The following is a 55,182-nucleotide window of genomic DNA, read 5'->3' as shown; positions in this document are numbered from 1 at the left end:
TACCAGGTGATCCGTACCGTCGCCGCCGCCGACGGATCCATCGGTCAGCTGCTGGGCTATCACCTGTTGTGGTTCTGGGCCGCCCGACTCGTCGGCACACCCGAGCAGATCGAGGCCGTCGAAGCCGACGCAACGAAGAACAAGTGGTTCTTCGGCGGTGCCGTCAATCCTCGGGACAACGACGTTGCCGTCACCGACGAGGGTGACACCATCGTGTTCGACGGTTCCAAGACCTTCTCCACCGGCAGCCGTGTCTCGGACGTGACCGTGCTCGAAGGTGCGCTCGAGGGCAGTACCGATCACGTGTTCGCGATCGTGCCGTCCAACATCGAGGGCCTGTCCTTCCACGACGACTGGGACAACATCGGCCAGCGCCAGACCGAGAGCGGCAGCGTGACCATCGACAAGGTTCGCGTCGACTGGGCCAGCGCAGCAGGATTCGTGGACAAGGCTTTTCAGCCTCGCGTCTACAACACGCTCAACGTCCCGACCATCCAACTGGTGTTCGTCAACTTCTACCTCGGAATCGCGAGGGGTGCTCTCGAGGAGGCGGCGTCGTACACCAAGGACAAGACGCGTGCGTGGCTGCACAGCACGGTGGACAAGGCGGTCGACGAGCCGTACATCATCGACATCTACGGCGACCTGACCGCCAAGCTGTGGGCCGTCGAAGCCCTTGCCGACGCAGTAGCGTTGGAAGGCAAAAAGATTCACGACAATGCCTGGAACGTCACCGCCGAGGAGCGCGGTGATCACGAGGTACGGGTGGCCGCGGTCAAGGCTCGCGCCACCGAGGTGTCGCTCGAGATCACGTCGACGGTGTTCGAGGCCCTCGGTGCGCGTGCGACGGCCAGCAAGTACGGCTTCGACCGCTTCTGGCGCAACGTGCGTACCCACACTCTGCACGATCCGGTCGCGTACAAGCGGCGCGAGGTAGGGCGCTGGGTTCTCACCGGCGAGCTGCCCGAGCCCACCTGGTATTCGTAGAACATGTTCGGAGGAGAAGAACTGTGAGCACCGAAAAAATCGCCGACGCAATCAAATTCGCGTACTGGGTACCCAATGTCTCGGGTGGTCTGGTCACCAGCACCATCGAGCAACGCACCAGCTGGGATTACGAGTACAACAAGAAGCTGGCGCAGACCGCCGAGAACAACGGCTTCGAGTACGCGCTGAGTCAGGTGCGTTACGAGGCCAGCTACGGGGCGGAGTTCCAGCACGAATCCACCAGCTTCTCGCTCGCACTCCTGCTGGCCACCGAGAGGCTCAAAGTCATTGCGGCGGTGCATCCGGGGCTATGGCAGCCGGCCGTTCTGGCCAAGCTGGGCGCTACCGCGGATCACCTGTCCAACGGCCGCTTCGCGGTGAACGTCGTCAGTGGTTGGTTCAAGGACGAGTTCACCCACCTGGGTGAACCGTGGCTCGAGCACGACGAAAGATACCGTCGCAGCGCCGAATTCCTGCAGGTACTGCGCAAGATCTGGACCGAGGACGACGTCGACTTCCGGGGCGACTTCTATCGTATCCACGATTTCACCCTCAAGCCGAAACCGCTCAACACCCCGGAGCGGCCCAATCCCGAGCTGTTCCAGGGCGGGAATTCTTCTGCGGCGCAGGAGAATGCCGGTCGGTACTCGGATTGGTACTTCAGCAACGGCAAGGATTTCGACGGCGTCACCGAGCAACTCGACAATCTTCGACGCATCGCGCGTGATCATCAGCGCGAGGTCAAGTTCGGCCTCAATGGCTTCATCATTGCCCGCGACACCGAGAAGGAAGCGCGAGACACGCTGCGCGAGATCATCGAGAAGGCGAACAAGCCCGCCGTCGAAGGCTTCAAGGGAGCGGTGCAGCAGGCCGGGAATTCGACGGGTGACAAGAAGGGTATGTGGGCCGACTCGTCGTTCGAGGATCTCGTCCAGTACAACGACGGCTTCAAGACCCAGTTGATCGGGACGCCGGAGCAAGTGGCCGAGCGGATCGTTGCCTACCGACGCCGCGGCGTCGACCTGATTCTCGGTGGCTTCCTGCACTTCCAGGAGGAGATCGAGTACTTCGGAGCCAAGGTGCTTCCGCTGGTTCGGGAACTCGAGGCCGCCGAAGCCGACGACCAGGAGCTCGTCGGGGCCCGTTGACCTGGAGTGCCTGGATCGGTCGGGTCCGTGCAGTAGCGTGAGTCGAAAGGACCCGACCGACCCTGGGTACGTAACTATCAGGATGAGGAGACGCGATGACCTACTCGCCCGGCGGCCCTGAATCAGGGGGCAGCTCCAACTCTGGTGGCTACGGCGGAGGCGGACCGTCCTACGGTCAGTCCTCCTCGCCGAATCAGCCTCCGTCACCTGCGCAGGGCCACGGTCAGGGTCAGCCGTTCCATCAACCGTCGGTATCCAATCCTTTCGGGCCTCCGGTGCCGGGCACCTCGGCACCCGGCGCGCCCGGGACGTCAGCGCCCGGATCCCCTGCACCCGAACGTAAGTCGCCCGGATCGGGATTGACGAACCTGCCGAGGATTCTCACGTTCGTGGTGCTCGGGCTCGGCATCGTGAACTTCCTGCTCGGTTTGCTCGATCTCGTCACTGCCGAAGTCAGCTCGGCGCAGGAACTGCCGAGCAGCATCCAGACGTCGTTCAGCACCACGTTCTTCGCTTCCGGTGGCAGCGCGGTGTCGGTGGCGCTGCTGCTGGCCGCCGGCCTGATCGCCGGTGCGTCGCTGCTGCAGAAGGATGCCAAGAACCAGGCCGTGGTTGCCGCCTTGGCGATCACCGGATTCCTGGTGCTGGTCTTCCAGTCGTTCAGTCTGCCGAGCGCCGAGGGCAACGAGTTCGCCAGCACCACCAGTTCGCTCGGTATCGGCGCAATCCTGGTGCTGGTCCTCGGCTTCGTACAAGCTGCGGCCGCTGTGGTGGCATTGCTGTTCGACGCGGGCATCGTCAAGGCACCTGCCCCCAAGCCCGCAGGCTACGGCAGTCAGAATCAGCAGGCCGGATACGGACAGCAGAACCCGTACAACGCGCCCACGACATCGTTCGGTGGGCCGTCGCAGCCCCAGAACTACAGCAATCCGCCGTCGTACGGACAGGCTCCGGGAGCTCCGTCGAACTACGGTCAGGCTCCGAGCGGACAGTCGTCGGGTCAGCATTCGTACAACCCGGGTGGGCAGCCGTCGTACGGCGGTCAATCTGCGCCCAACACGTCGCCGCAGGGTGGCTACTCACCGCCGCCCTACACCGGTCCGAGTACCCCCGCCGCGGGGCAGGCGTACCCACCGAATCAGTATCAGTACGGTCAGCCGTCGGGCTACGGCCAGCCCCCGGTGAAGCCCGAGGAGCCCACATCGGGCGATCAGTCGACGCCCTACGGCGCGCCCACGCAGTCGTTCGGTGCCACGCCCGCCGTGGACGACGAGAAGAAGCACGACTGATTCAGGCATCACATCCCACTTCGCGGCGCGCCTGACCGGCGTGCCGCGAAGTTGATGCGACTCTCGTTGCGATGAGCGATCTATTGAGTCGAGACACTCGACGCGCGGCTGCGAGGACTGCCCGGGTCGGCACCGGGCCTACCCCGGACCAGTCGCGCATGCTCGCCGCCGTGGCGTTCAAGACCTCCGGGCTGGTCGTGGTGATCGCCACCACCCTCGTTCTGGTCACTCTCGTCTCGGTGAACAGCGATCTCACCGGAACTCTCGGAGCTATTGCCGGCACGTGGTTCGCCGTGCATCTGGTTCCCCTGACCATCGGCGGGACGTCCCTCGGCGTCGCACCGCTACTGCCCACCCTGATCATCGGCTGGTCCGTCGCTCGTACCGTCCACCGCGCGGTGGATCCGGACACCGAACGCCGCATGGTTCGGTGGGTGTTCGCCGCCTCGTTGGCCGGTCCGCTCGCCGTCACCGCGATCGCCTTGGCTGTTGCCGGGGACGCGTCCACCGTCATCGGCCTGTCGAGCCCCAATGCTCTCGCGGCCTTCTCCTGGGTAGCCGGCGTTCACGCGGCCGCGTCCGGAACCGGGTTGATCCTTGCGCGCTGGGATTCCCTTGTGCTCCGCCGCGGTGTCCCGGAATGGGTTCGTGCCCTCGTCGCACCGCTCGTGCGCGCACTGTCGATCCTCGTCGCAGGTGGCGCGGCCGTGGTGCTGCTCGCTCTGCTCGCCTCCTGGGAAACCGCCGGTGCACTGGTCGAAAGTGGGCGCGACTTCGTCGGCATGCTCGGCCTGACCGCTCTGTCGGTGCTCTACCTCCCCAACGTCCTGATCGGCGCGCTCGCCGTGGCGACCGGGTCCACAGCTGGTTTCGGCGACGCATCGGTGAGTCTCTTCGCGACGACGGGTGGCCCGCTTCCGCCGTTGCCGATCCTGGCCGTCCTTCCAGAAGGCCCTGCGCAGACGATCTGGGTCGTTATGCTCGCCGTCCCGATCGGCGCGGGGCTGCTGCTCGGCCGTGACTGCGCCATCCGCAGCGCCGACATCCAGGTCGCTGTGTCCTCGGTGTGGGTGGTGGCAGCTGCAGCCGGAGTACTCGCAGCCCTGTTCGGATACGCCGCAGGTGGAAGCCTCGGCACCTTCGGAACCGTCGAGGTCACCGTCTGGAGCTTTGGACTGTTGACATTTGCCTGGCTGGCCGTCGCGGGCACGATATCCGCGGCCATCGTCGTGTGGCGTCGAGCAGAACCCGAACCCGAACACGACGAACCGGCCTCGGCTGTGGTGCCCGCCGCCGAGGTGGCGATCGAAGCGGCTCCCGCCTCCGAGCCGAAGGACGGTTTGGACGTCGAAGAAGTCGTCGAGGCGGAGGTCGTGGACGAACTTCCGGCCGAGCCTGCCCAGGAACCGGTCGCCGAGCCGGCGGTCGATGCCGATACCGACGAGCCGCTGGACGCCGAGATCGTCGCCCCGCCCGGGGACACGGACGGACCTGCCCGGTAGTCGGTGTGTGGGGCGCAGCGACTAGGCTTTCTGCTGGCTCGAACGTTCCCCCTCGATACCTCAGGAGTAGTGCGCTGACTGCCTTGCGTGAGACACCCGCGCGGGTCGTCGTCCTCGCGTCGGGGACCGGCTCGCTGCTGCAGTCGATCATCGCGGCGACAGCGTCCGAGAACTATCCCGCGCGCATCGTCGCCGTCGGAGTCGATCGCGACTGCGATGCTGCCCGCCGTGCGGACGAGGCCGGGATACCGCACTTTCGGATCGGGCTGCGGGACTATGCCGAGCGTGCCGAGTGGGATGGTGCGCTCACCGATGCCGTCCTGGGTCACGAGCCGGATCTGGTGGTCACCGCCGGCTTCATGAAAATCCTCGGCGAGCGATTTCTCGACGCTTTTGCCGGACGCATCGTCAACACTCACCCCGCGCTCCTGCCGTCGTTTCCGGGTGCGCACGCCGTTCGGGATGCACTCGATCACGGCGTCAAACTGACCGGTTCGACGGTTCATCTGGTCGATTCCGGCGTCGATACCGGGCCGATCCTGGCGCAGGAAGCCGTTCCGGTTCTCGACGACGACGACGAAGCCGCGTTGCACGAACGCATCAAGACTGTCGAGCGACGGTTGCTGGTCGACGTGATCGCAGCCGTGGCCACCACAGGTGTCACCTCCGATGGACGAAAGGCTCAGATAATCCGATGAGTGAACGTAAAGCAGTGCGCCGCGCACTGGTCAGCGTCTACGACAAGACCGGACTGATCGAACTGGCGACGGGCTTGCACGGCGCAGGCGTCGCTCTGGTGTCCACCGGATCGACGGCGAGCAAGATCGCCGACGCCGGAATCCCGGTGACGAAGGTCGAGGACCTCACCGGATTCCCCGAGACCCTCGAGGGACGCGTCAAGACGCTGCATCCCCGGGTACACGCCGGAGTGCTCGCCGATACCCGTAAGCCAGAGCATCTTTCGCAGCTGGAAGAGCTGGGCATCGAGGCATTCGAGCTCGTTGTGGTGAACCTGTATCCGTTCACCGAGACCGTCGCCAGTGGTGCGACGCCCGACGAATGTGTCGAGCAGATCGACATCGGCGGACCCTCGATGGTGCGCGCCGCGGCCAAGAATCACCCGTCGGTTGCCGTCGTTGTCGACCCCAACCGTTACGAGGACGTCCTGACTGCCGTCGCAGGTGGCGGATTCACCCTCGCCGAGCGGACTTCGCTTGCAGCGCAGGCATTTCAGCACACCGCTGCCTACGACGTCGCGGTGGCGTCGTGGATGAGCAACGTGCTGGTCGAGTCCGAGTCCTCGTTTCCCGAATGGATCGGCGGAACCTGGGACCGCGCGGCCGTTCTTCGCTACGGCGAGAACCCGCACCAAGCTGCCGCGCTGTACGTCGACCCTGCGGGCTCCGGCATCGCGCAGGCGGAGCAGCTGCACGGTAAAGAGATGTCGTACAACAACTTCACCGATTCCGACGCGGCGTGGCGGGCGGCCTTCGATCATGCCGAACCCACCGTCGCGATCATCAAGCACGCCAACCCGTGCGGTATCGCCGTCGGCAAGGACATCGCCGAGGCGCACCGCAAGGCGCACGCCTGCGACCCGGTGAGTGCCTACGGCGGTGTCATCGCAGCCAACCGTGAGATCACCGTCGAGATGGCCGAGCAGGTGGCCGAGATCTTCACCGAGGTCATCATCGCGCCGGCGTACGCCGATGGTGCCCTCGGAGTGTTGCAGCGCAAGAAGAACATTCGCGTTCTGTTGGCCGAGGCGCCGCCCACGTCCGGCGTCGAGCTCAAGCCGATTTCCGGCGGCACGTTGCTGCAGCAGCGCGACGTACTCGATGCAGACGGCGACAATCCGGCCAACTGGACTCTCGCGGCCGGCGAACCTGCCGACGAGCAGACGTTGAAGGATCTCGAATTCGCTTGGCGTGCAGGAAGAGCCGTCAAGTCCAACGCGATTCTTCTGGCTCACGACGGTGCGTCGGTGGGCGTAGGAATGGGCCAGGTCAACCGCGTCGACGCCGCCCACCTCGCTGTGCAGCGGGCAGGGGATCGCGCCGCCGGTTCGGTCGCGTCCTCCGATGCCTTCTTCCCGTTCCCCGACGGCCTGCAGGTTCTGATGAGCGCAGGCGTCAAAGCTGTTGTACAGCCCGGTGGTTCGGTTCGCGACAACGAAGTGATCGCTGCCGCACAGGACGCAGGCGTGACGCTGTACCTGACGGGTTCGCGGCACTTCGCTCACTGAGCGACCCCGCCGAGCTCGCAGTTATGCAGGCCTTTACCTCATTTTCGGCCGCATAACTGCGAATTCGGCGATCTGTGGATGGATAGAAAGTTATCCACAGATGGCTGAGCAGGCCTTTTTCGGGGTGTCGAGCCTGCCAAGGTTGAAGCCATGGGGATTCAGTTCGGGCCGTTTCGGGGTTCGCAGGCGATACGCTCGGGCGCTCTCAGCAGGTACGAGCTGAGCCGCAACTACGTGAGGGTCTTCCGCGACACGTATGTCTGCGACGGGACCACTATCGATGCGCGAACGATGGCCTTCGCCGCATCGATCTGCGTCGGCCACGGTGCCGTCATTGCAGGTATTTCTGCAGCAGCGGTTCATGGCGCGAAATGGATCGATTCGACTCTGCCTCCGAGTGTGCTTGCAGCAGGTCGTTCCCATCAGCTGCCCGGGCTTCGAATCCACCACGACGGGTTCGATACGGACGATGTGACGATCACCCAAGGGTTCGCGGTGTCCATTCCCGTGCGCACTGGATTCGATATCGGGCGTTGGGTGCCGCCGCCGCTATCTGTGGTCTTTCTCGACTCACTACTTGCCGCAACCGGGGTCGACGGGGAAGCCATACGTGCGTATGCGCTGCAGCGACCGGGCACCCGAGGAATCCGGCGCTTGTTCGGAGCACTCGATGTCGTCGACTGCGGTGCCGAATCGCCACAGGAGACGCGCACACGGCTCCTGCTGGTCGAGGCGGGGTTGCCGAAACCCGAGACACAAATCGAAATTCGTGACAGTTCGGGCAGGTTCGTGGCACGCATCGATCTGGGGTGGCGTCGTTGGTGGGTAGGGGTGGAGTACGAAGGCGTGCACCATTGGCTCGATGAGCGTCAGCGGACTCGCGACATCGAGCGGTTCGAGGATCTCGACCGAGCCGAGTGGCAGATCGTGCGCGTCAACTCCGAGCAGATGCGGCTCCGATCGCACGACGTGGTTGCCCGGGTGAGGGCAAAGCTCCGGGCTGTGGGTGCCCCGGTGTAGCGAGGTCGCACTTATGCGGGCGAATTGTCCAGTTCAAGTAGCGTAAGTGCGAACTCGGCGGCAGCGCTCTTCCGCTCTCGATGGCAGCAATTGCCAAACGCTCGTAGCGTGGAGAAGTGACCTCTACCAAACCTGGCATCTCCACTCTCGGCGAACTCAAGGCATCCGGACATCGGCAGCGGTCGATCAAGGAAGAGTTGCGAGAGAATCTTCTGAAGGCATTGCGCGACGGCGAAGATCCGTGGCCGGGGATCGTGGGATTCGGCTCGACGGTGTTGCCGCAGTTCGAGCGTGCGATTCTGGCCGGTCATGACGTGGTACTGCTCGGCGAGCGTGGTCAGGGCAAGACGCGCCTGTTGCGCACCCTGAATCTGCTGCTCGACGAGTGGGTGCCGGTGATCGCCGGAGCCGAACTCGGTGAGCATCCCTACGAACCGATCACGCCGGCCAGTATTCGCAAAGCCGGAGAACTCGGCGACGACCTTCCCATCGATTGGCGGCACCGCAGCGAGCGATACGCGGAGAAGCTCGCCACTCCGGATACGTCGGTGGCCGACCTCGTCGGTGACGTCGATCCAGTCAAGGTGGCCGAGGGTCGCAGCCTCGGCGATCCGGAGACCATTCACTTCGGGCTCGTTCCGCGCAGCCATCGCGGCATCGTGGCAATCAACGAGCTTCCGGACCTCGCCGAGCGCATCCAGGTCTCGCTGCTCAACGTCATGGAGGAGCGCGACATTCAGGTTCGTGGCTACACCCTGCGTTTGCCACTCGACGTCATGCTGGTGGCGAGCGCGAACCCGGAGGACTACACCAATCGCGGACGCATCATCACCCCGCTCAAGGACCGCTTCGGTGCCGAGATCAGGACGCACTACCCCCTGGAACTGGACGATGAAGTAGCCGTCATCGAGCAGGAAGCGGATCTTCAGGCCGCCGTCCCGACCTACCTCCTCGAGGTGCTCGCTCGCTTCACTCGACTGCTGCGGGAGTCGCCGTCGGTGGACCAGCGCTCCGGCGTCTCCGCTCGATTTGCGATCGCAGCTGCCGAAACCATCGCTGCCGCAGCCGTTCACCGGGCCGCGATACTCGGCGAGGCCGAGCCCGTGGCCCGGCCGGTCGATCTCGGCACCATCATCGAGGTGCTGCGCGGCAAGGTCGAGTTCGAGTCGGGTGAGGAAGGACGCGAAATCGAGGTACTCGAGCACATGCTGCGCCGCGCGACCGCCGATACCGTCCGGGCACATCTCGGCGGTATCAACCTCGCAGCGCTGGTGACGGCAGTCGAGACCGGCGAGCCGATCGTCACCGGCGACCGGATCACCGCCAAAGCTCTGCTCGACGAGCTACCCGACGTCGAGGTCATCGGCGATATCCACGAGCGGCTGAACGCGACCTCGGACGGCGAGAAGGCAGCCGCGGTGGAACTCGCACTCGAAGGTCTCTACCTCGCACGTCGGATCTCCAAGGATCCCGACGACGACGGTCAGACGGTGTACAGCTGATGCGTCGCTCCAGATACGGGCGGTATCACGACGGGCCGGATCCCCTTGCGCCACCAGTGGATCTGCGCGAGGCGCTCGACGCCATCGGCGAGGATGTACTCGAGGGGGCGTCGCCGCGTCGGGCATTGCAGGAGATGCTGCGGCGTGGGACGAAGAACATGCGTGGGCTCGACGACCTGGCCGCTCAGGCGGCCAAGCGTCGGCGAGACCTGTTGAAGAAGAACAACCTCGACGGAACTCTGGAAGAAGTACGAGAGCTGCTGGACAAGGCGGTGCTCGAGGAGCGCAAGGCGTTGGCGCGTGCGCTCGACGACGACGCTCGGTTCCAGGAGATGCAGATCGGCGACCTCTCACCGTCCACTGCCCAAGCAGTGCAGGAGCTTTCGGACTACGACTGGCGCTCGTCGGAGGGTCGCGAGAACTACGAGAAGATCAAGGACCTGCTCGGACGCGAAATGCTCGATCAGCGTTTCGCGGGCATGAAGCAGGCCCTCGAAGGTGCCACCGACGAGGACCGTCAGGCCATCAGCGAGATGCTGAAGGACCTCAACGAATTGCTCGACGCCCACAACAAGGGTGAGGACACCGACGAGCAGTTCGACCAGTTCATGAACAAGCACGGTCAGCACTTCCCGGAGAACCCGAAGAACGTCGACGAGTTGTTGGATTCGCTCGCACAGCGGGCCGCGGCGGCGCAGCGGCTGCGTAACTCGTTGACTCCCGAGCAGCGGGCCGAGTTGGATGCATTGGCACAGCAGGCTTTCGGTGACTCGAACCTGCTGAACCAGCTCGATCAACTCGATCAGAACCTGCAGCAGGCCAGGCCCGGTGAGGACTGGGACGGCTCGCAGAACTTCCGCGGCGAGAACGGAATGGGTCTGGGCGACGGCACCGGTGCACTCCAGGACATCGCAGATCTCGAGAACCTGGGAAACCAGCTCTCGCAGCAGTACAACGGTGCCGCACTCGACGACATCGACGCGGACGCTCTGCTGAAGCAACTCGGGCCCGAGGCGGCGGCCGATGCGCGGATGCTCTCGGAGCTCGAAAAGGCGCTGCAGCAGCAGGGTTTCATGGACAAGGGTGCCGACGGCCAATGGCGACTGTCACCCAAGGCCATGCGTCAGCTGGGGCAGTCCGCGCTGAAGGATGTCGCGGGAAAACTGTCTCGACGTGGCGGCGAGCGGGACACTCGCAAGGCGGGTGCGATGGGCGAGCCCACGGGAGCGTCGCGGGCGTGGGAGTTCGGCGATACCGAACCGTGGGACGTGACGCGCACGGTCAACAATGCGGTACTGCGTTCAGCGGCAACAGGATCGAGCTTTCCGGTGCAGCTGCAGGTGACCGATGTGGAGATCAGCGAGACCGAGACCAGAACGCAGGCCGCGGTTGCATTGCTGGTCGATACGTCGTTCTCGATGGTGATGGACGGCCGCTGGGTGCCGATGAAGCGCACTGCACTGGCTCTCAATCATCTGGTCAGCACTCGATTCCGCGGAGACGATCTGCAGCTGATCGGATTCGGCAGGCACGCACAGACATTGACGGCGTCGGAGCTGGCGGGGTTGGACGGTGCCTACGATCAGGGCACGAATCTGCACCACGCACTGATGCTGGCAGTGCGTCATCTGCGGCGTCATCCCAATGCGCAGCCGGTGGTGTTGATCGTCACCGACGGTGAGCCGACTGCGCATCTCGAGCCGGACGGTCATGCGTATTTCGACTACCCGCCGTCGTCGAAGACTCTGGGCCTGACCGTGCGGGAGCTCGATGCCGTCGCGAAACTCGGTGCGCAGGTGACGATCTTCCGGCTCGGCGACGATCCCGGCCTGGCCAGGGTCGTCGACAAGATGGCCGAGCGGGTGGGTGGACGAGTCATCGCGCCGGATCTGGACGGGCTGGGTGCTGCGGTGGTGAGCGACTACCTCAAGCGTCGGCGGTCCTAGCTCACTTGTCGGGAGCCTTGATGTCGACGCTGACGCCGCCCCAGAACGCAAAGCCGGTGACGATGACGCGCGGTGCACCGGGGTGGGCCGCGCTGACGTGCTCGAAACCGCCCATGATGCCCATGCCACGTACTTCCACGCTCACCCCGGGCGGCACGATGACCTCGATGCCGCCCATGATGGCCACACAGTTGATGGTGGTGTCCGGTGCGGAGAACGAGGCCCGTCGTAGGTCGAGTTCGATTCCGCCCCAAAAGGCGACGGCGTCGATCCGCGAGGCGGCTGTCCACTCACCCTTGCGCACGGCACCACTCATGATGGCGATCACGCGGTCGTTCGAGGAACCACCCGACGGTGCAGACGCGGGAGGCGGAGACAGTGCCAGGTCGCCGGTCAGCAGATCGAGTTCGCCGTAGGTTTTGGCCTGGTACACCGCGGCAGTGCGCTCGTCGTACTCGCTCACTGTGAGCTGGCCGTTCGCGAAAGCATCACTGAGCAACTGTGCGACAAGGTTCCTGTCGGCGTCGGCCGCGCGTACCTGGCTTCGATCTCGGTCGGGGAGTTGATCGCTCACCGCTCGGACCCTACCTGCGTAGCGGTCAGGCCGCATTCAAGATTGTGCGGCTACCGAGAGGCGATGCCAACGTCATCTGCATGGTGGCGTAGACGGCAACCATGATGCAGGACTTGTCGGCGGCGTCGGGTCTGGTGCCGGTACGCAGCTCGACGGTGACCGTCGAGTCGGTCTCGGTCACCGTGGCGTCGGCCCCGTAGCACTCCGGAGTTCCGGTCACGAAGTGCACGGCGATGGTGTTGGGGGAAACCTGGCTCCACGACTCGAACGGAGTGGTGGTGGCTCGGATCAGATCAGGAGTCGGCTCGAACATGGTGCCGACGTCGCCGACGGGAACCTCGTGTGGAACCGGAGGGGCGCTCGGCTGCTGGATGTGGCCGACGGGAGTGGTGGAACCGACCGTGGGCGTTGTGTCCTCGTCGCCACCGGAGACCGTACTGCAGCCCGCCAGCAGCAGGCACAACATGACACCTGCAGCGAGAAACCTCATGCTTCCAAACTAGCGCCGTGAGCTGAGGAGAACCTTTGTGTTCGGCTCACGCGAGGAACACCGTCACGAGTGCGATGACGGGTATCGAGACGAGCGTGGTCACGAACGCAGTGTCACGGGCGAGTACCACTCCGCGCTGGTAGCGGCTGGCGAATACGAACACGTTCTGTGCGGTGGGCAGTGCCGAAACGACGACGATGGCGAACAGGTCGTGACCGTCCAGACCGAAGACGAACCGGGCCATCAGGTATCCGAGCAGTGGCTGCAGCGCCATTTTGAACACCGTCGCCAGGGCGACGTCCCGCCGCGGACTGATGCCCTTCTGCAGCACGCGGGCACCGTAGAGGGACAGACCGAAGGCTAGCAAGGCACCGGGTACGGAGGCATTTCCGACCAGTTGGAACGGCTGCATCAATGCCTCGGGCAGCTCGAATCCCGTGATCGACAGAACGAGTCCCGCGGCTCCGGCCAGCACGATCGGGTTTCGGAACGGCGTTGTGACGGTCTTGAACAGCGAGACCTCGTCGATCTTGGTGGAGATGTCGAGGATGGTCACGGCGATCGGGGTGTAGATCATGATCTGGAAGAGCAGCAGGGGAGCGACGAAGTTGGCGTCGCCCAGTACGAACACGGCGATCGGGATGCCCAGGTTGGCGGCGTTGACGTACGAACTCGCCAGCGCACCTACGGTCGCGTCGGGCACGGCCCGTTTCAGCGCGAGCTTCGCTATGACGAAATAGATTGCTCCGACGAGCAGTGCCGTGGAGCCGGCGACGGCCAACACGGGCGAGAGGATGACCGACAGGTCCGAGTTCGCCAGTGTGACGAACAGCAGTGACGGTGTCGCGACGAAGAACACGAGTCGACTGAGGACGAATTGGCCGTGCTCGCCGAGCACTTTCAGGTGGGCGAGCAGGTAACCCAGTGCGATGACGACGAAGATGACGGTGAAGCCCTCGAGAACGCCGGACATCGTCGAAGTGCTCATCTCTTGCTAGGGAACGACAGAAAGGCCACGTAGCCGGATGGCTACGTGGCCTTTCTCGAAAGCTGATTCAGCGGCTGGTGAACGGCAGCAATGCCATTTCACGAGCGTTCTTCACTGCGACAGCGACCTGGCGCTGCTGCTGCGGGGTGAGCCCGGTGACCCGACGGCTGCGGATCTTGCCGCGGTCGGAAATGAACTGACGAAGAAGGTTGATGTCCTTGTAGTCCACCGTGGTGACCTTGGCGGCGTTCAACGGGTTCTTCTTCGGTCGACGACCCGCCTCTGCGCGGACCTTCTTCGACGGTGCTCTCTTGACTGCCATCTCTACCTTTTCCCTTACCAGCTCGACTTGTGGACGCCTGGCAGCTCCCCACGGTGTGCCATCTCGCGCATTTTCACGCGGGACAGCCCGAATTTCCGAAGGTAACCGCGCGGACGTCCATCCGCAGCGTCACGATTGCGCAATCGTACCGGACTCGAATCGCGTGGCAGACGCTGCAGTGCTGCTAGGGCCTGCACGCGCTCGGAATCGCTGCTCGAGGGCTTGCGAATGGTCTCCTTGAGCTCTGCGCGACGCGTTGCCCAGCGGGCGACGATGACCTTGCGCTGCTCGTTCTTCTCAATCTTCGACTTCTTTGCCACGGCTAACGCTCTTCCCGAAAATCGACGTGCTTGCGGACGACCGGGTCGTACTTCTTCATCACCAATCGGTCGGGGTCGTTGCGACGGTTCTTGCGAGTGACGTAGGTGTAGCCGGTACCGGCAGTCGATTTGAGTTTGACGATCGGCCGGACGTCGGTGCTCTTGCCCATCAGACCTTCTCCCCGCGTGCGCGGATCTTGGCGACCACGGCGTCGATGCCATCGCGGTCGATGGTCTTGATCCCCTTGGCCGAGAGCGTGAGGGTGACGCGACGGCCGAGGCTCGGCGCGTAGTACGTCTTGCGCTGGATATTGGGGTCCCACCTGCGGCTGGTGCGCACGTGGGAGTGCGAGACCGACTTTCCGAATCCCGGGGTGCGGCCGGTGACTTGGCAGTGCGCTGACATGAGCACTCCTTTTCTTGCCGTTATGACAATCGTTTTCGACAAAGCGTGTTCTCGAATGTAGCGTGCATCCACAGGTAATGACAATCGTTGTCGAGAAGAAGGGTGCTCGTGAACAACTCACTGGACGATCGAACCCCGATGGTCCTCGTCTCCGGCTGGACCGGAGCCATGGACGCAGTGGTGACGTCGCTGCTCGCGCCCGGGACCGTTGCAGTCCGCCACGATCTGAGCCGAGTCGCCGAAGGGGTGGTGCGGCGCACGCTCTACATGCTGGGCGAGAACCCTCGCGAAACCATTCTGGAACTGGCGCACGGCTGCGTCTCCTGCACGCTCCGCGAGGACCTGTTGCCGCTGCTGCGCGCACTGTCGACGCGCAGCAGTGTCGATCGCATCGTGCTCCCGATGGACCCCGCCCTCGAGCCCGAGGCGTTGTGCTGGGCCGTCGAGAACGTCGTCGTGGCGGGCATCGTCGGGCAAATCGACGGTCCGGCCTCGCGTGACGTCCGCATCGAAGCAGTGATCGACTGCCTCGACGCCGCAACCTGGTTGGCCGACGCCACCGGCGACGACGCGATGGCCGATCGAGGCGTCGTCGCCAGTGGTGACGACGATCGAACGGTCGCGCAGTTGGTCGTCGGCCAGGTCGATTACGCCGACGCCCTTGTCGTCACCGCCGGTCCCGAGGTCGACGCGTGGGAACGTGCTCGGCTTTCCGCGGTCCTCGCGCGGTTGGCACCGAACGCACCTGTTGTCTGGGTCGCCCAGGACACAATGGTCGACGCCCCGGCGCTTCTCGCCTCTGTGCCCGCGGACGCCCGGCGCGGTGCGATCACCGATGCCCACTCGCCGCTGCTTCGGGGTCAGCCCCCGCTGACCGTCGACTGCGGCGTCGCACTTGTCGAGTTCACGGCAACCCGGCCGTTTCATCCGGAGCGATTGCACGAGGCCATCGACGTGCTGCTCGACGGCGTTGTCACTGCCCGCGGACGGGCCTGGGTTGCCACACAGCCCGACGAGGCGCTGTGGATCGAATCGGCCGGCGGCGGATTGCGGGTTGCGAGCGCCGGAAAGTGGCTCGCCGCAATGACTCCGGAGCAGCAGGATCGCATCGACACCACTCGACGGGCGATGGCGGCACTGCGGTGGGACGACGAGTTCGGCGATCGCGATACCTCGCTGGTGATCCTCGTTCACGAGGCCGATCCCACCGAGATCGACCGAACGCTCCAGTGGGCCTTGGTCTCCGACGACGAGATGACCGACCCCTCGGCGTGGTCCGGCTGGACCGATCCGTTCGGCCAATGGCACGAAGACCCCTGCGAGAGCAGCGAATCCCCGTACGCAGAACAATCACGAGAGGCAACAGAATGAAACCAGGCATTCATCCCGACTACCACCCGGTCGTGTTTCAGGACTCGAGCACCGGAAACAAGTTCCTCACCAGATCCACCGTGACGTCCGCGCGCGAGACCGAGTGGGAGGACGGCAACACCTACCCGCTGGTCGTCGTCGACGTCTCGTCCGAATCGCACCCCTTCTGGACCGGAGCCGCGCGCGTGATGGATACCCAGGGACGCGTCGAGAAGTTCGAGAAGCGATACGGCCGCCGAAGCCGAAAGGACGTCTGAGTCATGGCTGTTCCGAAGAGAAAGATGTCGCGCTCGAACACCCGAAGTCGTCGCGCCCAGTGGAAGGCCGTTGCCCCGGATCTGGTGACGGTGCGCGTGGGTGGCCAGGAGTTTCGAGTGCCGCGCAGACTGATCAAAGCAGTGCAGTCCGGGGTGTACGACCCGAGTTGATCTCCGACGGGTCTATCTTGACGATCATGAACGATGGACCCAGTTCGCGAGATGTGAAGCGATGGCGACAGTATCTCGCCGATGAGCGGGCCGAGGCCGCCGTCTATCGCGATCTGGCAGGCCGACGCACCGGCGAGGAGCGAGAGATACTCCTCGACCTCGCCGATGCGGAAGGCCGCCACGAGCAGCACTGGCGAAATCTGCTGGGTGAGCGGGTCGGCATGCCGCTGAAAGGCGACATTCGCACTCGAATCCTCGGTGTCCTGGCGCGTCGCTTCGGTTCGGTGTTCGTACTCGCGTTGGCGCAACGAGCCGAGACTCGCTCGCCGTACGCCACGGACGCCGATGCAACGGAGGCGATGACCGCCGACGAGCAGATCCACGCCGAGGTCATCAGAGCGCTCGCCGCGCGCGGTCGCAATCGGCTGTCCGGCACGTTCAGGGCCGCAGTGTTCGGTGCCAACGACGGGCTGGTGAGCAATCTCGCGCTCGTGCTCGGCATCAGCGGCTCCGGAGTGTCCAATCACATCGTGCTGGTCACCGGACTGGCCGGATTGCTCGCCGGTGCGCTGTCGATGGGTGCGGGCGAATACGTCTCCGTCCGTTCACAACGCGAGTTGCTCGAAGCGTCGTCCCCGGACAGTGCGGCGCGCGATGCCGTCCAACATCTCGACGTCGACGCCAACGAACTGGCGCTGGTGTACCGGGCCCGGGGAATGACACACGAGGAGGCCGACGCCAAAGCGTCGGAAGTGTTGCGGCTGTTGCCCACCGACGACGAGATGGCACCCGACGTCGACGAGCACGAGTCCATCGGAACAGGACTCGGAGCGGCGGGAGCCAGCTTCTGCTTCTTCGCCTCGGGAGCCGTCATCCCGGTGTTGCCGTACCTGTTCGGTCTCGAAGGCTATGTGGCCCTTGCCGTTGCGGCCGTCCTCGTCGGAATTGCGCTGATCTGCACCGGCCTGGTGGTGGGCCTGCTCAGCGGTGGCCCGCCCGTCAAACGTGCACTGCGCCAGCTGGCCATCGGCTACGGCGCGGCTGGGGCAACATATTTGCTGGGTCTCGCATTCGGCGGGGGAGTGTAGGTCCCGGCTGCTGGGCGAGATTGCGCACTATCGGGCCTCATCGACGGGATCCCGTCTGAGCATCGCACTTCCGTGCATTCGGTCCCATCCCCGACGTTGCGAGAAATTCGCTCGCGTGGATTACACATCGATCGATAGGGTTCTCATCATGTGCGCAACCGTTCTGTCCGGTGCCGCTCTCGACTCGAGAGCCGGTATGAGCCTTGTGCTGCGCGCGTATTCACCGGAGCGATGTGCCGCTCTCTGCGGCAAACAAGCTCCGCTGGTGAATCGACCCATCGAATAGCGCCCTCTTGTGCAAGGGGGCAGGAAGGAACATCATGCCCCCGAACAAGGTGGGCTTGCGTTTGCTCAATTGGGCTTCTCAGCTCGAGGACAAGACTCTCGAACAGGCCCGCGAAACAGCGTCGATGCCGTTCGTACATCCGCACGTCGCCCTGATGCCCGACGCCCACAGCGGTATGGGAAGCGCCGTGGGGACAGTGATTCCTACGCTCGGTGCTGTTATTCCGGCCGCCGTCGGTGTCGATATCGGCTGCGGAATGATCGGCGTCCGAACGGAATTCACCCTCGACGACGTCGACGGCCGTAATCTGACAGACCTGCGACTCGCCATCGAGGCCAGCATCCCGCTGTCGCCGGGCAACTACAACGTCGGCGTCGACCGGTGGGATTTCACCGCACCGAAGCTACTCGAACTCGAGGAGTTGGCGGCCGAGGACGGTGTCGAGCTGAATCACTCACCGCAGTGGCGTGAGCAGCTCGGTTCGTTGGGCGGCGGAAATCACTACATCGAGTTGTGCCTGGACGAGACCGATCGGGTGTGGCTGTTTCTGCACAGTGGGTCGAGGGGCGTCGGTAACAAGATTGCCAAGAAGCACATCGCGATCGCGCAGCGTCTGTGTGCGCAGTGGTGGATCTCGTTGCCCAACAAGGATCTGGCGTACCTGCCCGAGAGCTCCCGTGAATTCGGGCAGTACCTCCGAGAATTGAAGTGGGCGCAGCGTTTCGCATACCTCAATCGGGCCGAGATGATGGACAGGTTCAGTGCGGTATTCGCCGAGTGGATGGGAACCGACGACCATCGAGAGGTCGAGCGGATCAATTGCCATCACAACTACACGGTGAAGGAAACGCATGCGAACAAAGACGTGTGGCTCACCCGCAAGGGCGCGATAGACGCTCACGAGGGTGTCAAGGCGATCATTCCGGGCTCGATGGGAACTCGTTCGTACGTGGTGGTCGGTAAGGGCTCGCGGGCCGGGCTGTGCTCGGCTCCTCATGGTGCCGGTCGGCAGTTCTCGAGGACCGAGGCCAGGAAGCGGTTCACCCACGAGAACCTGCGGGAGCGGATGGTAGGGATCGAATTTCGCGACAGTGCTGATTTCGTCGACGAGATTCCCGATGCCTACAAGCCGATCGATGTCGTGATGGAAGATGCCCGCGACCTGGTGAGCATCGAGTACGAGCTGCGGCAGATCCTCAACGTCAAAGGGACCTGAGGACTGTCCCGTCGTGCGTGGAAACTCGTAGTGGGTTACGAAGTTCCGTGCACGACGGGATTTGTCCGCGTTCGTCCCGTTGTGCATCGCTGTTCTCTGTCTGTTCACTTCGAGTGTTCCGTTCTGTTCAGCGTTCGAGGGGGCTCTGCCGTCACGATCGATGCATGACGCTCAATCCCGCAGGCGAGACTGTCGCAACCGGAATCCCGGGCACGCTCGCCGAGAACATGACCATGGCCGAACAGCACGATTGGCACCGGTCGTTCCTGCGTCGGCACCCGGTCAGCCGACGGAACTTCCTGGTGGGGGCGGCTGCGACGGCCGCCGCGGTAGGCGTCGGGAACTCGGTGTTCGCTCGCACGGCCTACGCGCAGGATGCTCCACTAGCCGTAGCCGGCCGGCACATGGGATTCGGAAACGACCCGGCGACGCAGCTGCGGTTCTCCGCTCAACTCTCGCGTAATCCCGGTCTCACCGGCGTCTTTCTCGACCACGGCCCCACGCCTGCCCTGGGCGCGACGACGTCCGCCGAGGTGCGCAACCTGATCAGCCAGGTGCCGCAGACCGACGGTGGGATTCTCTCGGCCGAGCAGTACTACGTGCATGTGCCCGTCGACAATCTGACGCCGAAGCTGCCGCACTACTACCGTTGGCGCACCGCCGACGGTTTCGTCAGCGACGTCCGCAGCGCGTCCCCGGCGCTGCCGACCGGTCGTATCGCTCCGTTCCGGTTCACGATGATGGGCGATCAGGGTGTCGACGAAACACCCTCGCAGCCTGCGGGTCTGGTGGCCGGAGACTACGACGACCAGTACTACAAGGCAGACAACGAACCGTCGGTCAAGCACGCTCGCAACATCAATCGACAGATCGAGGCGTCGCGGCCGGACTTCCACATTCTCGCCGGCGATATCGCCTACGCGGATCCGTCGGGTGCCGGTCTGCCTCCCCAGTTCGCCAAGCACGGACAGACACCGCCGAAGGGATTCGACAAGTTCAACCCCTTCGTCTGGGACGGCTACTTTCAGGCGATCGAGGCGAGCGCGTCCACCGCTCCGTGGTTGTTCGCCACCGGCAATCACGACATGGAAGCGCTGTACAGCCCCAACGGATACGGCGGTCACGCGGCGCGGCTCGATCAGCCGACCACCGGGCCCAAGGGATGTCCGTCGGCCTACTCGTTCGTCTACGGCAACATGGCCGTTCTCTCGCTCGACGCGAACGACGTGAGCTACGAGATCAAGGCCAACACCGGGTACAGCGGGGGAGCCCAGAACACCTGGGTGGAGCAGACTCTCGCGAAATACCGTGCCGATCCGAACATCGACTTCATCGTCTGCTTCTTCCATCATTGCGCGTACTCGACGACGTCCACCCACGCGAGCGACGGCGGTGTGCGCGACGCCTGGGTAGCGCTGTTCGACAAGTACGAGGTGGATATGGTGCTCCAGGCCCACAATCACGTCTTCGAGCGCACCGACCCCATCCGTGGCAATCGCGCGACGCGGGTCGCCGGTGACAACGCGACAGTCAGTGGAAAGACGGACGGCACCGTGTATTACACCGTCGGCGGGGGCGGTCGTCCCCGATACACGTTCCAGGACGGCGAAGGCGTCAGCTATCGGGGTCACGAGCTCCCCGACACGGCAGTTCCGAACAGCTACGTGTGGGCACCGGACGGCACCAAGTCGGCCGAGTCCATCATCTGGTCTCGGGTGCGGTTCCTCAACTACTCGTTCGTCAGAGTCGATGTGGTGCCGGGTATTCCGGGGATCACGCCCAGCAAGATGATCATCGGTGCCATCGACGAATACGGCAACGAGTTCGACAGGTTGACGTTCACCCGCGACATCCCGATCGGTCCGAGGTTCGGCTCCTCCTGAGTGCCCAGGTGAGTGGAACTTCGACCCCTGCTACGAAGTTCCACTCACATGCGGCGAAGCCGCTCTACAACCACTTCTGGCGTTTGAACACCACGTACAGCGCGCTGGAACAGATCACCATGGCGACCAGCGCGAGTGGGTAGCCGAACTGCCATTTCAACTCGGGCATGTCGTCGAAGTTCATGCCGTAGATGGCGGCGATCAGCGAGGGCGCGAAAAGTATTGCACCCCAGGATGAGATGCGCTTGACCTGTTCGTTCTGTTCCAGGCTGACCTGAGTCATGTTGCGCATTTCTTCGTTCTGCTGCTGCGCCACCATGGTGGAGTGCACGGTCATCGCGTTCTGCAGATTGGACCGGAACGCCTCGATGCGGTCCGAGATGCGGATCGCGTGGTCCAGCACGTCGCGAAGGTTGCGCTGCAATTCGACGTCGACGTGATACTTGTCCGATCCACGCTTGAGTGATTCGATCATCTCGACCAGAGGCTTTGCCGCGCGGTCGAATTCGGATACCTCACGCAACAGTGAATAGATTCGGCGCGACACACTCGGATCGCCGGTGAACAGTTGATCCTCGATCTCGTCGATGTCGGTTTGCAACCCCTTGATGACGGGAACGTATTCGTCGACGACTTGATCGAGGATGCCGTACAGGATCGCTTCGGGCCCGAGTCCGAGCAATTCCGGGGATTCTTCGAGCCGGTGCCGCACTTTGCCGAGTTCGGGCGATTCGGCGTGGCGAATGGTGACCACAAAATCCGCGCCGAGGAAAATGTGCAATTCGCCGAATTCGACCTTTTCGGTCTCGTCGATGTATCTGGCGGGGCGCAGTACGACGAAGAGCTGCTCGGCATAGCGTTCGAGCTTGGGCCGTTGATGGGCCGCGATGGCATCCTCTACGGCCAGCCGATGCAGCCCGAACTCGTTTGCCACAGCGTTGATTTCGCTGAGCTCGGGTCGGTAGAGACCAATCCATGCCATTCCGTGGCGATCTCGCATGCACTCGAAAGTGATATCGAGGCTTTCGGGATTCGCGGTTCGCTTCCCCTCGACGTAGACGGCGTTGTCGACGATCGGCACTTCGGGTCACCTCGGTTCGAGAAACAGACGTGCCGGACGGCACTCGATCGAGACTATCGCCTGAAACAGTGAAGCGACGCAGCAGCAAGTGCATGTCACGCACGTGCCCTGGAGCAGTGGCCGTCCGACTTCGATCCTGTTGCCGTCGAGCTAGCCGTTGCCGACGATCACCAGAATGGACGCGTTTTCGCTGACCTTGGCTCCGGCCTGGAAATTCGTTCCGATCACGGTGGCGTCGGGGCGGTCGTAGTCGGTGGTGACGTTGGTGAAGCCGGCATCCGAGAGCGCCTGCAGGGCGTCCGATTCCGAGGTCCCTGCGACAGCAGGGATCGTGGCCCGGTCCGGCGCGGCCTGGGCGATGGCACCGCCGCCGAGTGAGAGGGCACCGGCTACGGCGATTGTGGCAACGGTCTTCTTGAATCCGATACGCATGACGTGCTCCTGAGGTTGGAATCGGTGACGACTCGAATGTGCTCGTCGGTCCTGTGGTTGCGCTCGGATGTTGCTGTCAAAACCCTGTCAGTGCCGTGACATGCTGATCCGATGCTTCTCGACGTGTTGGGCCTGATCGGTATCGCGGTGTTCGCCGCGTCGGGTGCCCTTGTCGGAGTGCATCGCCGACTGGACCTTTTCGGGGTCTGCGTCGTCGGAATCACGACCGGTATCGGCGGTGGGATCATTCGTGATCTGCTTCTCGGAATCCACCCTCCGACGTCGTTGGACACGTGGCCGAACATCACCGTCGGCTTCTGCGCGTCGTTGGTCGTCTTCGTGGCTCATCGACAGATGGGCAAGGTGCGACGCGGCGTTCTCGTGCTCGACGCCTTCGGGATGGGACTGTTCGCGTCGACCGGTGCGACGATCGCGTTGGCCTCCGGCGGGAGCGCCCTGTCGGGAGCCCTCATCGGGACCACGACGGCGGTGGCCGGCGGGGTGATCCGAGACGTATTGGTCAATGAAGTGCCCCTGCTGCTGCATCGGGATCTGTACGCCCTGCCTGCGTTGCTCGGCGCGTCGGCGGTCGTGCTGGCCGATGTTCTGGCACTGCCGGAGAACGTGGGACTGGTAGTGGGAACAGTGCTTGCGACTGGGTTGCGTCTGCTTGCGCTGTGGCGGAAGTGGAACCTCCCGCTCGCACGGAACCTTCCGGTGCTCTAGGCGGAGTAGGTACCCCTCTCAGACAGATCTCAGTCGACCAGGACAAACTGTACGAATGCGGATATTGGTGGTCGACGACGATCGAGCGGTGCGTGAGTCGCTGCGTAGGTCGCTGACGTTCAACGGGTACACCGTGGACCTGGCGGTCGACGGGCTCGACGCGCTCGAGCAGGTAGCGGCGGGGCGGCCCGATGCGTTGGTACTCGACGTGATGATGCCTCGGCTCGACGGCCTCGAAGTATGCAGGCGATTGCGCAGTGTCGGCGACGACCTGCCGATTCTCGTGCTGACGGCTCGGGATTCTGTGTCCGAGCGCGTCGCCGGTCTCGATGCGGGGGCCGACGACTACCTGCCCAAGCCGTTCGCGCTCGAAGAGTTACTGGCCCGTCTGCGGGCGTTGTTACGGCGCACTGCGATGGAGGCGGGCATCGACTCGGAGACCATGACGTTCGCGGATCTGTCTCTGGACCCGGTCACCCGGGAGGTCTCGCGTGCCGAGCGCTCCATCAGCCTCACCCGAACCGAATTCTCGTTGCTCGAGATGCTGATGACCAATCCACGCCGAGTCCTCACCAGAAGTCGAATCCTCGAAGAAGTCTGGGGCTACGACTTTCCGACGTCGGGCAACGCGCTCGAGGTGTATGTCGGCTATCTGCGCCGTAAGACCGAGGCCGAGGGGGAGTCGCGGCTGATCCACACCGTTCGCGGTGTCGGATACGTCCTACGCGAAACGCCCCCGTGATGGTCGCTCCGTTCGGACGCAAGACGGCCGACGTCGGCGGAAGCTCGCCCACCGCGATGCGGCCGCCGACAGCAATGCGGCCGCCGACGCCTCTGACTCGATCGGTGTCGTTGCGCTGGCGGGTGACGCTGCTGGCCGCCTCGGTCGTGGCAATTGCGGTCGCGGTCATGGCCATTGCCGCGTACACGGTTGTGTCGCGGGCGCTGTACGGCGATGTGGACACGCAATTGCGTTCTCGTGCATCGGCTTTGGCGGAGTCGACCCTGGTATCGTACGATCCTCGCTTCGTTGCCGGTGCGACGTTGTACAGCACCGACGTGAGTGTGGCACTGATCTATCCGGACATGTCCAGCTACAACCCACCCGGGCCGAAGGTCCCGATCGGCGACGCCGAACTCGCCGTGGTGCGCGGAGATCAGGAATCCTCGCTGCGAACGCTCGACGATCAGCGAGTGTTGGCCATCCGCACCGAGGATGGCAGCACCCTCGTCGTCGCGCAGCGACTGCTGCCCACCGGAGAAGTGCTCGATCGTCTGGCGTGGGTTCTGTTGATCGTCGGTGGCTGCGGCGTGGTGTTGGCTGCCGGCGCAGGCATGGCTGTGGGCCGCACCGGTTTACGGCCGATCGCTCGATTGACAGCCGCAGCCGAACGAGTGGCGCGTACCGATGATCTGACGCCGATCCCGGTAACCGGTGACGACGAATTGGCCCGTTTGACAGAGAGTTTCAACACGATGCTCCGGGCGCTCGCCGAATCTCGCGGCAGGCAGAGCAGATTGGTCGCCGACGCAGGCCACGAACTTCGCACACCGTTGACATCGCTTCGGACCAACATGGAGTTGCTGATCGCGGCCGGTCGCCCCGGTGCACCGTCCATTCCGGACGAGGACATGGCCGAACTGCGAACCGACGTGGTGGCGCAGATTCAGGAACTGTCCACGCTGGTAGGAGATCTGGTCGATCTGGCGCGTGAGGATGCACCGGAGACGGTGTTCGAGCGCGTCGACCTGGCCGATGCCGTCGAACGCAGCCTCGAACGAGCACGCCGACGCCGCAACGAAATCGACTTCGAGGCAACGCTGATGCCGTGGTTCGTCTACGGCGACCAGGCGGGACTGTCGCGGGCAGTGCTGAACGTGCTGGACAACGCAGCGAAGTGGAGTCCGAGCGGCGGGGAAGTACGAATCGCTATGCGGCAGATCGGTGATGGTCTGCTCGAATTGACGGTGGACGACGCGGGCCCGGGCATCCCCGAGGAAGATCGCGAGTTGGTGTTCGAGCGCTTCTACCGCTCCACGGCGTCGCGCTCGATGCCCGGAAGTGGCCTGGGGCTTGCCATCGTGCGACAGGTGGTCGTCAAGCACGGCGGCACCATCGGGGTCGAGGTATCCGAACGCGGCGGTGCGCTCATTCGGATCGTGCTGCCGGGCGAAGGTGCCCCGGATCCCAGGACACTCTCGGCAAACTGATAGCCGGATCTCAGCGCGCTCTCAGTACCGCCCTGCACAGTGAGTAGCAAGAAGGCGGGCGGACCTCGGATGTCGAGGTCTCTACTGAAGGAAGCAGCAACGATGAGTGACGACCGTAACGAATCCGAACAGCCCGGACAGGGTGCCGGGTCCGAGCAGCATCCGGCAAACCGGGCTTCGGGCGGCGACGAGCAGAACTACTCGACACAGCAGCATCCGACCCAGCAGAATCCGGCTCAGCAGGATTCCACTCAGCAGCACCCGACGCAGCAGTTCCCGTCACAGCAGAACGAACCCCACAACGCAGGGTCGCAACCGCCACAGCAGGGTTACCCGCAGCAGTACGCCGGCTACGGCCAGGGGGCCTATCAGCCCGGCTACGGGCCGTACGGCCAGCAGGGTCATCCCCAGGCGTCCACGCAGGCCCATGCGCAGCCGCAGCACGTTGCACCGCAGTCGAATTCGGCGCAGGGCACTGTGAAGACCCGGCCCGGTCGCTCGGCGCTGGTGGCCGGAGCCATCGCTCTCGTTCTGGTCGGCGGCGGAATCGGCGGCGCGGTCGGTGCGATCGCGACCAACAACGCCAACGGCAACGGTGGCGCAGTCAGCAATTCGTTGAACTCGACTGTCACTGCCGCGCAACCGGCTGCGAACTTCCCCGACGGCTCCGTTCAGGCCGTCGCCAACAAGGTGCTCCCGAGCGTGGTGCAGATTCAGGTCAAGGGTTCGCAGGAAGAGGGTGAGGGCTCGGGCGTAATCCTCAGCAGCGACGGCTTGATCCTCACCAACAATCACGTTGCGACGGGCGCAGGAGCCAACGGCAAACTCACCGTTGCATTCTCGGACGGCTCGGTGGCCGACGCCACGATCGTCGGCGCCGATTCCGTGTCGGACATGGCCGTCATCAAGGCCGAGGGCAAAACCGATCTGACGCCCATCGAACTTGGTTCGTCGTCGAATCTCGAAGTGGGACAGCAGGTTGTCGCGATCGGTTCACCCCTCGGCTTGGCGGGCACCGTCACCACCGGCATCGTGTCGTCACTCAACCGGCCGGTGTCGACTTCCGGTGAGTCCGGCAATCAGAACTCGGTGATCGACGCCATCCAGACCGACGCTGCGATCAACCCGGGCAACTCCGGCGGTGCGCTCGTCAACACCGACGGCCAGCTGATCGGTATCAACACTGCAATCGCCACACTCGGCGGCAGCGAGGGATCCGGTACCCAGAGCGGCTCGATCGGGCTCGGGTTCGCAATCCCGGTGGATCAGGCAAAGCGCATCGCGGACGAGCTGACCACCACAGGCAAGGCGACCCAGGCCATGATCGGGGTTCAGGTGCCGTCGAAGGACGATGCCAACGGCGCGACCGTCGTCGAGGCCACCGAGGGTGGTCCGGCGGCGTCAGCAGGAATTCCGAAGGGCGCGGTGATCACCAAGCTCGATGATCGGATCATCTCGAGCGGTGACGCGTTGATCGCGGCGGTCCGCTCGCACGCTCCCGGAGACTCGGTCACTGTCACCTACACCGACGGCGGTAGCGAGAAGACGGCAACGGTGACGCTCGGAACGGCAGAGCCCGCTGCGCAGCAGACGCAGACTCAGACGCAGCAGCAGGAACAGCAGTTGCCCTTCCAGGTCCCGTCCTTCCCGGGCGGTCGCTGATGTTGCGGGAAGCAGGCAGACACGGGACGGTTGCAACGATTTACGCACAGCGTGAGCCGGGTGGAGGCCTTACTACTACGGTGAGCGGTATGGAACTCGACGCACCACTGGCAGGGCGCGCGTTGGTCGTCATCGTGGATGACCGGACTGCGCACAGCACCGAGAAGGATTCGACGGGACCTCTCGTCACCGAACTGTTGACAGAGGCAGGTTTTCTCGTCGACGGCGTTGTTGCAGTGACTGCCGACGAAGTAGACGTACGAAACGCTCTCAACACAGCGGTGATCGGTGGAGTCGATCTGGTGGTGTCGATCGGCGGCACCGGCGTCTCGCCGCGCGACGTGACCCCCGACGTCACCGCTGAGGTACTCGATCGTGAGATTCCGGGCATCAGCGAGGCGTTGCGTTCGTCGGGTCTGGCAGCAGGCTCGCTGGACGCGGGCTTGTCGAGAGGCTTGGTCGGCGTGTCCGGCAGCACTCTGGTGGTCAACCTGGCGTCGTCGCGGGCAGCTATTCGCGACGGCATGGCCACGCTGACGCCGCTTGCGAGCCAGGTCATTGCCGAGCTGTCGGGGCTGGACGCATAGCGACACCGATGAACGAGCCGAACGACGATCGATCGGCCGAGGACGAAGCGAGCCGGGCCCGAGCAGAACGGGCCCGGCTCGCTCGTATCTTCGGCGAAGTACTGCCCGAGACGACTGGAGACGAGCGAAACGACGGCCCGGATGCGCAGTCGAGCGATTCGCAGTCGGACGAATGGTTGAAGCAGCAGCGACCACCTCATTACTTTTGATGTGATCCACGACACATTTTGTTGGCTGGAATGACAGGTCTGTTAGTTACTCGTTTACCTACCGTTAGCGAGCTACCCATTGGTAGCTTCGGACGACAAGGCTCAAAACGGGCGTAGCGGACGCTGAGCAGACCGGACTATTCGGCCGATCGGGACATGACGATGTCGGAGTATTCCCACATCAGGGTGTGTTTACGTGAATGAGGTGGATGTAACAGTTCGACGCCTCCGAGAGATGCTGTGACTTGGGTTATCGCTAACACTGCTGTGAAAGTTGTTCACGCCGCCGAAACACATCACGAGTCGGCAACGTTTCAGGGCCGATCGTAGGGATTGTCACGGTCAGGCATCTCCTCTAATGTTCCCCTCAGCTTCCAAGGATCAGGGCGTGGGACCAACCGGTGCCGCGCCCTTCATCTCGGAACTGTCGGATCGAGGATGTGGCCTTCACGGCTCCATCCGGCTCGGGCTCGCACACATCGTTGAGTGCGAACTAGTTCGAGGGTGAAAGCCACAAGCTTCCCCGTGCGACACCGCGCTGGGACTGAACATGATGAGGAATAAATGACGGAGATCCAGAAGTCGCGGCGCAGCCGGGGACTCAAGTCCATGAGCGTCGCAGTTGCTGCCAGCGCTTCGGTAGTCGGCCTGGTGCTCGGTACCGGAACCGCTTCCGCCGCTGTCGACAGCTCCAACTCGATCGTCGATGGCGCCGGCAACACCATCACGGTGACGCTGTCCGACACCTTCATCAACGGTGTCGCTCCGCTCGACGGCAACCCGCTCACCCGTGAGTGGTTCGCCAACGGTCGGGCTTCCTACGACGTCCAGGGCCCCACGGCCGACGACTTCGAGGGCACCCTCAAGATCGGCTACCAGATCGGCTACCCGATGAGCCTCAACGGTGGCGTCGAGGTCTCTTGGTCCTCGCCTTCGGCTGAGTTCAACCTCGGTTCGGGCAACGAGTCCACCGTGACCGGCACGATCCCGGTCACACCTCCCGGAACTCCGTCCATCGAGCTCGGCGGTGTCGGCACCTCCAGCACCGGCCTCGACGTCGGCGTTCAGCTGATCCCGCAGGCCACCGGAACCATCGCCCTGGCCAACGGCCCCGGCGTCGTTCAGTCCGAGAGCGCATACGCAGTGCTTAACGAAGAGGCCGACATCACCTCTTCCGAGGGTGACGCAGCAGGCACCAGCGGCTCCATCCAGATCGCAAACCTGCACGGCACCGCCACCGGCATCCTGGGCAACGTCTCGATCCGTCCGTACGTTTCGCTGACCAGCGCAGCGGGCGACACGGCCATCACCTACGGCGTCCCGGTTCGCCTCAACTGATTTCCGAATCGGTTGTAGCTCGGTGACGTAACGTCACCTGCTGAAGCTCGAGAAAGTTCAGGCCCGTACGGATAACTCCGTACGGGCCTGAACTATGTTCTGCACAGAAGTAGTTCGATGTATACAGAGAGGCACTGAACCAAAGATGCACTCGAAAGCCCGTTACACAGTTGCCGCTGCAGGAGCGATCCTTGCTCTCGGCCTCGCCGCCGGTTGTAGCAGCGACGAGCCAGCGGCCTCCGGCGAGAACACCGACGTCTGCAACACCTTCGCCGCCGACCACAACGCATTCGTGGGACTCGCGGCAGCAGGACCAGGATCAGCCGAGAACATCGACAAGTGGACTGCAGACAAGCAGGCCGCAGTCGACAAGCTGAAAGCGTTGCCTGGCACCGCGTCAGGCGAGGTTGCGAGCTCGCTGACAACCTTCAGCGATGGACTGCCGGCGGATACCCTCGAACTCTCGACCACCGACAGCGAATCCGGTAAGGCATTCGTCGACAACGGCGCAGCAGTGAAGTCCGCATGCGAGGCGGACGGCACGACGATCACCCTCGACGCGCTTCCGCTGTCTACCTTCACCAACTGAGTGCCTGACGGGCCTATCGGTCTGTCCCGTCACCACCCACCAACGAATGAATGCGCCATTCACGCTGTCAGACAGCGTGAATGGCGCATTCATTCGATAAGGGCCCACCAAGCGCGGGCGAGAGTGAGATGTCAGTCCTTCGAGTGCTTCCCGAGGTCGGGGGAGGAGGAATCGATTGCTTCTCCGCTACCGCCGGTGGTGTCGGCGGCCGTCGAAAGTTTCTGTCCCGCTGCGGTTCCGCCCGCGAGGATGTCGCGAATCTGCACCAGCACGTCGACGTCGCTCAGTTCCTTCTCCGGCTGGCTGACGAAGCGCTTCTTCGCGGTGTTCACCGGCAGGATCAGCACGAAGTAGACAACCGCCGCGATGATGATGAAGTTGATGATCGCTGTGATGACCGCGCCGACATTGACGAACGATTCCGGGGACGACGTGATGTTGAAGCCGAACCCGTATTCGTTGCTGCCACCGAGGGCGGCGACGAGGGGGTTGATGATGTTGGTGGTGAATGCGGTGACGATGGCCGTGAATGCCGCACCGACGACGACCGCGACTGCGAGATCCACGACGTTGCCGCGCAGCAAAAAGTCCTTGAAGCCCTTGAGCATGAGCCCTTCTCCCAACGTTCGGTTTGTTCTGTCTCGAGAAACGTTAGTGCAGCGTGACGGTGAGCGCGCTGACCAACGACGCGGCGGCCACCGTCGTCGCGTCGTCGGTCGGTAACGCGAGCAGCACCACGCGATCTCGCTGTCTGCTGCCCCCGGCGTCGGCGGAGACGAGTACGACCACGGCGCCAGACGCCAGCACTCGCGCGGCAGGGACCGCGTTCGGGTCTTCCTGTACCTCGACGGTCAACACGTCGACCTGATCACCTTCACGCAACAGGTCGCTCACTCCGGCGTCCGCGAGATGCACCGGTACGACGCGTGCCTCGGTGCCCAGTGCCGTCGTAGCGGTCCGAGATCCGAGTAGGCGTACGTCGGTGAGCAATTCGCCCGCTCGTACCGGCCCGGTGAGCGTCTGGCCGTCCACGGCACCCGTATCGATCAGTGCGCCCTCGGGAACACTGGCTGAATCCCAGTCGCTGACGACCACATCGGCCGGCGTCAGAACCGTCCCGGGTGTCAGATCGCGTCCTGCGGTGATCACCTCTACTCGGTCGTCGCCGGCGGCGTCGTCGACGAACAAAATTGCTGCAAGTGCCACCAATGCGCATGCCGCCACCCGCCGGAACTTCGGGGATCCGACCCACGCCGGCCGCAGGGTGATGCGATCGAGCAGAGTCGAGTCGAGTCGGTTCTTACGAGCGGTCATGCTGGAACGCTATCGCCGACGAGGGCACTTCGAACGCCGAAAAGGCCGGGCTGTGGATAACGGCCCGGCCTGTGGATGAAGCGGAAAGCTACTGGCTTGCAGCAGCTTTCGTGGTGGACGACGAAGACGAGGAGCTCGACGACGACGAATCGGAAGATTTCTTCTCAGCCGGCTTGGAGTCGGACTTGGACTCGGACTTCGAATCCGACTTCGCGGCGGCATCGGACTTCTTCTCGCCTGCGCCCTCGCTCGAGGTGCTCGAGCCACCGCGACTGTCGGTGCGGTAGAACCCGCTGCCCTTGAAGACGATGCCGACGGAATTGAACAGCTTTCGAAGCTTGCCGGAGCATGCCGGGCACACCGTCAACGTGTCGTCGGTGAAGGACTGGACGATGTCGAAGCGGTTGTCGCACTCGGTGCATGCGTATGAGTAAGTGGGCATCGTGATTCCTCCGCGCTGGTCACCGAGGAGATTGGCTGCTCTGCGAGCCGAGGCCGAACACCGCCGGTGTCTTATCTGTTCGTCGAAACTGGGAGAGCATTAGCACTCTACAGTCAGGAGTGCCAACCAATCGAATCGGAACGTTATTCCGTACCCAAGCGTACGAGTCCGCCGCCGGGGGTCAACGCGTGCGTCACCCTTCGGTCGTGTGGCTCGTCCGGTAGTCGATCCACCACTTCGCTGTCGCGCACCACCGCGACCAGCATCGCGTCGGGTCCGCACAGGTCGAGTGTTCGGTCGTAGAACCCCGCGCCGCGTCCGAGTCTGACGCCACGCCGATCGACTGCCAGCGCCGGAATCAGCACCAGCGAACAGGCCGACACAGCATCGGGATCGAGGACCGGTCCGGACGGTTCGAGCAGGCCGAAGGGTGCGGCCACCAGCGATTCGCTCCCGGAGTACGTCACCCAGCGCAGCGGTCCCGGCTCGTGCGCACTCGGAAGCAAGACTGTCGAGCCGGCCGCGGCCATCGCGTCGAGCATCTCGATCGAACCCGGCTCCCGGCCGACCGGCACGTACGCGGCCACCGACGGGTGTTCGGCCGCCAACTCTGCCACGACATGGCAGAGTGCGGAGGACTCCACCGCGCGCTGCGCATCGTCGAGCAGTCGGCGTTCGGCGAGGACATGCGCCCGCCATCGATCCTTGGGCGTGTTCTCCGAGAATTCGGGAACGGTCACAACGGTTCACTCACCCTTCGTGTGCAGTCGATCAACGATATGCACTCGGAGGTAGAACGCAGCACACGGCGAGCAGATCACCAGAAACCATGGATAGGGTGAGCACCATGACAGAAGCCGTTACCGCGACGACCGCCGCCACGCCTGTGCATTTCCGCACGGCCATCGTTCCTGCCGCAGGCATGGGCACCCGGTTCCTGCCGGCCACGAAAACCGTTCCGAAGGAACTGCTTCCGGTCGTCGACACACCAGGTATCGAACTCGTCGCCGGAGAAGCGGCGGATTCCGGTGCACAGCGGTTGGTCATCGTCACCTCACCCGGCAAGGACGGTGTCGTCGCCCACTTCGTCGAGGACCTCGTTCTGGAAAAGAAGCTCGAAGCGAGCGGCAAGCTCGAAATGCTCGAAAAGGTGCGCGTCGCCCCCAAACTCCTCGACGTGCAGTCGGTCATCCAGCACGAACCTCTCGGACTGGGGCATGCCGTCGCCTGTGCCGAAGAAGCCCTCGACGACGACGAGGATTCGGTCGCAGTTCTTCTTCCTGACGATCTGGTGATGCCGCGGGGCGTGCTCGACGTCATGGCTCGCGTGCGCGCCAAGCGCGGCGGCTCGGTGCTGTGTGCCATCGAGGTTCCAGACGACAAGGTCTCCTCCTACGGCGTCTTCTCCGTCGAAATCGTGCCCGACGCGGTCAACCCGAACGTCCTCAAGGTCACCGGTATGGTCGAAAAGCCCAAGCAGGAGGACGCCCCGTCCAACCTGGCTGCAGCGGGCCGGTACCTGCTCGACCGCGCGATCTTCGACGCTCTGCGACGGATAAAGCCCGGAGCCGGCGGCGAGCTGCAGCTCACCGATGCCATTGCGCTTCTCATCGAAGAAGGACATCCCGTGCACGTGGTGGTGCACCGTGGATCGAGACACGACCTCGGAAATCCCGGGGGATACCTGCGCGCTGCGGTTGACTTTGCTCTACAACGTGACGACTACGGTCCGGCGCTGCGCGAATGGCTGAACGAACGCTTGAGCGACAGCTGGGCACCGGAACTGACAACGTACGAATAGCATCGCGGGTCGATGCCATAGAGGAAGGGCCAGATGCGCTCGGTCGAAGATCAGCAGACCAGAGTGACCGCCGCGGCGGTGGCTCCACGGCCTGTTCGGGTCGCCATCTCGGAAGCACAGGGCCTGCTGTGTGCCGAGGAAGTGGTCACCGAGCGTCCTCTTCCCGGTTTCGATCAGGCGGCGATCGACGGCTACGCAGTGCGCAGCGTGGATGTGGCAGCCGCCGGTACGGATCTGCGTAACGAGGAAGACGAGCGCATCGACCTGACGCTGCCCGTCGTCGGCGAGGTCTCGGCCGGATCACGTCAACCCATCCGGTTGCAACCGCGCCAGGCAGTACGAGTCGACACCGGCGCGCCACTGCCCACCCTGGCCGATGCGGTGCTGCCGCTGGATCGCACCGACAGCGGTCGAGCCCGCGTCAAGGTGTTCCGTCCGGTGCGCTCGGGTGACTACGTCCGTAAGATCGGCGACGACGTACAGCCCGGTGACGTGGCGGTCCGCGCAGGCACGATCATCGGTGCCGCTCAGGTCGGATTGCTCGCAGCGGTCGGCCGCGACAAGGTGCTGGTGCATCCGCGTCCCCGGCTGTCGGTGATCTCCGTGGGTGGTGAACTGGTCGATACCGATCGGACCCCCGGGCCCGGGCAGGTGTACGACGTCAACTCCTATGCTCTCGCCGCCGCAGCGCGCGACGCCGGAGCCGACGTCAACCGCGTCGGCATCGTCAGTACCGATCCCAAGCGTCTGCGCGAGGTGGTCGAGGGCCAATTGATCCGATCCGAGATCGTCGTCATCGCCGGGGCAGTGGGCGGCGGCGCGTCGGACGGGGTGCGAGAAGCTCTCGGTGAGCTCGGCGACATGGAGGTCGAACGAGTCGCCATGCACCCCGGGTCGGTGCAGGGCTTCGGCCAACTCGGACGCGACGAAGTACCCACCTTCTTGCTGCCGGCGAACCCCGTCAGTGCGCTGGTGGTGTTCGAGGTGATGGTGCGTCCGTTGATTCGCATCGCGCTCGGTCGACGACAGCCGATGCGTCGGACCGTCACGGCGCGAACCGTAGCGCCGATCACCTCGATCGAGGACCGCAAAGGATTTCTTCGGGGCCAACTCATGCGCGACGAGGGCACGGGCGAGTATCTGGTTCAGGCGCTCGGGGGCGCGCCGGGATCGTCGTCGCATCTCCTCGCGACCCTCGCCGAGGCAAACTGCCTGGTCGTCATCGATCCCGAGGTCACCGAAATCCGCACCGGCGAAGAAGTGAAGGTCTCGTTCCTCGCTCAACGTGGCTGACGCCAGTGGCGTGTTCAAGCGCCGCGGAGGGCACATAACCCCGCCACTGCGCGTAGCGCATACCATCGACGGATGCCGCGAACGTGGTCGAGCCACCCAGGTTGGCCGGCGAAATTGGGTCCTGTGAGAGTGGCCGGCGGAACCGTGACGGTACGCCCGGTACGGATGAGAGACGCGGCAGCCTGGAGCCGGATTCGCACCGAAGATCGGGCACACCTCGAGCCCTGGGAACCCAGCGGCGAGGGCAGCTGGAATTCACGGCATCACATCTCGTCCTGGCCCACCCTGTGTTCGGGCCTCAAGTCCGAGGCTCGCAAAGGGCACATGCTGCCCATGGTCATCGAGGTCGACGGCGAATTCTGTGGTCAGATCACTACCGGAAACATCGTTCGCGGCGCATTGCGGTCGGCATGGATCGGTTACTGGGTGTCCAAGGACGTCAACGGTAAGGGCGTCGCTACGGCAGCACTCGCGCTCGGACTCGACCACTGCTTCGGCCCCGTCGGACTCCATCGCGTCGAAGCGACGGTGCGACCGGAAAACCTCGCCAGCCAGGCCGTGCTGCGCAACGTCGGGTTCCGCGAAGAGGGTCTGCTCTACAAGTATCTCGACGTCGACGGTGAATGGCGCGATCACAAGCTCGTGGCCATCACCTCCGGTGAAGTACAGGGAACCGTCGTCGATCGGTTGGTTCGTTCGGGACGGGCCGCATGGGCCTGATTACTCCCGAGAAGATGGCACTCCTGTTGTCAAAGTGACAGGAGTGTAATTCGGGTCGGCGCGTCTGCGTCGTTCTTGCACCTCCTCCCCATAGCCTGATGTCGTCACGACTGTCGCCGTTGCCCAAGGGAGGAGAACATCGCCGATGCCGAACTCGATCATCTGGATCGGTCTCGTGGCCGTCTGGCTCTTCGTTCTTCTTCCCATGCTGATGACCAAGCGTCCCCAGATCATGCAGACCACGGACGCGGCGCTCGCCACGCGCGTGCTGCATCGGGGTGGCACCAAGCGAAAGCAGCGCGGCCCAGCGACCGGCCACCGCAGCGATCCTGACTGGCGCCCGGAGGACGACCTTCGAGTCTCCGCGCCTGCCCGTGAGATCTTCGGCCCGACACTGGCGACTGTTCGTATCGACTCACCCGATCTACCCGGTACCGCGGAGGACCCGATGGACACTCACGCAGCAGAGAACGATCTCGAACGCGACGCACCGGTTCAGGAACCAGCGCGCGAGAGATCAGCCGCGCACGAGCCCGGTGTCGTCGACGACGACTTCGTGCCTCGCCGACGCGGCCGCGGCGGTTTCGATCCCGAGGCGGACGCGATTGCCCGCGCTGCGCGGTATGCCTTCCGGCAGCGCGCAGTACTGGGTCTGGTTTTCGCCGCGATCACCACAGCGGCATTGGCGTTCATCATTTCTCCGACGATCTGGTGGCTGTGCGGTCTGTCCGTCGCCGTCCTCGTCGGTTACCTGTACTACCTGCGTCGGCAGGTGCAGATCGAGGAAGAGGTGCGCCGGCGTCGGCTCACCCGAATGGGCCGGTCCCGGCTCGGGGTGGAGTCGGAGACCGACGAAGAGCTCGAGCTGGTCCCACAGCGACTGCGTCGACCCGGTGCAGTTGTGCTCGAGATCGACGACGAGGATCCCGAGTTCGAACATCTCGACCACTACGACGAGCCGTTCCAGGCCAGCCGTGACGACGATCGGAACTTGCGCCGGGCGCAGGGCGCGTAGCAGCCGTCCGACACGGCTTTGCTAGAGTTACCCAGCCGGTCTCGATGACGGCAAAGGGGCTGTGGCGCAGTTGGTAGCGCGTCTCGTTCGCATCGAGAAGGTCAGGGGTTCGATTCCCCTCAGCTCCACACCGCAATGGATTACAGGCCCGGTCGACACTGTCGATCGGGCCTGTTTTCGTGTTGGTCGCCGCTTGTTGCGATCGGCGTGTGCCGCTCGGTCGGCTCAGTGCGCACAGCTAAGGTTTTGCTCATGCGAGGTTGGCGAGGATACGTAGCCGACGACGTCCTCTGGGCTGTGTTCCAGGTGCGGCAGTCGGCCGTGGTGGCGTTGGCCAACTGCCCGCTTCTGCCCGCGATTCTCCGCGGACGTGCGCTACGGGGAGCGCGTGTGCGGGGAGGTGCCCAGGCGCTCGTCTACGGCGGTCAGATGGTCCAGGGGCGAGGCGTGCTTCGTCTGGGTGCCGGTGTATTCGTCAATTACGGCTGCTACTTCGACACGGTGGCGAACATCGATATCGGTGACGGGGTCTTCCTTTCCGATCATGTACGCGTGTTGACCAGCACGCACGAGGTGGGCGCTCCGACTCGACGGGCAGGGCGCTTGGTGGGCAGACCGGTGACGATCGGATCGGGAACCTGGGTGGGCTCCAGTGCCGTCATCATGCCGGGGGTCCGCGTCGGCTCGGGCTGCATCATCGGTGCCGACTCTCTGGTGACCAAGGACTGTGATCCCGACGGGGTCTACGTGGGCAGTCCGGCGAGACGAATCCGAAGCCTGAACGATTAGTCGGCTCACTACGGTTGAACCGGCTGATCACCCGTTTTATCGTTATTCGGGTGAATCGAAGTACGTTCGGTGATCTTCAGTCGTAATTAATATTGTTTATCATGCATAAATCGACGAATTATCTTCCCGCAATAGTGAGGTAGCATCAGATCCGTCCGCGGCTCGTATTTCGGGACTAACGAATTCTGCAATCGAATCGAGCCACACGATTGCCAAAACAATTCGTCAGGGGTTGGCACGGGTGAACACTCTTTCGATCGTTGTTCCTGCATTCAACGAGTCCGCCCACTTGGGTGAATGCTTGGATGCACTGCTCGAGCAGCAAGAACACATTCACGAAATCATCGTCGTCGACAACAACTCCACCGATGACACCGCCGCAATCGTGCTCGACCGCCGACGTCGATTTCCGATGGTGAAACTCGTAGCCGAGTGCGAGCGGGGAGTCGTGCATGCACGAAATGCCGGATTCGATCACGCGAGCGGATCGATCATCGGACGCATCGATGCCGACACCCGCGTCGGCGCAGGCTGGGCGAAATCGATTCTGGACTTCTTCGATCGACGGCTGGACTACGCCGCGGTGACCGGACCGATCTTTCTCTACGACTCGCCCTGGGCTGCTCCTTACCGGGCCTTCGTCAAGTACACGACCAAGCGAAAGCCCGATGAGCTGCGGGTATCTGCAGCGTCCGGCAACAACTTCGCCATTCGTCGCTCTGCCTGGGAGGCGGCCCGCGACCGAGTGAGTTTGCGAACCGACCTGCACGAGGACATCGATCTTTCGCTGTGCCTCTACCGCGTCGGGCTGCACATCGCACAGATCAAGACGATGTGTGTCGAGGTGTCGGGGCGTCGACTGCTCACACCGCCACTCGAATACCGCCACTATGTACTCAGTTCCTATCGGACCTGGGCGTTCCACAGCCTGGCGGGTAAGTCGCTGCGTCGATTGTTGGTCGCGGACATGATCCTGCACACTGTTCATTGGCCGCTGACGCGCATGTTGTCCACATGCGATTCGCGCATTCTCCCGGTTTCACATTCCGACTCGAGCGATACATCCGACCGGCATCTGTCCGCCATTCGCGAAGATCGATTTGCGGCCGCCTCCGGGAAGTGAATTCTCGGTTGCTCGACGGTGAATAACAGCAATGTAATAAGTCGTCGATTGTTCGGCTCTCGATAAACCGTGGGGCAATATCTACAAAGCCCGTTTCGTCCGAAAATCAGAGCGATGAAATTGTCGGTCTCAGGCGTGGACGAGGTCGAGGCCGCACCAATTCTCGTGGCCCAGATAGTCGAGCAACGCAGACTCGGCGGGACCGGAAGGCGAGCGGACGCTTGCGCGAACGGCATGCGACACCGGCGGATCGAGTGGGCGCGCAAGGTGCCCGTATCCCGGTGGGACGGCTGAGGCCGGTATCAGTGTGACGCCCAGACCTTCCGAAGCCAGCTTGACCGCAGTGGCCAGTTGGGATGCGCGCGCGACCGTCGATACGGACAACGAGTGCGAGCGAAGTGCGTGCGTGATGACGTCGTCGCGAGCACTGCCCCGTCGAAGTCGAACCCACGGCTGAGACGCCAGTTCCTTCAGCTTCAGTACTTTCCTGGTCAACAGCGGATGTCCTTCGGACAGTACGACGACATACGATTCGTCGCCGATGACCGTGGCGTCGGGGTCGTAGTGGCCGTAGTCGCTGGACAGCACCAGGTCTGCTTCGCCGGTGCGCACCAAGCGGTCGATGGCCTGGGGGTCCGACTCCTCGTACAGGGTCACCTCGAGGCGGGGATACCGTCGCCGCAACTCTCCGATGGCTCGCGGGAGTTGGCACATCCCCAGTCCGGTCTCGACGACGACGACCAGCTCGCCGGCAACCGTGCCGGAGCAGGCCGTTGCGGCAGCGCGAGCGCGGCGAGCGGCGGACACCGCGATCGATGCCTCCTTGACGAAGCTGCGTCCGGCAACGGTGAGACTCAGTCCGCGGGAAGTCCTGACGAACAATTCCACGCCGAGTTCCTTCTCCAGCGACCTGATCTGTTGCGATATCGACGGCTGAGCGACGCGGAGCTTCTCGGCCGCCGCGGTCACCGACCCCTCCTCGGCCACGGCGAGTGCGTATTCGTACTGGCGGATACTCATTCGCCGGCTCCTATAGCGTTTGTCTATACAGTGCACTGCAAATTCGTCTTTGATCCTATACCGATTCGGTTCTAGCGTCGTCGACATGACGTCCACCGTGTATGCCCATGTGCAGCAGCGATCTCTGCTGTCGCCCCCTGTCCTGTTGCTCGCCGCCGTCGCATTCGTGATCGGAACAGCAGAGTTCGTGGCCATCGGACTCGTTCCTCAGCTGGCCCGGGATCTGGACACCACCGTCGGTGCCGCCGGGCTCACCGTCACTCTGTATGCGCTCTCGGTCGGAATTCTCGCCATCCCACTGGGCCTCGCCCTGGCGCACCGTCATCCACGTGCACTGCTGACCGCGCTTCTGTTCGTATTCGCGGCGGCGAATCTGGTTGCGGCAGCAGCGCCCGGACTGCCGCTGCTTCTGATCGGACGCATCGCGTCTGCGGCGACGCAGGGAGTCGCGCTCGGCGTGGCCGTCAGTACCGTCACCACCTTCGTTGCGCCTGAGGCGCGCGGAAAGGCCGTATCTCTGGTCTTCGGGGGTCTGATGAGCGCGATGTTCCTCGGGGCACCGATCGGTACGTATCTCGGCGGGGTTGCCGGGTGGCGTGCAGTGTTCGTGGCGCTGGCCGTGCTCGGAGCGGTGCTGGCCGCGGGTCTGTGGACCGTTCTGCCTCGCCGGATCGAGGGGTCGAGAGTACGTGGGGGCATGCACCAACTCCGGGTGGTCACCGTGCCCGGCGTTCTCGGCTTGCTGGGAGTGGCTGTCGGAATTCTGCTCGTGTCCAACTTCTTCTTTCCTTACCTCGGGGTCTACCTCGAACAGTCGGCCGGAATGGGATCCGGCGGCATTTCGATGGGGCTGGGGGTATTCGGCGTAGCGGGCTTGCTGGGCAATGCCATCGGGGGCTACCTGGGCGGACGGGCCGATACGTTCTGGGTGACCGTGCTCGCCATGATTGCGATGGTCGCGGTGGCCGCGCTCGCACTGTCCGGTGGCTCCGCGGCGGTGGTGTTTCCCGCGCTGGCGGTGTGGGGTGCCGCGCAGATGGCCGCGCTTCCGATCGTGACCACTGCGGTCGTGGCACTGGGCGGGGGGTTCGCCGCGACACTCAACGTCGCGCTGGTCAACCTCGCCATCGCTGCAGGCGGATTCGTCGGTGGCACCTTCGCGGCGTCCGCGATCGACCTGCTGCCATGGCTGAGTGTCGGTGGATTCGGCCTGGTGGTCGCGGTACTGGCGGCCCGACACCTGAGAGCGCCCGAAGCATCGGCTGTGCGTGCAGAAGTTGGTTAGCAGTCGAAACGGGCTGACGGTATGGTTGATCGATTGACGATCGACCTGCCCGTCGGGCCGGTAGATTGACGGGCGATATCCTCGACCGGACCGGTTCCGAGCACAGGATCTGCCCCTGCAACTTCTCTTTGGGAGTACGAATGTCGTTCGAGATCGTCGACCTCCCCGAAACGTGGGTTGCCGGTCTTCCAGTTCGCAGCCCCAAACGGGCACTGGGCAGGCTCAACGACCCCGCTTTGGATCAGGCCTGGTCGGCGGTGCTCAATCAGGACACGTCGGGACCGTTGGCTTCCATTTACACCGACTTCGCCCCCGGTATCGGCTCTTACAACACACAGATAGTCGGTTATCTGTGTTCTTCGCTGGGTCAAGTTGCGCGAGGGCACCTTGTCGCGAAAGTCCCCGCCGCGAAATATGCACGATTTTCTGCAGTGGGGTATTTCCCCGAGGTTCTCACCCGTCTGTGGACTCAGATCGATCATGCGGAGGAACAGGGTGAGATAGTGCGATCGTTCACCGGCGATTACGAGTGCTATCCGCACGCATACAAAATCGATCTCTATCTGGCGATCACGGTGCCCGGTGGTTCGTCGTGAGCTTTCGAGTGACAGCGCGCAGTGCGGAACTGTTCAGTGGATTGGTAGCGCCGAGAGTGGACGCCGGTGCCGAATCCAGCGGTAGCGAGTGGATGCGATTCTTGCGAGATCGTGTGCGCGAGAAGCACATCGGCGCGAACGAAGTGAGCACGGTCTACGTGCCGGATCCGCACGGCACGGTCAATGCAGTCGTCGCTGTTTCGGTCGATTCTCCTGCTGACGTCGATGCGGGGGATGTGTTCGTTTCAATACCGACCGGTGTGTTTGCAGTATTCACGCCCAGTGGTTCCTTGGCGGACCCTGTCGAGGACGTGTGGGCTCAGGTCGACGACTGTGTGGCGTCCGGGCTAATTTTTCGGGCATACAAAGAGGAAGTAGAAGTCGTTACAAAATCTGGAGAAGTGGAACTTTTCATTTCAATAGTTTTGTAAACGGAACCTTCTTCACGCAATTGTCACTTTCGAATCACAAAGTCACCATCGAACCGGTTACTATTGTCGAACGCAGTCGGCCCGATTGGGCGTCGTCAATTCGGCTCTCACGCCGTCGGTCGACGGGCAGGCAGCGTGGACAGGGCGTCGATGTCATCGCAAGGTCGACAGAGCAGGGGTGCAGCAACATGGTGAGACAACTCAGAGCAGAAGCAACGCGCGCAGCCGCACTACGCGCGGCGGCAGATCTCTTCCTCGAGGTGGGGCACGCAAATGCCACCCTCAGTCAGGTTTCTGCGCAATCCGGCGTGACCAAAGGGGCGCTGTACTTCCACTTCGCGTCCAAGGAAGAACTGGCCCGCGCGATCGTCGACGAAGGCCACGAGCGGGTGTCAACCGCGTGTGCAGGCCTGGTCGACAGTCGTAGCCCGGCGCTCGAATCCGTCATCGGAATCTCGTACTCCGTGCTCGAGCTTGCGGCCTCGGATCCCTTGGTTCGAGTCATGTACCGGTTGCAGATGGAGATCGACGGTTCCGACACTGCGCGTGGCAGTGTGTTCGGCACGTGGGGAAACATCTTCGAGCATCTTTTCGAGCGGGCGATCGAGCACGGCGACGTTGCCGATCACCTGGACGCGGGCAACGCGGCATTGCTGGTGTGCGAGATGCTCGCCGGAGTCTTGATGGTGTCCGAGGCGCAGTCACGTCTCGAAGACGCACCCGCACGGATGGAAAAGGTATGGAACACCGTGCTCCCATCGCTCGTACCCGCCGACAAGCTCGCCTATTTCCGTGAGTTCGCAGCACGGAGTCTGTCCAGTTTCGTGCGCGAGAACATCACTTCCGCATCCGTCACCGTCTGAGAAGTTTAGTACCGAAAAATTTCGTGGTCGGGTAGTGCTTGCCGGGCTTCTGCGCGCCGGGCACACTGTGTGACATGGAACACACTGCCCAGAAATCGAGAATGTCGGACAACGAACTGCGGAAAGCGATCGGCACTTTGCAGCAGCGCGCGGACGACGCGCGCAAACACGGTGCGGACGACGACGCTGCGCGTATCGAGCACACCATTGCCGACTACCGAGACGAGATGTCGCAAAGATTGTGACAACCCTGTCGGTCGTCACCGCGTAGGGTCGAAATCGAACTGAACGTGGCAACCGGTGGGGGATACAGGCTTCGATGGCTACATACGATCTGCGCGGCAAAAAGACGTTGATCACGGGCGCGGGCAGCGGAATCGGTCGGGCGACGGCCATCGCTGCCGCAGAGGTGGGTGCGGAGCTCTTCCTCACCGACATCAACGGCCCAGGATTGGCCGAGACGGTGGACATGGTCGGTCGCGCGGGCGGTACCGTCAGCCACTCGCTGCCCTTCGATGTGTCCGATTTCGAGGCGGTCACCGCGTTTGCGGACGACATCCATGCCGAGTTCGGCAGCCTCGACGTCGTGATGAACATCGCCGGCATCTCGGCGTGGGGAACCGTCGAGAACCTCGAGCACCGGCACTGGAAGTCGATGGTCGACGTCAATCTCATGGGGCCGATTCACATCATCGAGAAGTTTCTGCCGCCCATGGTCGAGGCCGGACGCGGCGGTCATCTGGTCAACGTCTCGTCCGCGGCCGGATTGATTCCTCTTCCGTGGCACGCTGCGTACAGCGCGAGCAAATACGGCCTGCGCGGAGTGTCCGAGGTACTCAAATACGACCTCAAGCGCCATGGAATCGGCGTCAGCCTTGTCGTTCCGGGCGGCGTCAAAACCGGTCTGGTGAACACACTTCAGATTGCCGGCGTCGACCGGGACGATCCGCGTGTACAGAAGTTGCAGCATCGATTCGAGAAGCGTGCCGTCGAACCGTCCGTGGTCGCCGATGCCATCCTCACCGGAATTGCCAAGCGCAAGTACCTCGTGTACTCCTCCAACGACATCAGGTTCGGTTACTGGATGGCCCGCAAGTTCGCGCCGCCCTACGAGTTCGTGCTGCAGCGCGCCAACGATCAATTTTCGAAGTTGCTGGTGCCGCGTCGCGTGGAGGGGTCGTCGAAATCGACATCCAGCGTGCGCGCACCCGGACCCGAATGAGACAGCTCGTCGTGTGGATTGGCCAGAGCGCAGCCGGCAAGAGATAGACATCCGCAGCCGATGCACCCGGTCAGGTTGTCGCGCAGCCTGGTCAATTGTTCTATCCGAGAATCGAGTTCGCGATGCCACCGCGTCGAGAGGCGGGCCCAGTCCTCGCGCGTCGGCGTCCGTTCGTCCGGAAGCTCGCTCAGTGCCTGCCGGATCTCGGCCAGCGGAATTCCGACCTTCTGTGAGATGCGGATGAACGCCACGCGTCGCAAGGTCTCGCGGTGGAACCTGCGCTGATTGCCCGTGGTTCGGCGGCTGGTGATCAGCCCCTGTTTCTCGTAGAAGTGGAGCGCAGACACGGCAACGCCACTGCGCTCGGAGAGTTGGCCTGGAGTCAGCTCACGAACGTTCCACTCGGGCATCGGCACGACCTCGACATTACTTCAGGTCTTGCCTTCCTGCGCGAGCTGCTCACCGAGGCCACGAAGATCAGAGAACTGTATGTACCTTGTCGGCGGGCCGCGCCAGCACGGTTCCCTTCTCGGTCACCACAATCGGGCGTTCGATGAGAATCGGATGCTCGATCATCGCGGCGATCAACGTATCGTTGTCCGCGGATCCGAGGCCCAATTCCTTGTAGATGCTCTCGCGGGTGCGAACGGCCTGCCGGGGTTCGAGACCGGCGTCGGCGAGCAGGGTACGGAGCTCGTCCTCGGTGGGCGGTGACTCGAGGTATCGGACCACTCGCGGGGTAACGCCCGCTTCCTCGATCAATTTCAACGCAGTGCGCGAGGTATTGCACCGCGGATTGTGGTAGATGGTTGCCGAGCCTGATGGGTCGTTCCGCAGGCTCCTCTCCCCAGGGACGGTCATGTTTGCGATCTTGCCACGCGGGTAGCCAAGCCGACAGATTCAGGCCAGGAACGGGAGTGGTTATGACCGACAAGCGGATTGTCATTGCAGGTGGGCACGGCCAGATCGCCCAGCATCTGACGCAGGTACTCACGGCGCACGGAGATCGTGCGGTGTCGTTGATTCGCAACGGCGACCACGTCGATGCCGTCACAGCACTCGGCGCGCTGCCGCAGGTGATCGATCTGGAGTCTGCGTCCGTCGACGAATTGGCGGCCGTTCTCGACGGTGCGGATGGAGTGGTGTTCGCGGCGGGTGCCGGACCCAACAGCGGCCCGGAGCGTAAGGACACCGTCGATCGCGCGGGCGCGGTGTTGCTGGCCGACGCGGCCGAGAAGGCCGGTGTTCGCCGCTACGTGCTGATCAGCTCGTTCGGTGCGGGAGAGCCGGTGGCAGAGGACTTGGACGATGGCTGGAAGGCCTACATCAACGCCAAAACTGCTGCAGAAGAGAATGTTTCGGCCAGGTCCGGTCTCGACTGGACCATTCTGCGTCCGGGCAAATTGACGGACGAAGATCCCACGAACTCGGTATCGCTCACCGAGCCACCTCTCGAATCGGGTGAGGTGACGCGTGCCGATGTGGCCTCCGTGATCGCGCAGCTGCTCGATACCGGTGGAGCAGTACACAAGACATTGATGTTGACGTCCGGTTCGACGTCCATCGTCGACGCAGTCGACGCGGTCGGTTGAGGCACGGACTGTGCGCGTTCATATCGATCCGTCGAACACGACACCGGTGTTCGAGCAGTTGAGGATGCAGATTCTCGGGCTGGTGCGGTCGGGAGATCTGATTGCCGGTACCAAGATTCCGACGGTTCGTGGCCTTGCCGAGGAGCTGAAGATCGCTCCGAACACGGTAGCGAAGACATACCGAGAGCTCGAGCAGCAAGGCGTCATCGAGACACGCGGACGATCGGGTTCCTTCGTCGCATCGGGCGGCGATCCCTCACGCGATATCGCGGCCCGAGCGGCGACGGAATTCGTCAAGACGGTCCGTTCCATCGGCCTGGACGACGATCAGGCTCGATCGTTCCTCGAATCAGCGCTCAAGGGTGCAAACGACCACTAAGTTGACGCTTCAACATACTTCTGACATCGTGGTGCGGCCCATGTAGTCGTGTCAGAAGGATGCACAATGAACTCCACCCTCGTCCGCGACGCCGTCGCCCTCGTAGCCCGCATCGGTCTGGGAGTCGTCTTCATCGCTCACGGCTGGCAGAAGTTGAACACCTACGGTCTCGACGGTGCCGCGGCCAGCTTCGAGATGATGAACGTCCCGCTACCCACGGCGTCCGCATACTTCGCCACATTCGTTGAACTCATCGGCGGCGGTGCCCTGGTGCTGGGTATCTTCACCCCCATCGCCGGCCTGCTGCTCTTCCTCGACATGCTCGGCGCCGCTGTCTTCGTTCACTTCGAGCACGGTGTGTTCGCCGCAGACAACGGCTACGAGCTCGTCGTCGCCCTCGGTGTCGGCGCGTTGCTGCTGGCCGCATTCGGTGCCGGCCGCGTCAGCATCGACGGACTCACCAAAGGCAAGACGGCAATTCTCCGCTGATCCGTATCGAGCGGCAATCGTCGGTCAGCGCCAACTCGGTAACCACAGTTGTTCCTGCCACATCTGCGGCGTGATCGGCATCGCGGTGAGGATCGGCCACAGCCAGACGAAATTCGCGATCACCACGGCGAGGTACAGGGCCACCAGCAGTAGCCCGGTACCTCGCCGTTCCGCTGACGCTGTTGCCTTGCCGATGATGTCGCCCAGCACCAACGCGAAGCCCATCACCATGAACGGGGCGAGCGCTACCGCGTAGAAGTAGTACATCTGCCGGTCCAGTGTAGTGAACCAGGGCAGCAGCGCTGCGGAGTAGCCGACAAGCACTGCTGCGTAACGCCAGTCGCGCCGAACGAACACCGACCAGATCACCCAGGCGAGCATCGGCAACGCCAGCCACCACATCGCGGGCGTGCCGATCAGCATGATCGCCTTCACGCACGAGGACGCCGAGCAGCCGGACACGCTCTCGCCGTCGGCGAAGTAGTAGAGCATCGGACGAAGGCCCATCGGCCACGTCCACGGCTTCGATTCCCACGGATGCCGGTTGCCGGCCGAATTGGTCAGTCCCTCATGGAATTGCAGCACACTGCCGCTGTAGTACCACAGTGACCGCAGGGCTTCGGGCACGAACGAGAACGGCCCGCCGGCACCGATGCCGCTGCCGATTTCGTGCCGGTAGACGCCCGTCTCGGAGGTCAGCCATGCCCACCAGGTCATCAGATACACCGCGATCGGAACGACGACCAAGGCGTAGAGCGCAGGCCCGACGTCACGCAATGCCGTTCCCCGCCAGGGGCGCCCGACGCCGTACGAGCGACGTGCGGCCACATCGAATGCGACACTCAGCAATCCGAAGAACGCAATGAAGTACAGGCCGGACCACTTGGTGCCGCAGGCGAGCCCCAGCATGATGCCGGCTCCGAATCGCCACCATCGCACACCCATTCGCGGACCGAGCGCACTCGCGTTCATTCGGCCCTCGTCACGAACTCTCGACAACCGTTGTCGCATGTCGTCGCGGTCGACGATCAAGCAGCCCAGTGCCGCGGTGACGAACAGCGCGAGAAAGATGTCCAGCATGCCGATCCGGCTGCTGACGAAGGTGACCCCGTCGACGATCAGGAGGATCCCGGCAATCGCACCGACCAGCGTCGACCGTGCGAGGCGTCGCACGATTCGAATCACCAACAGCACCAACAGAGTTCCGGCCACGGCCGACGAGAAACGCCAACCCCACCCGTTGTAACCGAAGAGCGCTTCTCCGACGGCGATCAGCTGTTTGCCGACCGGTGGATGCACCACCAGGCCGTACGCCGGATTGTCCTCCAGCCCGCCGCCGGTGAGTACCTGATAGCCCTGCGGGGCGTAGTGCTTTTCGTCGAAGACCGGGGTCCCCGCGTCGGTGGGGTAGCGCAGCATCGTGAATCGCGTGATCGTGCAAACGGCGGTGATGACGAGGGTGACGATCCAGCCGCGCCTGGCATCGGTGTCGTGGAACCAGTCGCGCGCGGCAACCGTGGGCCCGGGACTGACCATCGACCGGTCGCCGGAGCGCTCAGAGGTCAGCAAGGTCACGTACCGATCGTAGGCGTTGATCCGCGGTGCATGACAGGCCGCCGCACTGCATGCGGGACACTGGAGTCATGCTCATCCTTGCCGCCACCCCGATGGGCGACGTCGGTGATGCCTCGCCGCGCCTGCGTGATGCCCTCGGCAGTGCCGATGTCGTCGCCGCCGAGGACACCCGGCGCACCAAACAACTCGCGTCCTCGCTCGGCGTGGTGATCGCAGGGCGCGTGGTCAGTTTCTACGACCAGGTCGAGACGGCTCGGCTGCCGGCGCTGGTCGAGGCCGTGGCCGAGGGCAAGACGGTGCTGCTGGTGACCGACGCCGGGATGCCGTCGGTGAGCGATCCCGGCTACCGCCTCGTGGCAGCGTGCGTCGATGCCGATCTGCCGGTGACCTGTCTGCCCGGTCCGTCGGCCGTCACGACTGCGCTCGCGTTGTCGGGTCTGCCGGTCGAACGGTTCTGCTTCGACGGTTTCGCGCCGCGTAAGCAAGGCCAGCGACGCACCTACTTCCAGTCGGTGCTCGCCGAACCGCGGGCCATCGTCTTCTTCGAGGCCCCACATCGCCTCGTCGCGTGTCTCGAGGATGCCGTGCACGTACTCGGTCCCGCTCGCCGCGCCGCGGTGTGCCGGGAGCTCACCAAGACCTACGAGGAGGTCCGACGCGGCGGCCTGGGGGAGTTGCTCGACTGGGCGAGGGGCGGAGTGCGCGGCGAGATCACCGTCGTACTCGAAGGAGCGGTCGCCGTCGCCGAGGAGCCCGAGGATCTCGTGGCCGAGGTGGAAACCCTGGTGGCGTCGGGCATGCGGTTGAAAGACGCCTGCGCCCAGGTGGCGGTCGACGGCGTCTCCAAGCGTGAGGTCTACGAGGCCGTACTCGCTGCGCGGAAAGAGCAGTAGCGGGTCAGCCCACCACTTGCTGACGCAGACCTTCGGTGGCTGCCTCGAGGATGGTCTTGGTTCCCTTCTTCACCAGGAAGCCAGGCAGCGGAATCTTAGGGTCGACCGTCAACTCGAACTCGACGTGGGTGCCGTTGTCCTTGGGCGTCAACGTGTACCGGCCGTCCTGGGCCTTCTGCTGAGTGCTTTCCACCAAGGTCCACGACACTTCGTTCTCGCTCCAGGTGTACGCGACCAACTGCTCGTCGTTGACACCGATGATCGAGACGTTCATCTTGACGTGGTTCGGCTTGCCGTCCTCGAAGCGATCGACCACCTCGCACTTCTTGTGTACCGGAGACCACGAGGGGATGCCTTCGACGTCCGCGAGAACGTCGAGAATTGTCGCTGCGTCGGCGTCGATGTCGACGGACTTGTTCACTGTGACTGCCATGGGGAGAAGGTATCTCAGCTTTCTGTACGGGGGCTGACGTTCCGGGCGAACTCGCCGATGGCGCGTAGCGCGCGTCGGGCTTCGGGGACGAAATCGGCCGCCTGGAACACGTGGACCTGATCCTCGTACACCTGAAGTTCGCAGTCGACTCCGGCGACCGCGAGGCGCTGAGCCATGAGTTCGGCGTCGGCATAGACCATTTCGGTCGAACCGACCTGAATCAACACCGGCGGCAGGCCGGTGAGGTCGCCGTCGACGGGTGAGACCCGCGGACCCCTTTGCCCCTCGACGACGATGCGCGCGTCGACGCGATCGGCCAGTGCGGTCAGTGCGGGAACCGCGTTGGACGGAAACACCGAACACTTCGACGCGTTCTCGTGGTCGAGTTTGCCGGTGGGGTCCATATCGGTCAGCGGGGACATGGTGAAGATTCCGGCGGGTGCGGGCAGGCCGACGGTGCGCAGCGCCAGGGTGACCATGAACGCTAGGTAACCACCGGCCGAATCGCCGCCCAGGATGATCTGCTCCGGGCGGTAACCGGAATCGAGAAGGAAGCGGTACGCGTCCACGCCGTCCTCGACAGCATGGGTGATCGGATTGCGCGGCATCATCCGGTAGTTCACCGACAACACCGATCCGTCGACCTGCTTGGAGACCCGTGAGGTCATCCGGCGATGGGTACGCAGGCCGCAGCAGACGAACGCGCCGCCGTGCAGGTACAGGACCACGCGATCGCTTCCGGTTCCCTCGGCGCGGATCCACTCGGCTTCGCACTCGGCCAGCATGACGCGGCTGCGCGTGGTGCCGCTGATCTGCGGGACGAGCAGACCGGCGTAGTCGACCAGCCCCATCGGCCACGGAAGAGAGGGGGCCTGCGCCCACACGGTCAGAAACGGGCGGACGGTGAACTGCAGGTACTTGGACAGGATCTGCGACTGCAGGCTCGCGCCGCGGATGTCGCGTCGGCGTGCGGTGGCCGCCGGGTCGGTCGATTTCACTACGGTGAGCGCCGGATTCATAGCCGTCGCCTCCATCCCCGTTGTCGTTGCGCGGAGCGTGTGCGCCGTGCGTTGGAACCCCGCTCTATTTGGAACCCCTGGTAACGGACAATAGCGGGTAGCTTTTCGTGACCGGACGTAAGGTCGTGTTCTGAGTCACATTCGGTGCCGTACCGTGACCGAAAACAAATGGAAAAGGGACAGCTCATGGCACTCATGCCCATCACGGAATCGATGTTTCTGATCGCCGAGTCACGGGAGCACCCGATGCACGTGGGCGGTTTGGAGTTGTTCGTGCCGCCCGGCGATCCGCACGAGTTCGCCGAGGAAGTGCACCGCAAGTTCACCTCCGGCGAGGTGCACGAGCTCTTCCGAAAGCGCCCAGCGCGGCCCGTGCAGATCATGGGCAATCTGGCCTGGGCATTCGATCAGGACGTCGACTTCGAGTACCACGTTCGACGTACGGTGCTGCCGGCACCCGGACGCATTCGGGAACTGTTCCAGTTCCTCTCGCTCAACCACAGCGCACCGCTGGATCGCTATCGGCCGATGTGGGAACTACACATCATCGAGGGTTTGGCCGACGGTCGAATTGCGCTGTACACCAAGGTGCATCACTCGCTGGTCGACGGAGTGAGCGCGTTGAAGCTGATGCAGCGGACTCTCAGCACGGACCCGGACGATCGAAGTGGGGTCGCCACCTGGGACCCGTCGCTGTTCGGTCGGCGCAAGAAGCAGGTCGCCGAGGAGCAGTCCGGGCGATTGGCGCAGCTGAGCAGTGGACTCTCGGTGGGCCGCAAGATCGTCGGGGACTTGGTCGATTTCGCGCCCGCTACGGCCCGAATCGGCTTGCGTGCGTTGAAGAAGGAAGGAGCGCAGCTGCCGTTACGAGCGCCGCGGACGATGTTCAACGTGCCCATCGGTGGGGCCCGCCGATTCGCCGCCGAGAGTTGGTCGATCGAGCGCATCCGCACGGTGGGTACCGCACTCGACGCGACGCTCAACGACATGGTGCTCGCGATGTGCGCGGGAGCGCTGCGCGCGTACCTCATCGATCAGAACGCGTTGCCCGAGGAGCCGCTGATCGCGATGGTTCCGGTGTCGCTGCGCAAGGAGGGGGACGACAGGGATGCCGGTAACTCGGTGACGGTGATCCTGTGCAATCTGGCAACCGACGAATCCGATCCGATCGTGCGGCTGGAGCGGATCAAGGATTCGACCGTCAAGGGCAAGCAGATGATGAGCGAGCTCAACACGCTCGAAGCGCTCACCGTCGGCGCAATCACCATGGCCCCGTTGCTGTTCGGTCCGGTGCCGGGATTCGTCGATTACACCCCGCCGCCGTTCAACGTCATCATCTCCAACGTGCCGGGGTCCAAGGAGGATCTGTACTGGAACGGCGCGAAACTCGACGGCATCTACCCGGCCTCGATCGTGGCCGACGGGCAGGCGCTCAACATCACCGTCGCCAGCAACGGCGACTCGCTGAACTTCGGACTCATCGGGTGCCGACGCAGTGTGCCGCACCTGCAGCGCATGCTGACGCATCTGGAGAACACGCTCGAGGAGCTCGAAAAGACCTTGTGAGAGCGGCTTCGCCGCATGTGAGTACAACTTCGTAGTGGGGGTCGAAGTTCCACTCACATGCGCGGAGCGCTCTACTCGTACTTGGGGAACACCGGCGTCGGGGTCGGTAGTGCCGTGCCGGGTACCGAACGTGTTGCCACATCGGCAAATTCGCGGTTCGACGCACCGAGCAGGTCGAGGATGCGCGACGCGGAATCGGGCATGACGGGCTGCGCCAGGATGCTCACGATGCGTAGCACCTCGATCGTCACGTACAGCACGGTGGCCATGCGATCGGGATCGGTCTTGCGTAGCACCCACGGCTGCTGCAGCGAGAAGTAGCGGTTGGTCTCACCGAGTACCGACCAGATCGCTTCGAGCGCGGAATGGATTGCCTGCACATCGAATTCGCGTCGGCAGATCTCCAGCAGCGCATCCGCGCGAGCCAGCATCGCCTCGTCCTCGGGGGTGAAGTCGCCCGGCGTCGGGAGCTCTCCTTCCAGATTCTTCGCGACCATCGTCAGTGAACGCTGCGCGAGGTTGCCGAGTTCGTTGGACAGATCGGCGTTGACGCGGGCGACGATGGCCTCGTGGCTGTAGCTGCCGTCCTGACCGAACGAGACCTCGCGCAGGAAGAAGAAGCGCACCGGATCGAGACCGTAGTTCTCCACCAACGACTTCGGGTCCAGAACATTGCCGAGAGACTTGGACATCTTCTCGCCCTTGACGTTCAGGAACCCGTGCACGAACACCCGCTTGGGTAGCTCGATACCCGCGGACATCAGGAACGCAGGCCAGTAGACGGTGTGGAAGCGGGTGATGTCCTTGCCGATGATGTGCAGATCGGCCGGCCAGAACCTCCGGTACGACTCCGACTCGATGTCGGGATAGCCGGCTCCGGTGAGGTAGTTGGTCAGTGCGTCGACCCAGACGTACATCACGTGCGCGGGATCGCCGGGAACCGGAACGCCCCAGTCGAACGTGGTTCGAGAGATCGAGAGGTCGCGCAGACCGCCCTTGACGAAATTCACGATCTCGTTTCGGCGCGTGTTGGGCGCAATGAAGTCCGGCGACGCGTCGTACAGCGCGAGGAGCTTGTCCTGGTACTGCGAGAGCCGGAAGAAGTACGACGATTCCTCGGTCCACTCGACGGGCGTGTTCGTCTCCGTCGCGACGCGGGAGCCGTCCTCGCCGAGAGTCGTTTCGGCCTCGGTGTAGAACGCCTCGTCGCGCACCGAGTACCACCCGGAGTACGAGTCCAGGTAGATGTCGCCGTTCGCCTCCATCCGCTTCCACAGTTCCTGGCTGGCGGCGTGGTGGTCGGCGTCGGTGGTGCGGATGAAGCGCCCATACGAGATCTTCAGTAGATCCTGCGCGGCCTGAAACGCATCGGAGTTGCGTGCGGCGAGTTCGCGAACGTCGACGCCCTCGGTCTGCGCAGTCTGCTGCATTTTCAGGCCGTGCTCGTCGGTTCCCGTCAGGAATCGCACGTCGTAACCGTCGAGGCGCTTGAAGCGTGCGATGGCGTCGGTGGCGATGTACTCGTAGGCGTGCCCGATGTGGGGAGCGCCGTTGGGGTACGCGATCGCCGTGGTGACGTAGAAGGGTGGCCGTGAGGCATCAGCTGGCGCAGTCATGGTGCGCCTACTCTAACGATCGTGAGTAGAGACCGTCCCGCACCACCGTTGCCCGAGCCCGTCGGCACCCTCGTCGACGCGCACACCCACCTCGATGCGTGCGGCGCGTCCGACGCGGCGAGTGTGGCCGCGATCGTGGACAAGGCCGAGTCCGTCGGCGTCACCCGCGTGGTCACCATCGCCGACGATCTCGAGGCCGCGCGCTTCGCCGTCGACGCTGCGTCCTGGGATCCGCGGGTATGGGCCGCGGTGGCCATTCACCCCACCCGCGCGAATGTGCTCGACGACGCCGCCAAGGCCGAGATCGAGCGACTGGCATCCGATCCGCGCGTGGTTGCCGTCGGTGAGACCGGGCTGGACTACTACTGGCCCGGCAAGCTCGACGGTTGCGCGACGGTGGCCGAGCAGCACGAGGGATTTCGCTGGCACATCGATCTCGCGAAGCGCGTGGGCAAACCCCTGATGATTCACAACCGTGAGGCAGACGAGGACCTGCTGGCAGTTCTGAGATCGGAGGGTGCCCCCGAGACGGTGATCTTCCACTGCTTCTCGGGCGGTCCCGAGACCGCGACGGCCTGCGTCGACGCCGGCTACGTCCTCAGCTTTTCCGGGACGGTCAGCTTCAAGAACGCGCATGCCCTGCGCGAAGCCGCGGTGCTGGTGCCCGACGAGTTGGTGCTGGTGGAGACAGACGCACCGTTCCTCACCCCACATCCGTTCCGCGGCGCACCGAACGAGCCGTACTGCCTGCCGTACACCGCCCGGGCCTTGGCCGAAGTTCGCGATCAGGATCCGGCCGAGCTGGCGGCGCACGCGACTGCCAATGCCGAGCGGGTGTACGGCCTGTAGCAGCTGAAGTTGCGGCGCGGGTACTAATTCGTTACCGTACCGTGACCGAACTCGGCGTTTCGCGTACCGAGTCACGCTCGCAACCGCCAGGAATACGAAACTTGTCGACTATCAGACGTCTCAACTCCGCCCGTTCGACCACGCTCTACCTGGTCATCGCGGCCCTGTTGATGACGCTCGTCGCCGGTGGCGTGATGGCCGTGAGCCGTCACAAGACCGTGACCATCGACGTCGACGGCGACATGATTTCGCTGAGCACGATGAAGACCGACGTCAACAGCGCCCTGGTCGACGCCGGCTACGCGCCGTCGGACAAGGATCTGGTTGTTCCCGCCCCGGACTCCGGGCTCAACGACGGCGACACCGTGGTGCTGCGCCGCGCCCGTGAGATCACGCTGAACGTGGACGGCAAGCCCGAGGACATCTGGACCACCGCCCTGACCGTCGACGAGGCGCTGCAGCAGACCGGTTTGGCCGAGGACGTGCACGTGTCCGCGTCCAGATCCGAGCGACTGCCCCTCGACGGAACCGAGCTCGATGTGGCTCTCCCCAAGCAGGTCTCGCTGGTCGACGGCGGATCCCCGGTCACCCCGGTCACTCTGGCCGCACCGACCGTGCGTGAATTCCTCGAAGCAGCGGGCAAGCCGCTGGAAGAGGCCGATACCGTCACCCCGGATCCGGACGCCACCGTCACCGACGGCGTAGAGATCGTCGTGACGCGCGATCGGACCGTGACCAAGTCCGAGACCACCGATGTCGATGCTCCCGAGCAGCGCATCGAGGATCCGACGATGAACATGAGCAAGACCGTCGTCGAGAATCCCGGCGCTCCCGGTGTCTCCGATATCACCTGGAAGATCAACATGGTCAACGGTGTCGAGGTCGGCCGCGAGAAGGTCGACGAAGTGGTCAAGGTGCCAGCGCAGCCGAAGACGGTTCGCGTCGGAGCCAAGCCCGGTACCGAGGTGCCGCCGGTGGAGAACGGGGCGATCTGGGACGCGCTTGCCCAGT

At 63.7% G+C, this 55,182-nt stretch carries 63 protein-coding genes and 1 tRNA gene (2 of these 64 running past the window's edge); 44 read left to right on the top strand and 20 right to left on the bottom strand.

Annotated elements, in window-relative coordinates; genetic code table 11:
• From CH294_RS02835 to CH294_RS02795, 9 genes are all read left to right on the top strand, one after another.
• Positions 1–987, top strand: partial view of an acyl-CoA dehydrogenase family protein gene (locus tag CH294_RS02835; RefSeq protein WP_094736933.1) — the 3' portion only. It extends 237 nt beyond the left edge of the window; the window shows 987 of its 1,224 coding nt (coding positions 238–1,224); the start codon falls outside the window, past its left edge; the stop codon is at positions 985–987.
• 23 nt (positions 988–1,010) lie between these two features.
• Entirely contained in the window at positions 1,011–2,135 is a 1,125-nt protein-coding gene (sfnG, locus tag CH294_RS02830; RefSeq protein ID WP_094616924.1) for a dimethylsulfone monooxygenase SfnG, read from the top strand.
• Between the two features lie 95 nt (positions 2,136–2,230).
• Positions 2,231–3,424: a DUF5336 domain-containing protein gene (locus CH294_RS02825; protein WP_141215783.1), complete on the top strand. Its 1,194-nt coding sequence runs from the start codon at positions 2,231–2,233 to the stop codon at positions 3,422–3,424.
• Between the two features lie 71 nt (positions 3,425–3,495).
• On the top strand, positions 3,496–4,926 hold the full coding sequence (locus CH294_RS02820) for a DUF6350 family protein (protein WP_170944561.1): 1,431 nt from the start codon (positions 3,496–3,498) through the stop codon (positions 4,924–4,926).
• A 74-nt stretch (positions 4,927–5,000) separates the two neighbouring features.
• A complete protein-coding gene (gene purN, locus CH294_RS02815) occupies positions 5,001–5,624 on the top strand; it encodes a phosphoribosylglycinamide formyltransferase (RefSeq protein ID WP_349290422.1) in 624 nt (207 codons plus the stop codon).
• A complete protein-coding gene (purH, locus tag CH294_RS02810) occupies positions 5,621–7,171 on the top strand; it encodes a bifunctional phosphoribosylaminoimidazolecarboxamide formyltransferase/IMP cyclohydrolase (RefSeq protein WP_094608311.1) in 1,551 nt (516 codons plus the stop codon). Before purN ends, purH begins: the two co-directional genes overlap by 4 nt.
• Before the next feature lie 150 nt (positions 7,172–7,321).
• Entirely contained in the window at positions 7,322–8,191 is an 870-nt protein-coding gene (locus tag CH294_RS02805; RefSeq protein WP_094736930.1) for a hypothetical protein, read from the top strand.
• Between the two features lie 116 nt (positions 8,192–8,307).
• The gene (locus CH294_RS02800) at positions 8,308–9,693 is read left to right on the top strand and encodes an ATP-binding protein (RefSeq protein ID WP_094736929.1); all 1,386 of its coding nucleotides are present in this window, start codon (positions 8,308–8,310) and stop codon (positions 9,691–9,693) included.
• On the top strand, positions 9,693–11,639 hold the full coding sequence (locus tag CH294_RS02795; RefSeq protein WP_094736928.1) for a VWA domain-containing protein: 1,947 nt from the start codon (positions 9,693–9,695) through the stop codon (positions 11,637–11,639). The genes CH294_RS02800 and CH294_RS02795 overlap by 1 nt, the downstream gene beginning before the upstream one ends.
• Position 11,640: 1 nt before the next feature.
• Here the strand turns inward: CH294_RS02795 and CH294_RS02790 are convergent, their stop codons facing one another.
• From CH294_RS02790 to rpmB, 7 genes are all read right to left on the bottom strand, one after another.
• A complete protein-coding gene (locus CH294_RS02790) occupies positions 11,641–12,213 on the bottom strand; it encodes a DUF1707 domain-containing protein (protein WP_094736927.1) in 573 nt (190 codons plus the stop codon).
• Positions 12,214–12,238: 25 nt separating this feature from the next.
• Positions 12,239–12,703, bottom strand: coding sequence for a hypothetical protein (locus CH294_RS02785; RefSeq protein ID WP_037155123.1), 465 nt, complete (start codon positions 12,701–12,703; stop codon positions 12,239–12,241).
• A gap of 46 nt (positions 12,704–12,749) precedes the next feature.
• Positions 12,750–13,676, bottom strand: coding sequence for an AEC family transporter (locus CH294_RS02780; RefSeq protein ID WP_032404322.1), 927 nt, complete (start codon positions 13,674–13,676; stop codon positions 12,750–12,752).
• 82 nt (positions 13,677–13,758) lie between these two features.
• Positions 13,759–14,013 (bottom strand): 30S ribosomal protein S18, encoded by a 255-nt coding sequence (gene rpsR, locus CH294_RS02775; protein WP_008719028.1) that lies wholly within the window; start codon positions 14,011–14,013, stop codon positions 13,759–13,761.
• 14 nt (positions 14,014–14,027) lie between these two features.
• On the bottom strand, positions 14,028–14,333 hold the full coding sequence (rpsN, locus tag CH294_RS02770; RefSeq protein ID WP_094736926.1) for a 30S ribosomal protein S14: 306 nt from the start codon (positions 14,331–14,333) through the stop codon (positions 14,028–14,030).
• 2 nt (positions 14,334–14,335) lie between these two features.
• A complete protein-coding gene (gene rpmG, locus CH294_RS02765) occupies positions 14,336–14,506 on the bottom strand; it encodes a 50S ribosomal protein L33 (RefSeq protein ID WP_170944568.1) in 171 nt (56 codons plus the stop codon).
• A complete protein-coding gene (rpmB, locus tag CH294_RS02760; RefSeq protein WP_094608391.1) occupies positions 14,503–14,739 on the bottom strand; it encodes a 50S ribosomal protein L28 in 237 nt (78 codons plus the stop codon). The genes rpmG and rpmB overlap by 4 nt, the downstream gene beginning before the upstream one ends.
• A gap of 120 nt (positions 14,740–14,859) precedes the next feature.
• Between rpmB and CH294_RS02755 the strand changes: the two genes are divergently transcribed.
• From CH294_RS02755 to CH294_RS02730, 7 genes are all read left to right on the top strand, one after another.
• Complete coding sequence (locus tag CH294_RS02755) at positions 14,860–16,110, top strand: GTP-binding protein (RefSeq protein WP_094737002.1); 1,251 nt, start codon at positions 14,860–14,862, stop codon at positions 16,108–16,110.
• Positions 16,107–16,367, top strand: coding sequence for a type B 50S ribosomal protein L31 (locus CH294_RS02750; protein WP_037175431.1), 261 nt, complete (start codon positions 16,107–16,109; stop codon positions 16,365–16,367). Before CH294_RS02755 ends, CH294_RS02750 begins: the two co-directional genes overlap by 4 nt.
• Before the next feature lie 3 nt (positions 16,368–16,370).
• Complete coding sequence (rpmF, locus tag CH294_RS02745) at positions 16,371–16,538, top strand: 50S ribosomal protein L32 (RefSeq protein ID WP_037155125.1); 168 nt, start codon at positions 16,371–16,373, stop codon at positions 16,536–16,538.
• Positions 16,539–16,564: 26 nt separating this feature from the next.
• Positions 16,565–17,626 carry a VIT1/CCC1 family protein gene (locus CH294_RS02740; protein ID WP_094736925.1) on the top strand — a complete coding sequence of 354 codons (1,062 nt, stop codon included), beginning with the start codon at positions 16,565–16,567 and terminating at the stop codon, positions 17,624–17,626.
• A gap of 148 nt (positions 17,627–17,774) precedes the next feature.
• The gene (locus CH294_RS27355; protein WP_170944559.1) at positions 17,775–17,912 is read left to right on the top strand and encodes a hypothetical protein; all 138 of its coding nucleotides are present in this window, start codon (positions 17,775–17,777) and stop codon (positions 17,910–17,912) included.
• 34 nt (positions 17,913–17,946) lie between these two features.
• Entirely contained in the window at positions 17,947–19,128 is a 1,182-nt protein-coding gene (locus tag CH294_RS02735; RefSeq protein ID WP_094737001.1) for an RtcB family protein, read from the top strand.
• A 164-nt stretch (positions 19,129–19,292) separates the two neighbouring features.
• Positions 19,293–21,011 (top strand): metallophosphoesterase, encoded by a 1,719-nt coding sequence (locus CH294_RS02730; protein ID WP_094736924.1) that lies wholly within the window; start codon positions 19,293–19,295, stop codon positions 21,009–21,011.
• Positions 21,012–21,075: 64 nt separating this feature from the next.
• Here CH294_RS02730 and corA read toward each other — a convergent pair whose 3' ends face one another.
• The gene (gene corA / locus CH294_RS02725) at positions 21,076–22,092 is read right to left on the bottom strand and encodes a magnesium/cobalt transporter CorA (RefSeq protein ID WP_037175428.1); all 1,017 of its coding nucleotides are present in this window, start codon (positions 22,090–22,092) and stop codon (positions 21,076–21,078) included.
• Between the two features lie 150 nt (positions 22,093–22,242).
• Complete coding sequence (locus CH294_RS02720; RefSeq protein ID WP_032404314.1) at positions 22,243–22,524, bottom strand: PASTA domain-containing protein; 282 nt, start codon at positions 22,522–22,524, stop codon at positions 22,243–22,245.
• Between the two features lie 111 nt (positions 22,525–22,635).
• On the opposite strand from CH294_RS02720, the gene CH294_RS02715 reads away from it, so the two are divergent.
• The 8 genes from CH294_RS02715 to CH294_RS02680 all read left to right on the top strand — a co-directional run bounded on the left by CH294_RS02715 (position 22,636) and on the right by CH294_RS02680 (position 29,846).
• On the top strand, positions 22,636–23,250 hold the full coding sequence (locus CH294_RS02715; protein ID WP_032404313.1) for a trimeric intracellular cation channel family protein: 615 nt from the start codon (positions 22,636–22,638) through the stop codon (positions 23,248–23,250).
• A 55-nt stretch (positions 23,251–23,305) separates the two neighbouring features.
• Positions 23,306–23,992, top strand: a complete 687-nt coding sequence (locus CH294_RS02710; protein ID WP_032377306.1) for a response regulator transcription factor — start codon at positions 23,306–23,308, stop codon at positions 23,990–23,992.
• Entirely contained in the window at positions 23,992–25,461 is a 1,470-nt protein-coding gene (locus CH294_RS02705) for a HAMP domain-containing sensor histidine kinase (RefSeq protein WP_094736923.1), read from the top strand. Before CH294_RS02710 ends, CH294_RS02705 begins: the two co-directional genes overlap by 1 nt.
• Before the next feature lie 102 nt (positions 25,462–25,563).
• A complete protein-coding gene (locus tag CH294_RS02700) occupies positions 25,564–27,123 on the top strand; it encodes a trypsin-like peptidase domain-containing protein (protein ID WP_094736922.1) in 1,560 nt (519 codons plus the stop codon).
• Positions 27,124–27,212: 89 nt separating this feature from the next.
• Positions 27,213–27,710, top strand: a complete 498-nt coding sequence (locus CH294_RS02695; protein ID WP_032377304.1) for a MogA/MoaB family molybdenum cofactor biosynthesis protein — start codon at positions 27,213–27,215, stop codon at positions 27,708–27,710.
• An 8-nt stretch (positions 27,711–27,718) separates the two neighbouring features.
• The gene (locus tag CH294_RS02690) at positions 27,719–27,919 is read left to right on the top strand and encodes a hypothetical protein (protein ID WP_094736921.1); all 201 of its coding nucleotides are present in this window, start codon (positions 27,719–27,721) and stop codon (positions 27,917–27,919) included.
• Positions 27,920–28,483: 564 nt separating this feature from the next.
• On the top strand, positions 28,484–29,257 hold the full coding sequence (locus CH294_RS02685; RefSeq protein WP_094736920.1) for an MspA family porin: 774 nt from the start codon (positions 28,484–28,486) through the stop codon (positions 29,255–29,257).
• Between the two features lie 145 nt (positions 29,258–29,402).
• Positions 29,403–29,846: a hypothetical protein gene (locus CH294_RS02680; RefSeq protein WP_094736919.1), complete on the top strand. Its 444-nt coding sequence runs from the start codon at positions 29,403–29,405 to the stop codon at positions 29,844–29,846.
• Positions 29,847–29,977: 131 nt separating this feature from the next.
• Here the strand turns inward: CH294_RS02680 and mscL are convergent, their stop codons facing one another.
• The 4 genes from mscL to CH294_RS02660 all read right to left on the bottom strand — a co-directional run bounded on the left by mscL (position 29,978) and on the right by CH294_RS02660 (position 32,342).
• Complete coding sequence (mscL, locus tag CH294_RS02675) at positions 29,978–30,454, bottom strand: large conductance mechanosensitive channel protein MscL (RefSeq protein WP_094608298.1); 477 nt, start codon at positions 30,452–30,454, stop codon at positions 29,978–29,980.
• A gap of 43 nt (positions 30,455–30,497) precedes the next feature.
• Positions 30,498–31,160, bottom strand: coding sequence for an SAF domain-containing protein (locus CH294_RS02670; RefSeq protein ID WP_094736918.1), 663 nt, complete (start codon positions 31,158–31,160; stop codon positions 30,498–30,500).
• A gap of 88 nt (positions 31,161–31,248) precedes the next feature.
• The gene (locus CH294_RS02665) at positions 31,249–31,602 is read right to left on the bottom strand and encodes an FmdB family zinc ribbon protein (protein ID WP_094736917.1); all 354 of its coding nucleotides are present in this window, start codon (positions 31,600–31,602) and stop codon (positions 31,249–31,251) included.
• Between the two features lie 143 nt (positions 31,603–31,745).
• Positions 31,746–32,342 carry a 5-formyltetrahydrofolate cyclo-ligase gene (locus CH294_RS02660; RefSeq protein WP_032404306.1) on the bottom strand — a complete coding sequence of 199 codons (597 nt, stop codon included), beginning with the start codon at positions 32,340–32,342 and terminating at the stop codon, positions 31,746–31,748.
• A 107-nt stretch (positions 32,343–32,449) separates the two neighbouring features.
• Between CH294_RS02660 and CH294_RS02655 the strand changes: the two genes are divergently transcribed.
• The 7 genes from CH294_RS02655 to CH294_RS02625 all read left to right on the top strand — a co-directional run bounded on the left by CH294_RS02655 (position 32,450) and on the right by CH294_RS02625 (position 38,343).
• Positions 32,450–33,403: a UTP--glucose-1-phosphate uridylyltransferase gene (locus CH294_RS02655; protein ID WP_032377297.1), complete on the top strand. Its 954-nt coding sequence runs from the start codon at positions 32,450–32,452 to the stop codon at positions 33,401–33,403.
• 33 nt (positions 33,404–33,436) lie between these two features.
• On the top strand, positions 33,437–34,696 hold the full coding sequence (gene glp, locus CH294_RS02650; RefSeq protein ID WP_032377296.1) for a gephyrin-like molybdotransferase Glp: 1,260 nt from the start codon (positions 33,437–33,439) through the stop codon (positions 34,694–34,696).
• Between the two features lie 72 nt (positions 34,697–34,768).
• A complete protein-coding gene (locus CH294_RS02645; RefSeq protein ID WP_032404305.1) occupies positions 34,769–35,416 on the top strand; it encodes a GNAT family protein in 648 nt (215 codons plus the stop codon).
• 145 nt (positions 35,417–35,561) lie between these two features.
• Positions 35,562–36,431, top strand: coding sequence for a gephyrin-like molybdotransferase receptor GlpR (glpR, locus tag CH294_RS02640; RefSeq protein ID WP_032377294.1), 870 nt, complete (start codon positions 35,562–35,564; stop codon positions 36,429–36,431).
• A gap of 55 nt (positions 36,432–36,486) precedes the next feature.
• Positions 36,487–36,559 (top strand) — tRNA-Ala (locus CH294_RS02635).
• A 124-nt stretch (positions 36,560–36,683) separates the two neighbouring features.
• A complete protein-coding gene (locus tag CH294_RS02630; protein WP_052058785.1) occupies positions 36,684–37,220 on the top strand; it encodes a DapH/DapD/GlmU-related protein in 537 nt (178 codons plus the stop codon).
• Positions 37,221–37,461: 241 nt separating this feature from the next.
• A complete protein-coding gene (locus CH294_RS02625) occupies positions 37,462–38,343 on the top strand; it encodes a glycosyltransferase family 2 protein (RefSeq protein WP_052058786.1) in 882 nt (293 codons plus the stop codon).
• Positions 38,344–38,472: 129 nt separating this feature from the next.
• Here the strand turns inward: CH294_RS02625 and CH294_RS02620 are convergent, their stop codons facing one another.
• Positions 38,473–39,363, bottom strand: coding sequence for a LysR family transcriptional regulator (locus CH294_RS02620; protein WP_094736916.1), 891 nt, complete (start codon positions 39,361–39,363; stop codon positions 38,473–38,475).
• A gap of 85 nt (positions 39,364–39,448) precedes the next feature.
• Between CH294_RS02620 and CH294_RS02615 the strand changes: the two genes are divergently transcribed.
• From CH294_RS02615 to CH294_RS02595, 6 genes are all read left to right on the top strand, one after another.
• Complete coding sequence (locus CH294_RS02615; RefSeq protein WP_094736915.1) at positions 39,449–40,648, top strand: MFS transporter; 1,200 nt, start codon at positions 39,449–39,451, stop codon at positions 40,646–40,648.
• Between the two features lie 140 nt (positions 40,649–40,788).
• Positions 40,789–41,244 (top strand): GyrI-like domain-containing protein, encoded by a 456-nt coding sequence (locus tag CH294_RS02610; protein WP_032377291.1) that lies wholly within the window; start codon positions 40,789–40,791, stop codon positions 41,242–41,244.
• On the top strand, positions 41,241–41,675 hold the full coding sequence (locus CH294_RS02605; protein WP_242640307.1) for an effector binding domain-containing protein: 435 nt from the start codon (positions 41,241–41,243) through the stop codon (positions 41,673–41,675). Before CH294_RS02610 ends, CH294_RS02605 begins: the two co-directional genes overlap by 4 nt.
• 188 nt (positions 41,676–41,863) lie before the next feature.
• Positions 41,864–42,538 (top strand): ScbR family autoregulator-binding transcription factor, encoded by a 675-nt coding sequence (locus CH294_RS02600; RefSeq protein WP_032404301.1) that lies wholly within the window; start codon positions 41,864–41,866, stop codon positions 42,536–42,538.
• Positions 42,539–42,612: 74 nt separating this feature from the next.
• Positions 42,613–42,783 (top strand): hypothetical protein, encoded by a 171-nt coding sequence (locus tag CH294_RS27350; RefSeq protein WP_170944558.1) that lies wholly within the window; start codon positions 42,613–42,615, stop codon positions 42,781–42,783.
• Positions 42,784–42,857: 74 nt separating this feature from the next.
• Positions 42,858–43,760 carry an SDR family oxidoreductase gene (locus CH294_RS02595; protein WP_032404300.1) on the top strand — a complete coding sequence of 301 codons (903 nt, stop codon included), beginning with the start codon at positions 42,858–42,860 and terminating at the stop codon, positions 43,758–43,760.
• Here the strand turns inward: CH294_RS02595 and soxR are convergent.
• Positions 43,676–44,176 (bottom strand): redox-sensitive transcriptional activator SoxR, encoded by a 501-nt coding sequence (soxR, locus tag CH294_RS02590; RefSeq protein WP_080730484.1) that lies wholly within the window; start codon positions 44,174–44,176, stop codon positions 43,676–43,678. The two genes, CH294_RS02595 and soxR, sit on opposite strands and share 85 nt — an antisense overlap.
• Before the next feature lie 61 nt (positions 44,177–44,237).
• Positions 44,238–44,621 carry an arsenate reductase (glutaredoxin) gene (arsC, locus tag CH294_RS02585; protein ID WP_094736914.1) on the bottom strand — a complete coding sequence of 128 codons (384 nt, stop codon included), beginning with the start codon at positions 44,619–44,621 and terminating at the stop codon, positions 44,238–44,240.
• A 62-nt stretch (positions 44,622–44,683) separates the two neighbouring features.
• On the opposite strand from arsC, the gene CH294_RS02580 reads away from it, so the two are divergent.
• The 3 genes from CH294_RS02580 (at position 44,684) to CH294_RS02570 (ending at position 46,220) form a co-directional block, all read left to right on the top strand.
• Positions 44,684–45,352 (top strand): SDR family oxidoreductase, encoded by a 669-nt coding sequence (locus CH294_RS02580; protein ID WP_094736913.1) that lies wholly within the window; start codon positions 44,684–44,686, stop codon positions 45,350–45,352.
• Between the two features lie 10 nt (positions 45,353–45,362).
• Positions 45,363–45,731 carry a GntR family transcriptional regulator gene (locus tag CH294_RS02575; protein WP_094736912.1) on the top strand — a complete coding sequence of 123 codons (369 nt, stop codon included), beginning with the start codon at positions 45,363–45,365 and terminating at the stop codon, positions 45,729–45,731.
• 66 nt (positions 45,732–45,797) lie between these two features.
• Entirely contained in the window at positions 45,798–46,220 is a 423-nt protein-coding gene (locus CH294_RS02570) for a DoxX family protein (RefSeq protein WP_032377283.1), read from the top strand.
• 24 nt (positions 46,221–46,244) lie between these two features.
• Here the strand turns inward: CH294_RS02570 and CH294_RS02565 are convergent, their stop codons facing one another.
• Positions 46,245–47,756: a phospholipid carrier-dependent glycosyltransferase gene (locus CH294_RS02565; protein ID WP_094737000.1), complete on the bottom strand. Its 1,512-nt coding sequence runs from the start codon at positions 47,754–47,756 to the stop codon at positions 46,245–46,247.
• 107 nt (positions 47,757–47,863) lie between these two features.
• Here CH294_RS02565 and rsmI point away from each other — a divergent pair, with 107 nt between their 5' ends.
• A complete protein-coding gene (rsmI, locus tag CH294_RS02560) occupies positions 47,864–48,688 on the top strand; it encodes a 16S rRNA (cytidine(1402)-2'-O)-methyltransferase (protein ID WP_249305006.1) in 825 nt (274 codons plus the stop codon).
• Between the two features lie 4 nt (positions 48,689–48,692).
• Here rsmI and CH294_RS02555 read toward each other — a convergent pair whose 3' ends face one another.
• Together CH294_RS02555 and CH294_RS02550 are read right to left on the bottom strand one after the other, a co-directional pair.
• The gene (locus tag CH294_RS02555) at positions 48,693–49,121 is read right to left on the bottom strand and encodes an SRPBCC family protein (protein ID WP_032377281.1); all 429 of its coding nucleotides are present in this window, start codon (positions 49,119–49,121) and stop codon (positions 48,693–48,695) included.
• 14 nt (positions 49,122–49,135) lie between these two features.
• Complete coding sequence (locus CH294_RS02550) at positions 49,136–50,140, bottom strand: alpha/beta hydrolase (protein ID WP_249305004.1); 1,005 nt, start codon at positions 50,138–50,140, stop codon at positions 49,136–49,138.
• A gap of 186 nt (positions 50,141–50,326) precedes the next feature.
• On the opposite strand from CH294_RS02550, the gene CH294_RS02545 reads away from it, so the two are divergent.
• Positions 50,327–51,706 (top strand): wax ester/triacylglycerol synthase family O-acyltransferase, encoded by a 1,380-nt coding sequence (locus CH294_RS02545; protein WP_032404896.1) that lies wholly within the window; start codon positions 50,327–50,329, stop codon positions 51,704–51,706.
• 71 nt (positions 51,707–51,777) lie between these two features.
• Here CH294_RS02545 and metG read toward each other — a convergent pair whose 3' ends face one another.
• Positions 51,778–53,322, bottom strand: a complete 1,545-nt coding sequence (gene metG, locus CH294_RS02540) for a methionine--tRNA ligase (protein ID WP_094736910.1) — start codon at positions 53,320–53,322, stop codon at positions 51,778–51,780.
• Positions 53,323–53,343: 21 nt separating this feature from the next.
• Between metG and CH294_RS02535 the strand changes: the two genes are divergently transcribed.
• Together CH294_RS02535 and CH294_RS02530 are read left to right on the top strand one after the other, a co-directional pair.
• Positions 53,344–54,171, top strand: a complete 828-nt coding sequence (locus tag CH294_RS02535; protein WP_094736909.1) for a TatD family hydrolase — start codon at positions 53,344–53,346, stop codon at positions 54,169–54,171.
• 101 nt (positions 54,172–54,272) lie between these two features.
• Positions 54,273–55,182: the 5' portion of a resuscitation-promoting factor gene (locus CH294_RS02530; RefSeq protein WP_094736999.1), read on the top strand. It continues 218 nt past the right edge of the window; 910 of the gene's 1,128 nt are visible here — the first part of the coding sequence; the start codon lies at positions 54,273–54,275; the stop codon falls past the right edge of the window.

Source organism: Rhodococcus sp. 14-2483-1-1 (genome assembly GCF_002259335.1).
Taxonomy (GTDB): domain Bacteria; phylum Actinomycetota; class Actinomycetes; order Mycobacteriales; family Mycobacteriaceae; genus Rhodococcoides.
Note: the sequence above shows the minus strand (reverse complement) of the source record. Positions and strands in the feature narration are given on the sequence as shown.

Excerpts from the sequence above, each read along its gene's own strand:
- CH294_RS02630 (WP_052058785.1), top strand. The coding sequence starts at position 36,684 with ATGCGAGGTTGGCGAGGATACGTAGCCGACGACGTCCTCTGGGCTGTG.
- CH294_RS02750 (WP_037175431.1), top strand. The coding sequence starts at position 16,107 with ATGAAACCAGGCATTCATCCCGACTACCACCCGGTCGTGTTTCAGGAC.
- CH294_RS02645 (WP_032404305.1), top strand. The coding sequence starts at position 34,769 with ATGCCGCGAACGTGGTCGAGCCACCCAGGTTGGCCGGCGAAATTGGGT.
- mscL (WP_094608298.1), bottom strand. The coding sequence starts at position 30,454 with ATGCTCAAGGGCTTCAAGGACTTTTTGCTGCGCGGCAACGTCGTGGAT.
- CH294_RS02715 (WP_032404313.1), top strand. The coding sequence starts at position 22,636 with ATGCTTCTCGACGTGTTGGGCCTGATCGGTATCGCGGTGTTCGCCGCG.
- rpsR (WP_008719028.1), bottom strand. The coding sequence starts at position 14,013 with ATGGCAGTCAAGAGAGCACCGTCGAAGAAGGTCCGCGCAGAGGCGGGT.
- CH294_RS02595 (WP_032404300.1), top strand. The coding sequence starts at position 42,858 with ATGGCTACATACGATCTGCGCGGCAAAAAGACGTTGATCACGGGCGCG.
- CH294_RS02570 (WP_032377283.1), top strand. The coding sequence starts at position 45,798 with ATGAACTCCACCCTCGTCCGCGACGCCGTCGCCCTCGTAGCCCGCATC.
- CH294_RS02655 (WP_032377297.1), top strand. The coding sequence starts at position 32,450 with ATGACAGAAGCCGTTACCGCGACGACCGCCGCCACGCCTGTGCATTTC.
- rpmB (WP_094608391.1), bottom strand. The coding sequence starts at position 14,739 with ATGTCAGCGCACTGCCAAGTCACCGGCCGCACCCCGGGATTCGGAAAG.
- CH294_RS02700 (WP_094736922.1), top strand. The coding sequence starts at position 25,564 with ATGAGTGACGACCGTAACGAATCCGAACAGCCCGGACAGGGTGCCGGG.
- CH294_RS02730 (WP_094736924.1), top strand. The coding sequence starts at position 19,293 with ATGACGCTCAATCCCGCAGGCGAGACTGTCGCAACCGGAATCCCGGGC.
- glp (WP_032377296.1), top strand. The coding sequence starts at position 33,437 with ATGCGCTCGGTCGAAGATCAGCAGACCAGAGTGACCGCCGCGGCGGTG.
- glpR (WP_032377294.1), top strand. The coding sequence starts at position 35,562 with ATGCCGAACTCGATCATCTGGATCGGTCTCGTGGCCGTCTGGCTCTTC.
- CH294_RS02680 (WP_094736919.1), top strand. The coding sequence starts at position 29,403 with ATGCACTCGAAAGCCCGTTACACAGTTGCCGCTGCAGGAGCGATCCTT.
- CH294_RS02820 (WP_170944561.1), top strand. The coding sequence starts at position 3,496 with ATGAGCGATCTATTGAGTCGAGACACTCGACGCGCGGCTGCGAGGACT.
- CH294_RS02695 (WP_032377304.1), top strand. The coding sequence starts at position 27,213 with ATGGAACTCGACGCACCACTGGCAGGGCGCGCGTTGGTCGTCATCGTG.
- CH294_RS02555 (WP_032377281.1), bottom strand. The coding sequence starts at position 49,121 with ATGGCAGTCACAGTGAACAAGTCCGTCGACATCGACGCCGACGCAGCG.
- CH294_RS02805 (WP_094736930.1), top strand. The coding sequence starts at position 7,322 with ATGGGGATTCAGTTCGGGCCGTTTCGGGGTTCGCAGGCGATACGCTCG.
- CH294_RS02720 (WP_032404314.1), bottom strand. The coding sequence starts at position 22,524 with ATGCGTATCGGATTCAAGAAGACCGTTGCCACAATCGCCGTAGCCGGT.
- CH294_RS02610 (WP_032377291.1), top strand. The coding sequence starts at position 40,789 with ATGTCGTTCGAGATCGTCGACCTCCCCGAAACGTGGGTTGCCGGTCTT.
- CH294_RS27350 (WP_170944558.1), top strand. The coding sequence starts at position 42,613 with ATGGAACACACTGCCCAGAAATCGAGAATGTCGGACAACGAACTGCGG.
- arsC (WP_094736914.1), bottom strand. The coding sequence starts at position 44,621 with ATGACCGTCCCTGGGGAGAGGAGCCTGCGGAACGACCCATCAGGCTCG.
- CH294_RS02615 (WP_094736915.1), top strand. The coding sequence starts at position 39,449 with ATGACGTCCACCGTGTATGCCCATGTGCAGCAGCGATCTCTGCTGTCG.
- CH294_RS02735 (WP_094737001.1), top strand. The coding sequence starts at position 17,947 with ATGCCCCCGAACAAGGTGGGCTTGCGTTTGCTCAATTGGGCTTCTCAG.
- CH294_RS02550 (WP_249305004.1), bottom strand. The coding sequence starts at position 50,140 with ATGAATCCGGCGCTCACCGTAGTGAAATCGACCGACCCGGCGGCCACC.
- metG (WP_094736910.1), bottom strand. The coding sequence starts at position 53,322 with ATGACTGCGCCAGCTGATGCCTCACGGCCACCCTTCTACGTCACCACG.
- CH294_RS02670 (WP_094736918.1), bottom strand. The coding sequence starts at position 31,160 with ATGACCGCTCGTAAGAACCGACTCGACTCGACTCTGCTCGATCGCATC.
- CH294_RS02705 (WP_094736923.1), top strand. The coding sequence starts at position 23,992 with ATGGTCGCTCCGTTCGGACGCAAGACGGCCGACGTCGGCGGAAGCTCG.
- CH294_RS02565 (WP_094737000.1), bottom strand. The coding sequence starts at position 47,756 with ATGGTCAGTCCCGGGCCCACGGTTGCCGCGCGCGACTGGTTCCACGAC.
- CH294_RS02780 (WP_032404322.1), bottom strand. The coding sequence starts at position 13,676 with ATGTCCGGCGTTCTCGAGGGCTTCACCGTCATCTTCGTCGTCATCGCA.
- CH294_RS02690 (WP_094736921.1), top strand. The coding sequence starts at position 27,719 with ATGAACGAGCCGAACGACGATCGATCGGCCGAGGACGAAGCGAGCCGG.
- CH294_RS02600 (WP_032404301.1), top strand. The coding sequence starts at position 41,864 with ATGGTGAGACAACTCAGAGCAGAAGCAACGCGCGCAGCCGCACTACGC.
- CH294_RS02785 (WP_037155123.1), bottom strand. The coding sequence starts at position 12,703 with ATGAGGTTTCTCGCTGCAGGTGTCATGTTGTGCCTGCTGCTGGCGGGC.
- CH294_RS02685 (WP_094736920.1), top strand. The coding sequence starts at position 28,484 with ATGACGGAGATCCAGAAGTCGCGGCGCAGCCGGGGACTCAAGTCCATG.
- CH294_RS02795 (WP_094736928.1), top strand. The coding sequence starts at position 9,693 with ATGCGTCGCTCCAGATACGGGCGGTATCACGACGGGCCGGATCCCCTT.
- CH294_RS02620 (WP_094736916.1), bottom strand. The coding sequence starts at position 39,363 with ATGAGTATCCGCCAGTACGAATACGCACTCGCCGTGGCCGAGGAGGGG.
- CH294_RS02825 (WP_141215783.1), top strand. The coding sequence starts at position 2,231 with ATGACCTACTCGCCCGGCGGCCCTGAATCAGGGGGCAGCTCCAACTCT.
- CH294_RS02545 (WP_032404896.1), top strand. The coding sequence starts at position 50,327 with ATGGCACTCATGCCCATCACGGAATCGATGTTTCTGATCGCCGAGTCA.
- CH294_RS02740 (WP_094736925.1), top strand. The coding sequence starts at position 16,565 with ATGAACGATGGACCCAGTTCGCGAGATGTGAAGCGATGGCGACAGTAT.
- rpmF (WP_037155125.1), top strand. The coding sequence starts at position 16,371 with ATGGCTGTTCCGAAGAGAAAGATGTCGCGCTCGAACACCCGAAGTCGT.
- rsmI (WP_249305006.1), top strand. The coding sequence starts at position 47,864 with ATGCTCATCCTTGCCGCCACCCCGATGGGCGACGTCGGTGATGCCTCG.
- CH294_RS02710 (WP_032377306.1), top strand. The coding sequence starts at position 23,306 with ATGCGGATATTGGTGGTCGACGACGATCGAGCGGTGCGTGAGTCGCTG.
- CH294_RS27355 (WP_170944559.1), top strand. The coding sequence starts at position 17,775 with ATGTGCGCAACCGTTCTGTCCGGTGCCGCTCTCGACTCGAGAGCCGGT.
- purH (WP_094608311.1), top strand. The coding sequence starts at position 5,621 with ATGAGTGAACGTAAAGCAGTGCGCCGCGCACTGGTCAGCGTCTACGAC.
- CH294_RS02665 (WP_094736917.1), bottom strand. The coding sequence starts at position 31,602 with ATGCCCACTTACTCATACGCATGCACCGAGTGCGACAACCGCTTCGAC.
- CH294_RS02580 (WP_094736913.1), top strand. The coding sequence starts at position 44,684 with ATGACCGACAAGCGGATTGTCATTGCAGGTGGGCACGGCCAGATCGCC.